This window comes from Bradyrhizobium sp. CCBAU 45389, from assembly GCF_028128625.1.
Classification (GTDB): Bacteria; Pseudomonadota; Alphaproteobacteria; order Rhizobiales; family Xanthobacteraceae; genus Bradyrhizobium; species Bradyrhizobium liaoningense_B.
Genome location: NZ_LBIY01000091.1, coordinates 115,344 through 173,014, shown reverse-complemented (window position 1 = coordinate 173,014; position 57,671 = coordinate 115,344). Strand labels below are relative to the sequence as shown.

The window sequence follows — 57,671 nt, the reverse complement described above, 5'->3', positions numbered from 1 at the left end:
ACCGGCGACCGTGTCGAGCGGCTTCAGAACGGCTACATCAAGTTCGGTGACCGCGCCAAGGACATGCTGAAGGTCGGCGGCGAGAACGTCGCGGCCTCCGAGATCGAGCAGGTGATCGCGCTCGTCCCGGGCGTGCGCGAGGCCGCCGTGGTGGCGAAGAAGCATCCGATGCTGGACGAGGTGCCGGTCGTGTTCATCATCCCGCATGGCGGCGTCGCGGCTGCGCCGCTCGATTTCCATGACCGCGTGATGGAAGCCTGCCGCAAGGGCCTCGCCGACTTCAAGCTGCCGCGCGAGATCAGGCTGGTCGACGACATGCCGCGCTCGACGCTGGAGAAGGTGGCAAAGGCGGAGCTGCGGAAGATGGTGGGGTAGCGAGGTCGCCGAACGGCAAACTGCCGTAGGGTGGGCAAAGGCGCGTCAGCGCCGTGCCCACGTTCTTGGAAGTGGTGGGCACGCTTCGCTTTGCCCACCCTACGGCATCTCACCTAGAACGACCCCAGCGCCACCGGGCGGAACGCCTGCAGCAGCTGCTGGTCGAGCTTGCCGCCCATGCCTTCCATCATGGCGAAGGCACGCGAGTGGGTGAAGGGCATGCGGTAGGCACGCTTCTCGACGAGCGCGGCGTAGATGTCGACGATCGTCGTCAGGCGCACGATGTCGCTGATCTGGTTCGACGACAGGCCATTCGGATAGCCGCTGCCGTCGAGGAATTCGTGGTGATGCAGCACGACATCCAGCATCTCCGGCGGGAAGCCACCCTGGGCTGCGAGCGCGTCATAGCCGCGGCGCGGATGCTGGCGGACCTCGGCCATCTCCTCGTCGGTGAGCTTGCCGGGCTTGTCGAGCAGATTGGACGGAACGAACGCCTTGCCGACATCGTGCAGCAGCGCGGCACGGGTCAGGCGGCGCTGGTCGTCCTCGCGCATGCCGAGATGCTGCGCGAAGGCGACCGCAAAGCCGGTGACGAACAGGCAGTGGCGATAGCTGCCGACGTGATGGCAGCCGACCGTGGTGAGCCATTCGCGCAGCGAGGAGTGCTTGATCGCCTTCAGGATCTTGCTCTCCGCGGCGATGACGTCGTCGAAGGTCAGGGGCACGCCGAGCGGCAGCTTCTCGAACATCTTTGCCAGCACCGCATGCGCCGCCTCGACGCCGCGGTTGAGGGTCTTGCCGCGATCGGTCGCGTCATAGGTGGCGGTGTCGGGAAAGGCGGCGCGGATGCGCTGCAGGATGGCATCGGGCTGCAGCGGACGCGAGATCGTGTCGGTGGCGCCCAGCGCCCAGGCCTGCATGGTGCCGTGATGAAGTGCGTCCGCCAGCACGAACAGCCGCGGCATCGAGCGATAGGCATCGCCGCGCAGCTTGTTGCGCACCCGCTGCACGCTCTCGGGCGAGCGCAGGTTGATGTCGACGACGAGGCCGGAGAGATCGCGCGAGGGCTGCTCGGGAATCTCCTGCGTGGTCACCGTCGAGACCTCGCCGACCGCCTTCAAAATGCTGGCGAGCTCGGTGCTCTCGTCGCTCCTGTCGGAGGCGAGCAGAAGCCGGCGTTTGGCGGCGGGTTTGGCTGAGGCGTTCATGGCTTCCCCAAGAGCACGGGTCGGGATTTGGCGTCAGCCTAAGCCGGATCAGGTTCTCCGGGCCTTAAGAGGCGTGCTCAATGGAACCCTTCAGCTTTAGGAGCAATTTTAGGGAATCCGGGTTCCGGGACCGGAACAAAAAAAGCGGCGAAAACAACCCCATGCACAGTAGAACGACCATTGAAAATACTGGATTTTTCGAGCGCCGGGAGGGAGGGCTATCGAGACACATCGGGTTCATGCGCAAGGGCGTGTCGCGCGACCGAAATGATCCCGGCTAGAATGAACGCGAAACAAGAAGGGGCGGGAAACCATGCCAGGGATCAATCGGGACGGCGTCGGCATCTACTACGAAGTCCATGGCGAGGGCCCGCCGCTGCTGCTCACCCACGGCTACTCCTCGACCTCGGCGATGTGGCACGGGCAGGTCGATGCGCTCGCGAGGGATCACAAGCTGATCCTGTGGGACATGCGCGGCCACGGCCAATCCGATTATCCCGATGATCCCAAGGCCTACAGCGAAGCGCTCACCGTCGGCGACATGGCGGCGATCCTCGATGCCGTCGGCGCGGAGCGCGCCATCATCGGCGGCCTCTCGCTCGGCGGCTACATGTCGCTCGCGTTCTATCGCGCTTATCCGGAACGCGCCCGCGCGCTGCTCATCATCGACACCGGCCCCGGCTTCAGGAAGGACGATGCGCGCGAAGCCTGGAACGCGCGTGCGCTGGCGACCGCCGACAGGCTCGACCGCGAAGGCCTCGACATGCTGAAGCAGGCGACGCGCGAGCGCGCCACTGCCAGTCATCGCAACGCCAAGGGCCTGGCGCTCGTCGCGCGCGGCATGATGACCCAGCGCGATGCGCGCGTGATCGAGCTGCTTCCCGATATCAAGGTGCCCAGCCTGATCGTGGTCGGCGCCGACGACACGCCGTTCCTCGCCGCGTCCGACTACATGGCGGCCAAGATTCCAGGCGCACAAAAGGTCGTGATCCCCGCCGCCGGACACGCCGTCAACATCGATCAACCCCAGGCTTTTGTTGACGCGGTCGCGCCTTTCCTGAAGAACTTGCCGGGATAGGCCGAACAGGGACGTGGGCAATGAAGCGAGCAATGTTGGCTGCGGGCGCGGTGTTGCTATCGATGTCTGCGCAGGCCGAGCCGTTCGGCGCCGTGCCGCCGCGCCAGCCTTTCGTCACGACCTTGTCGAACAATACGCCGCTTGCGTTCGGCATGGATGCCGAACAGACCGCGCGCGCCCTGGGGCAACCGCTGCAATATGTCCGCGGGCGTCCCGGCAACGAGATCTACCTCGCGCTCCGCAACATCGGCGGCAGCCGGCTGATCCCCTACCGCCATCGCCTGTTCCTGCAATTCCGCCACGGACGGCTGGCGGGATGGAAGGAGGATTACGGCGAGAACTGGATGTGGGAGTGAGGTCTCTCCCCTCATGGTGAGGAGGCGCGAAGCGCCGTCTGGCGGACGATGCTGCGCATCGCCGCGAGAACCATGAAGGCCCCGCTGCTGCATCCAGGCCTTTCATCCTTCGAGACGCGCGCAAAGGCGCGCTCCTCAGGATGAGGGGAGAGAGTGGATTGACGACCAACCAAGAAGGACAACCCGCGTGGGACAGGACATCAAACTGACGGCCTCCGATAATTTCCAGTTCGGCGCCTATCGCGCCGATCCCGCAGGCGCGCCGAAGGGCGCGGTGGTGGTGATCCAGGAGATTTTTGGCGTCAACCATCACATCCGTTCGGTCTGCGACCGCCTCGCCAAGGAAGGTTACGTCGCGATCGCGCCGTCGATCTTCGACCGCACCACGCCGAACTTCCAGTCGGGCTATACGCCCGATGAGATCGCCGAGGCGCGCAAATTCGTCGCCAATCCCGACTGGGCCGCGATGCTGCGCGACACGCAGGCCGCGATCGATGCGGTGAAGGCGATCGGCCCGGTCGGCATCATCGGCTTCTGTCTCGGCGGCAGCATCGCTTTTGTCGCGGCGACGCGATTGACCGACCTGAAGGCTGCGATCGGCTATTATGGAGGCGCGGTCGTGCGCTTCGCCGACGAGACGCCGAAGGTTCCGACGCAGCTGCATTTCGGCGAGAAGGATGCCGGCATTCCGCTGACCGACGTCGAGACGATCAAGACCAAGCGGCCGGACGTCGAGGTCTTCATCTATCCCGGCGCGCAACACGGCTTCCATTGCGACGAGCGGCCGAGCTACGACAAGGCGAGCTCCGACATCGCCTGGCCGCGCAGCATGGCGTTTTTCGCGAAGCATTTGAAATGACGCCGCAGGCGTCATTTCGGGGCGCGCGTAGCGCGAGCCCGGAATCTATCGTGCGGCAGAGCCGGTGGAGGAATGGATTCTCAGGTGCGCAATTGCGCACCATAGTTCGCGACTTCGTCGCGCCCCGGAATGACGAGAGGAGAGAGCAGGAATCGGGTGGCTGCATCCTGAGACCCCGCGATAGAGCTGGCTGATCACGCCAACTCACGCCGGGAGATCGCCATGCAGCAGACCAATACTGACCTCGTCATCCGCAATCCGTTCGGAACCATGGATGTCCCTGCGCCCAGTGATTCCGAGGTGATGGGCTATGCCGCTTCCACCGCGCTTGCCGGCGATGCCGCCGACGTCAACGCGGCGCAGTGGGCGTCCATTGCCGCAGCATCCGATCCACTCGAAGGCATCTGGGCAAGCCGCTGGAACGGCGGTGCCGATCCGACCATTGCGGGCGATACGCCGGACAAGTGGAAAGAGGGGCGCGCCGACGTGCGGGTTGCGGGCGGGCGCATCTATCTGCGCTTCGACTGGGACCATGGCCGCCGGCACGGGCTGATCGATGCTACGCGCGACGAGACGGGCCGGCTGGTCGGCAAGTACATCAACCTGACCAATCCCGCGATCATGCGGCCGTGGGTCGGGCGCGTGGTCGATGCCGCCAGGATCGACGGGTGTTTCCCGAACGGGCGGCTGGATTTTCGGAGATAAACTCTGCTGTCATTCCGGGACGCGCATAGCGCGGGCCCGGAATCCATCGTGCGTCAGTGACGGTGGAGAGATGGATTCCGGGTTCGCGCCTGTCGGCGCGCCCCGGAATGACGAGGAGAGAATGACGAGGAGAGAGAGTCTTAGAACCAGCGCTCGCCGACGAACACGGTGTCGCCCGGCGCGAGCGGCGTGCCGAGCGGCACCACGGCGCGCATGGCGCCGCCGGCTTCGGTGTGCGTCACGGTGACCACGTCGCGCTTGGCGCGCGGCGAGAAGCCGCCGGCGATCGCGACAGCGCTTTCGACCGTCATGTTCGGCACATAAGGATATTGGCCGGGCGCGGAGACTTCGCCGAGGATGAAGAACGGGCGATAGGTGTCGATCTCGACGGCGACCGAGGGTTCGCGGATGTAGCCGTTGCGCAGGCGCGCGGCGATCTCGCCGGCAAGGCCTGCAGTGGTGCGGCCGCGCGCGGGCACCGCACCGACCAGCGGCATGGTGATGGAGCCGCCGGCATCGATGGCGTAGCTGTTGGTGAGACCTTCCTGGCCGTAGACCACGACGCGGAGCTTGTCGCCGGCATCGAGATGGTAGGAGGCGTCGTAGCGCACCGGTCCTGCCATCGGCGCGGCGTAGCCGACCGGCATGGGTGCAGGCGCGGAAGCAAAGGAATTGCGCAGCGCGCCGATGGCGCCACCACCGTCGGCGACGACGACAGGCTGCGGCGCGCCGTAGGGCTGGCCATAGGCCATCGAATCGAGATCGGGACGGGGCTGCACCATTGCGACGGGGCCGGCGGTCTGCATGCAGCCGCCAAGGGGCAGCGCGGCGGACGCTGCCAATGCAACTGCCGAGATCGACGATCGAAACGCGCGTGCAACCGGCACCGGACCTGTCCCTCGAAACGAGATGGCTCCAGTGATGCACCGGTTATGGTTAATAAAGCGTTGAGCGAACGGTAATGGGGTCGCACCCTCCCCTGGAGGGGGAGGGTCGCTACGCATGCAGCGGAGCGAAATGCGTAGCGGGGTGGGGTGATCCCTCCACACGAGCACCGTTGGACGTGGAGAGACCGTCACCCCACCCCGCTCGCGCTACGCGCGATCGACCCTCCCCCTCCAGGGGAGGGTAAGATGCGCACGCCGCGACCAACATCGTCACGGCGAAGATTTCGCTTACGCGCCCACACCCACGCCGATCGGGCAGGACACGCCGGTGCCGCCCAGACCGCAATAGCCGGCGGGATTCTTCGCCAGATATTGCTGATGATAGTCCTCGGCGAAATAGAATTCGCCGGCCGGTGCGATCTCGGTGGTGATCGCACCGAGACCTTTCGCGGCAAGCGCCTTCTGGTAGAGCGCCTTGGACTCGTCGGCCGCCTTCTTCTGCGCGTCCGTGGAAGTGTAGACCGCGCTTCGGTACTGCGTGCCGACGTCGTTGCCTTGGCGCATGCCCTGCGTCGGGTTGTGGCTCTCCCAGAACGTCTTCAACAGGCGCTCGTAGGCGATCTTCCTGGGGTCGAACACGACCAGCACGACCTCGGTGTGGGCGGTGCGGCCCGAGCAGACTTCTTCATAGGTCGGGTTCGGCGTGTGGCCGCCGGCATAGCCGACGGCGGTGGTGTAGATGCCGTCGCCGAGCTCCCAGAACTTGCGCTCGGCGCCCCAGAAGCAGCCGAGCCCGAACACCGCCTGCTCGAGGCCGGCCGGATAAGGCGGCTGCAACTTCGCACCGTTGACGAAATGGGTGGTCGCGGTCGGGATGGCTTGCGCACGGCCCGGCAGCGCTTCAGCTGCGCTCGGCAATGCGGTGGTCTTGCGCATGAACAGCATGGACAATCTCCGAAACGAGCTGTCCGTCGCCAAAGCCAGGCGCTCAGGCGGCGTGCTCGCGATCAGGTGGGAATATAGGCTTATACGCAGGCGAGGGCAGCCCTGTTACGCCGCGCCCGATGCGGCGCTCGCTCGCGGGAATCGAAAGCTCAATCCGGGCGGGAATTGAGAGCTCAATCCCGGGTATAGCCGATCAGCGGCTTGCGCGGCCGGAACAGGACCATCAGCAGGATACCGAGAATGCCGAGGACGGCGAAAACCGGCTGGTCCAGCACGAGGCGGATCACCGAGGTCCAGAGCCAGGGCGCCTTGGCCTCGACCCAGGTCCGGAATGCCGTCTGGCTGGCTTGGTTGATGTCGTTCCAGAACTGGCCGAACCGGGTGAACCGCAGGGTCTGGTCGGCGACCCAGCGGGCGCCGTCATAGACCATGAAGATGAACCCGCCGGCGAGCAGCAACAGCCCAATCAGTCGGAAAAAGCCGCGGATCATGCCTCACCCTATACGGTCGTCCGATCGGACGAGCCCTGGAAACGCCGACGAAATGCCGCCAGCCAATAGCCGGGGGACGGCAGAAATTCAACCTGTTCAGGGCGTTACGGCCCCCGTCCGGCCCGCTTGAGGCCGGTTTTCCAGCCCGGAAAGCGTTGACGGTGCCACAGACCCTCTCTATAAGGGCGCCAACTGGCGGCGGGCGCAATCCTGCCGCCGCTGTTCTTTGAGCAGTTGCAGGCTTTTTGGGCCTCATGTTCCGGGAACGGCCCAGCAACCGAACACCCTAAATCCGAGCGTCGATTCCGCGGTCAAGCAAGCCGGCGCTACCCGACCAAGACGCGACCGGTACCCGCAAAGGATATTGAGACCATGGCCAATACCACTTCCGCCAAGAAAGCGACGCGCAAGATCGCCCGCCGCACCGCCGTCAACAAGTCGCGCCGCACCCAGATGCGCGGCGCCGTGCGCACTGTCGAGGAAGCCATCAAGACCGGCGACCGCGCCGCCGCCGTGAAGGCGCTCGCGACTGCCGAGCCCGCCCTGATGCGCGCCGCCCAGCGCAACATCATTCACAAGAACAACGCCAGCCGCAAAGTCTCGCGCCTCACCGCGCAGATCGCCAAGCTCGCCAAGTAAGCTTCCAAGTAAACTTGCGAGTCAGCTCGCAGGTGAGCTTGCGACATCATCTGATCGGTTGATCCGATCAGCACGACAAAGAGCCCGGCATCGCGCCGGGCTTTTTTGTTGCCTGTCATATTCACGCAAGCAGGCACGTGCCTCGCAATCTCCGAGTGGAAGATTTGCGTCGTGCGCACTATGATGCGTTCCGCAGCTCTACCTGCGGATGTTTTTGCAACAGCGGAAACTTACACTGCGTTGCGAAAAACCCCTGCGGCGCGGGGCTAAGTTGAATCCGCGCGCGGAAAAGTTCTGCACACCGTAGATTCACCGGGATGCTGCCACAGGTGGAGTTACCCTGTGAAACGAGACTCAAAAAACGATGACTCGCTAATCACTTATCGACATAGCTGCGACAAGCATTTGGAAAAGTCGCTTGCGCGTCGGATGCGTGACGCTTTTGTAAAAAATTTTTGGCGGTGGCGGGGAATTGTCACACGAAGCGCCGCATTTTCGATTCTGTGCACGAATCCAAAAACTTGCTTCGGAGCCTGTGCACAAGTGGCGCGCGACGTTAACCGAGGTCAAGTTTTTTGATGCCTCAAGTGTGAATCAATTCCGTTGCGAGTCTTTCCGCATAGTGTATTCCTTAAGTCGTTCGCGGCGCCCACGATCTTGAGACCAGCGCGGTATCGGAAACGGGGCGAGCGTGCAAATCGGCGGCGGTGTGCACGTTGGCGACGCTTCAACAAGCGATTGTCGGTTCAAAACCTATAGCAATATGGGAATGGTAGTTCTTTGTCTGAATGTCTCCAAGCGGGATCTCAAGCATCTCGCTCGCGCCAAGCGCAAATGAGAGACATCTTGCAGCTACCCCGACATACGCGATGGCGAAGCCGAGTGGACGACTAGTGCAGACGGGCAGGCATCCGCGACAGGAGTACGGCGCGGTTGTCTTTTACGCAGGACCTTGTCGTGAGCGATCACGGCAGGACGGGGAGGGTATCATGTCCTACGGATTCAACGCGGTATTGATTCAAGTTCCATCGCTCGACGATGCCGTTTCCGATCCGTCCTGTGGCCAGCCTCCTACGTGCACGGGCGCGTCGAGTACGCGCTGACCTCGCGACCCCTCCATCAATGACATCGCTGATCTGACCCGCGGCGCTTCGCGCCGAACGGTCGAGCCATGTCTGACGATGGACTCGCTTGAGGTCGCGCCATTCCGGGGATTCCGGCAGGAACCCTGCATGGCGCTCACAAATTCAATCTGAGCTCTCAAGAGAAGTTTTGACGATGAACACATCGGAACAGGATCGCTGGTCACGCGTGAAGGGTCGGCTGCGCTCGAGCGTTGGCGAGGACGTCTATACGAGCTGGTTTGCTCGCATGGATCTCGAAGGCGTGCAGGAGGAGAGCGTGCGGCTCTCGGTGCCCACCCGCTTCCTGAAGAGCTGGATCCAGGCCCATTATGCCGAGCGCGTGCTGTCGTGCTGGCAGGCCGAGATGCCGGAAGTGCATCGCATCGACCTCACGGTCCGTTCCGCGGTGCGCCCGGTGGTGCAGCCGAAGGAAGCGCCCGCGCCGGTCGAGGCACGCCGCGCCCCCGCACCCGAGCTGCGCTCGACCGCGACCGCGCCGGTCTCGGCCAATCATGACGCGCTCGGCGGCTCGCCGCTCGATCCGCGCCTTACTTTTGCGAGCTTCGTCGTCGGCCGCTCCAATACGCTGGCCCATGCGGCCGCGCGTCAGGTCGCCGAGGGTCGCCGCGGCGACCCCGTGATGTTCAACCCGCTCTACATCCATGCCGGCGTCGGCCTCGGCAAGACGCATCTGCTCCAGGCGGTGACCTGGGCCGGCAATTCCGGCAACGAGCGCAAGGTGCTGTATCTCACGGCCGAGAAATTCATGTACGGCTTCGTCGCCGCGCTGAAGACGCAGACGGCGCTGGCCTTCAAGGAAGCGCTGCGCGGCATCGACGTGCTCGTGATCGACGATCTGCAGTTCCTGCAGGGCAAGTCGACCCAGGCCGAGTTCTGTCACACGCTGAACGCGCTGATCGATGCCGGCCGCCAGGTCGTGATCGCGGCCGACCGTCCGCCGTCCGACCTCGAGAGCCTGGATGACCGCGTCCGCTCGCGCCTTGCCGGCGGCCTCGTGGTCGAGATGGGCTCGCTCGGCGAGGAGCTGCGCCACGGCATCCTCAAGTCGCGCGTCGCCGCCGCCCGCGCCCATCATGCGACCTTCGACGTGCCGGAGGAGGTGCTGCATTATCTCGCGCGCACCATCACCCATAACGGCCGCGACCTCGAAGGCGCGATCAACCGCCTGCTGGCGCACTCCAAGCTCAACAACCAGCCGGTGACGCTGGAGATGGCCGAGCGCGAGGTGCGCGACCTGGTCCGGCCGCAGGAGCCGAAGCGGATCAAGATCGAGGACATCCAGCGCGTGGTGGCCCGGCAGTACAATGTCAGCCGCTCCGACCTCTTGTCCTCGCGCCGCACCGCCAACGTGGTCCGCCCGCGCCAGGTGGCGATGTACCTCGCCAAGACGCTGACCCTGCGCTCGCTGCCCGAGATCGGCCGCCGCTTCGGCGGACGCGACCACACCACGGTGCTGCATGCCGTGCGCAAGATCGAGGCGCTGGTCTCCAAGGACACCGCGCTGTCGGAGGAAGTGGAGTCGCTGAAGCGCCAGCTTCAGGAATAAAGGCCTAGGCCTCCTCCCCGCCCTTCTCCCGCCGCCCCGGCCACGCCTGGGCGGCGGTCTTCGTTTGAGGCTGTTAATCGTGGGGAACTGCCCCCCGATCCCTTGAATCCGGGGGCCATCCGAGCCACCTTGCGCGACCCTGACGGCTTTGGTCATATCGGCTGGATGATCCGGCTTTTCGGGGTCTTCGGTGCCGTGGCGCGCGTCCCGCCGCCCGGCCTTCTCAACGCTGAGTTTTCCTTGGGGATCGGGCGAGTAGTGAAATGAAGGTTACGGTCGAACGCGCGCAACTCCTGAAGTCACTGGGCCATGTCCACCGCGTGGTCGAGCGCCGCAACACGATCCCGATCCTCGGCAACGTGCTGGTCCGCGCCGAGAACGCCAAATTGTCGCTGAAGGCGACCGACCTCGACCTCGAGGTGACGGAAACGCTCGCGGCGGAAACCGCCACCGCCGGTTCCACCACCGTGCCGGCGCACATGTTCTACGACATCGTGCGCAAGCTGCCGGACGGCTCGCAGATCGTGCTGGAAGCCGATGGCGATCGCGCCGTGCTGGCGATCCGCGCCGGCCGCTCGCGCTTCACGCTGCAGACGCTGCCGGAGAATGATTTCCCGGATCTGGCCGCCGGCGACATGTCGCATTCGTTCTCGCTCGCCGCCAAGGACGTCAAGCGGCTGATCGATCGCACCCAGTTCGCGATCTCGACCGAGGAGACGCGCTACTATCTCAACGGCATCTATCTGCATGCCGCGGGCACCGCGAAGGCCGCAACCCTGCGCGGCGTTGCCACCGACGGCCACCGCCTCGCCCAGCTCGACCTCGTCCAGCCCAAGGGCGCCGAGGGCATGCCCGGCGTGATCGTGCCGCGCAAGACCGTCGGCGAGGTGCAGCGCCTGATCGAGGACACCGACGCCGAGATGACGATCGAGCTGTCGCAGGCCAAGATCCGCTTCACGATCGGCAACGTGGTGCTGACCTCGAAGCTGATCGACGGCACCTTCCCCGACTATGGCCGCGTCATTCCGCAAGGCAACGACAAGGAGCTCGTCGTCGACAAGAAGGATTTCGAGAACGCGGTCGACCGTGTCTCCACCATCTCCAGCGAACGCGGCCGTGCAGTCAAACTGTCGCTGTCGGCGGGCAAGCTGGTGCTGTCGGTGACCAACCCGGATTCGGGCAGCGCGACCGAAGAGCTCGAGGTCGAATACGCCTCCGACGCGCTCGATATCGGCTTCAACTCCCGCTACCTCCTCGACATCGCCGCCCAGATCGAAGGCGAGGTCGCAACGCTCCGGCTCGCCGACCCCGGCTCGCCTACCCTGGTGCAGGACCGCGACGACAAGAGCGCGCTGTACGTGCTGATGCCGATGCGGGTGTGAGGGGGGTGCTCCCTCACCATCCATCGGAGCCGTAGGGTGGGCAAAGCTTGCGCCGTAGCTCGAAGAGCGAAGGCGAAAGCGTGCCCACGATGCAACGGCACGGATCAAAGCAAGACGTGGGCACGGCGCGCGCAGAGCGCGCCTTTGCCCATCCTACGGCATGCTCCCGCAAAGGGAGAGCGCGCGTTCACGACGAACAACTCATGACCCCCTCTCGCATTCATCGCCTGACGCTGACGCATTTTCGCAATTATCGGGCGGCGGGGCTCGAGACGGCGGCTGACATGGTGGCGCTGGTCGGGCCGAACGGGGCGGGCAAGACCAATTGCATCGAGGCGATCTCGTTCCTGTCGCCGGGCCGGGGCCTGCGGCGCGCGACGCTGGAAGACGTCGCCGACAACCAGGGCGACGGCTCCTGGGCGGTCTCCGCGCAGGTCGAGGGCGCGCTGGGGCTCGCCACGCTCGGCACCGGCATCGATGCGCCGCGCGCGGACAGCACTGTGAGCCGGCGCTGCCGCATCGACCGCGAGCCGGTGAATTCGGCAGCCAGCTTCGGCGACCACATCCGCATGGTGTGGCTGACGCCGGCGATGGACGGGCTGTTCATGGGCGCAGGCTCCGAGCGCCGGCGCTTCTTCGACCGCCTGGTGCTCGCCATCGACAACGAGCATTCCAGCCGCATCAACGCGCTGGAGCGTTCCCTGCGCTCGCGCAACCGCCTGCTCGAGACGCGCAATTACGACGACCATTGGTGTGACGCGATCGAGCGCGAGACCGCCGAGCTTGCGGTCGCGGTCGCCGCCACGCGCGGCCAGACCGCAGCGCGATTGACCGGCATGTTGAATGCGCGCGCGCAAGCTTCCGCATTTCCGTCGGCGCAGATCGCGCTCGACGGCTGGATGGAGAACGCGCTTCTGACCGAGACCGCGACCTCGGTCGAGGACCGCTACCGCCAGATCCTGCGCGACAACCGGCCGCGCGATGCCATCGCCGGCCGCACCACCGACGGCCCGCATCTCACCGATCTCCAGGTGATCTACGCGCCGAAGAGCATGCCCGCGCGCGACGCATCCACGGGCGAGCAGAAGGCGCTGCTGATCGGCCTCGTGCTGGCGCACGCCACGCTGGTCGCCGAGATGACCGGCATCGTGCCGCTGCTGCTGCTCGACGAGGTCGTCGCCCATCTCGATCCGAACCGGCGCGCCGCGCTGTTCGACGAGCTGCGCAAGCTGGGCGCGCAGGTCTGGCTGACCGGCGCGGACCCCGCCGCCTTCGCCGAGATTGGCGCCGGCGGCGAGGTGTTTGACGTCGAGAGCGGACGCGTATCGGCCCGGTCGCCTTCGCATTGAACCCGCCCGGTTCCGTCAGCGACTAGCTGTGCGAGGCCGCGCCGACGGTGTCGCAGCCGTCACCGCGCGATGAGATGACGCGCAATCTCTTGGAGAGTGAGATGCGGACGGTAAGGTCCGGGGCGCAGGCCCCGGCACGATGGCGGGCGTTTGCGTGCGGCCTCGTCTTGCTCGCAAGCTGCCTGCTTGCGGCAAGCGCCAGCGCCTGGGTGGCGCATGTGTCAGCACTGTTTTCGGCCGAGCTGACGCCGGATCCCGACACCAAGCTGCCCGCGCCGACCCGCTACAGCTACAGGGGAATCCACACCACCGTCGTCCAGGGCGTCGAGACGCCGCTTCGCACCAGGTTGGAGGCCACCGTGCCCGCCGAGCTTGGCAACGTGCTCGCCTTCTACCGCACCGAGCTCGGAAAGCTCGGCTGGCAGGAGCAGCACGATGGCGCGGTGGTCTCCGCCGATCACGTCCAGCTCGCCTTCGTCTCCCCGGTTGGACCCGGCATGCTGGCGCTCGACCGCAAGGACTCCGGCACCAATGTCAACCTCGTGCAGAAAAACGCATCCGTCGCGGCCAACGCGAGGGTCATGCCCGAGCCCGGCCAGGCCATGCTGGTGTTCTCCAATATCAGCGAGACCGAAGCCACGCTCAGCATCAACGACCAGACCCTCAAGCGAGCCGCCGGCACCCGTGCGGTGTCGCTGGATCTGCAGCCCGGCAAATACGCCTACGAGGTGAGCGTGCCTGGCCATCCGGTCACCACGAAAGTCCTCAACTTCGCAGCCGGCGACACCTGGGAGCTCACGATCGGGCGCGACGGCGAGGCATGGTCGCCGCTCCTGCTCTATTGAGCTTTTTGAACCTCACGGGTTCCTGCCGCGACTCCTCGTCTGAGGCCGCGCCCATGGGGTCGCAGCCTGCAATTGCGCGAGGGGTCGACCCGCGCGAAATCCAGGAGTTTTGGCGATGTCGATGATCAAGCGCGGGACGCAGGTCCCGGCACGCTGGCGGCTGCTTGCCTGCGGCCTCTTCCTGATGGCGAGCTGCTCGATCGCGGCCGCCGCTGATGAGGGCATCGTCGACGTCCACGCGCTGCCGCAGCTCGAGGGCGCGGTGGAGGATACGTCGCGCCCCGACCCATATCGCGTCGAATATCGCATGCCGACGCCGGAAGCGGTGACATCGCCGGCGGTGAAGAAGCTCCTCAGCGCGAACGGCTGGGTGCCCTATGTGCGCCCGCTGGAGGAGAAGAGCACCACGCTGAATTTCAAGAAGGGACGGCAGGGCCTGTCCGTTCATTTCACGCAAGCCCTCGGCCGGCCCGACCAGTCCGTGGTCTATTACTCGACCGACCGGATCTATTCGAACGTGCCGTTCCCGGACGGTGCGAGCGACATCATGTTCGACGGCACGAGGCCCTATCTCGGCTGCGTCGCGCCCAGCGCGCTCGATGCGACATCGGAATTCTACAAGACCCAGATGGACGCGATCGGCTGGCGCAAGCTCACGCCGGAAACGGCGGCGCGCTGGACGAGCAGCCTGGACGAGACCGTTCCGAACGGCGTGCGCGCGTTCTACGAGCATGCCGACAGCGAGGTCACTGGCTTCTACAGGCAGAAGCCCGTCATGCTGACGCTGACGCGCCGCGAAGACGGCCGCACCAATGTCGACATCCGCGTCGCGCCGTTCGCCTTGCCCGGCGAGCTCAAGGCCGATGGCGATCTTGCCGGCCTGCCGCGGCCTAGCCCGACCAAGACGGCCAAGAGCCTCGGCAGCGCAGACTCCAACAAGCGCGAGATGTCGGCGGCCGCGATGGCCGAGCTGCCGGCGGTGCTGGCGTTCTATCATCGCGAGCTCGCCGCGCGCGGCTGGCAGGAGGACGGCAGCGCGCCGCTCGCGCCCGGCGACGAGGTCGCGATCAAGATCTCCAACGCTGATGAAACCGGCGTGCTGCGGCTCGGCCGCAAATATGACTTCACCATGGTCAGCCTGACCGCGCAGGTGAAGGAATCCGCACTCGCCTCCCGCGCCAAGGCGAAGAAGGAAGCCGACGAGAAATTCCTTGGGGATGCGCTAGGTGCGGCCAAGCAGCTCATCGCCGCCGACGAAGCGCGGCGCAAGGTGCAGGCGGCCGCGCTGTCCGATGCGCCGCTCAATGCGCTCGCCGACAGCAAGACACCGGTGCCGCTGCCCGAGACCGCCGAGAGCGTGAAGTTCGAAGGCGGCGACGGCCGGCTGGAATTCTCCTCCACCTCGAGCGTGAAGGCGCTCGGCACCTTCTACCGCGCTTCGCTGAAGAATGCGGGCTGGAAGGAGCAGCCCTCCGTTATCAACCAGCCCAACATGGCGGTGATGACGTTCTCAAAGGCCGGCAAGTCGATCTCGATGACCGTGATGCAGATGGGCCCGAAGGTGAATGTCAGCGCCAACGGTTCCGGCCTCATCGTGGCTGCCGCCAAGCCCGCGGCCGTCCCGGAGGTGCAGGCCAAATCCTCCGAGCCGCTCAAGCCCGATCCCGAATCCCAGCTGCCCGTGCCGACGCAGCGGTCGTCGACCTCGCTCGCCACCACCAAGCTGCCGGGCACGGAGATGCCGTTCCGCCGCGAGCTCGAAGCCAGCATCCCGGCCCCGCTCGGCGACGTGCTGGCGTTCTACCGCACCGAGCTTGGAAAGCTCGGCTGGCAGGAAAAGACCGAGGGCGCGACTGTCTCCACCGAGCGCGCGCAGATCGACTTCACCTCGCCGCAGGGACCAGCGGTGCTCAAGCTCGGCCGCGCCAGGGGCGAGACCACGGTCAATCTGGCGCAGAAGAATCCAGATGCCGCGACCAAGGCGGACATCATGCCCAAGCCGGGCCAGGCCCGGGTGATGTTCGGCAATATCGGGCCGAAGGAAGCATCGCTCACGATCAACAAGCAGACCGTCAAGATCGCGGCCGGCGCCGGCGGCCCGCAATCGCCGAAAGGTCCGATGCTTGATCTGGCGCCCGGGACATACCAGTACGCGCTGCGCATGCCTGGGCGCCCGGCCCGCACCGAGAGCCTCACGGTCGCCGCCGGCGATGCCTGGGGCCTCATGGTGGGTCCGACCGGCGAGGTGCTGCCGCTGCAGATGTATTGATCCCGCCGCCTGTGCCTGTAACGGCCAGGTTGAACCTGTCCGGTTCCCGAGGCGACTAGTCGTCTGGAAGCGGCGGCGAGGTGTGTCGCAGCCGCTGCATCGCGCGAAGATCACGACGCGCGACACCCCTGGAGAGCGAGCATGACGACGGCAAGGCGCGGGACGAAGGTCCCGGCACGATGGCGGCTGCTGGCGTGCGCCCTCACTCTTCTCGCAGGCTGTTCGAAGGAGCCGCTGACGGCAGATCCCGACGTCGCCATGCCGGCACCGAAGCAAAGCAGCTTCAGCCAATTCCACACCACGCAGGCCCATGGCGCCAAGGCCCCGCTCCGGCTCGAGATCGAAGCGCGCGTGCCCGCGGAGCTCGGCGAGGTGCTGGCCTTCTACCGAAGGGAGCTCGGAAAGCGCGGCTGGCAGGAGAAGCCGGACGACGCGGTGATCGCCGCCGATCGCGTGCAACTGGCCTTCGCCTCCCCAAAGGGACCGGCCACCCTGAAGCTTGGCCGCGCCAAGGGCGAGACCACGGTCAGCCTGGCGCAAAGGAATCCGGAGGCCGCGGCCGAGGCCAATGTCCTGCCGACATCAGGACAAGCGCGGCTGATATTCGGCTACCTAAGGCCAGACGTGGCTTCGCTTGTGATCAACGATCAAACCATTGAGATCGCTGGCGGCGAAAATCATCCACAAACGCTGGATCTGCCGCCCGGCACGTATTCCTACGAGCTGCGCGCGTGGGGCCTTCTGCTGCGCACCGATACCGTCACCCTGGCCTCAGGCGAGGCCTGGAGCCTCAGCGACGACAAGAAGCCGTCCCAGATCTACTGAACCAAGTAGCCTGTTCCGGGGCGCCACGGCGGCTCGGAACAGGCCTCTGCGCCCCGCAAAAACCACGCCTTCCAGAGGCCCAAAACGGCGCCTCGAATCGGGCTTTTCGCGAGCCTCCGAATCGGCCTTCAAAAGCCTTGAAAACCGGCAGAAAAACCCTATCTGCTCAAAGGGTTGCCGGAAGATACTTTGCGCTAGGCGCAAGCGGTCTTTCATGGCACAAATAGCTCGCAAATCAGCGCCTTTTGCGCCGCTGATTCGGGCGACATTTCGAAGGCCTCTCATGACAGAACCTGCTCGGCAGCCCGCTGCCGAAAACGAGCCCTCCAATCCGAGCGAATACGGTGCGGAATCGATCCGCGTGCTCAAGGGTCTCGACGCCGTCCGCAAGCGCCCGGGCATGTATATCGGCGACACCGACGACGGCTCGGGCCTGCACCACATGGTGTACGAGGTCGTCGACAACGCGATCGACGAGGCGCTCGCGGGCCATGCGACGCGCGTCGACGTGATCCTCAACGCCGACAATTCCGTCACCGTGCGCGACGACGGCCGCGGCATTCCCGTCGACATCCACAAGGGCGAAGGCATCTCGGCGGCCGAGGTCATCATGACCCAGCTCCACGCCGGCGGTAAGTTCGACCAGAATTCCTACAAGGTCTCCGGCGGCCTGCACGGCGTCGGCGTCTCTGTCGTCAACGCGCTGTCGAGCAAGCTCGGCTTGCGCATCTGGCGCGACGACAAGGAGCACTACATCGAGTTCGCCCACGGCGATGCCGTCGCACCGCTGAAGGTCGTGGGCGACGCGCCGGGCAAGCGCGGCACCGAGGTGACGTTCCTGGCCTCGACCGAGACCTTCAAGAACATCGAATATGATTTCGCCACGCTCGAGCATCGCCTGCGCGAACTCGCCTTCCTCAATTCCGGCGTCAACATTGCGCTCTCCGACATGCGCCACGCGGTCGAGAAGCGCGAGGAGATGTACTATTCCGGCGGTGTCGAGGAGTTCGTCAAATATCTCGACCGCAACAAGAAGGCGCTGGTGCCGACGCCGATCATGGTGCGTTCGGAAGCCAACGGCATCGGCGTCGAGGCCGCTTTGTGGTGGAACGACAGCTACCACGAGAACGTGCTGTGCTTCACCAACAACATCCCGCAGCGTGACGGCGGCACCCATCTGGCCGGCTTCCGCGGCGCGCTGACGCGCCAGGTCAACGGCTATGCCGAGGCCAATGCGAAGAAGGAAAAGATCGCGCTGACCGGCGACGACTGCCGCGAAGGCCTGACGGCCGTGCTGTCGGTGAAGGTGCCGGACCCGAAATTTTCGTCGCAGACCAAGGACAAGCTGGTGTCCTCGGAAGTGCGTCCCGTGGTCGAGAACGTCCTCAACGAGGCGCTCCAGGCCTGGTTCGAGGAGCACCCCTCCGAGGCCAAGATGATCGTCGGCAAGGTGATCCAGGCCGCCGCCGCCCGCGAAGCCGCGCGAAAAGCGCGTGAGCTGACGCGGAAGAGCCCGCTCTCGGTCTCCTCGCTGCCCGGCAAGCTCGCCGACTGCCAGGAAAAGGATCCGGCCAAGTCCGAGCTCTTCATCGTCGAGGGCGACTCGGCAGGCGGCAGCGCCAAGCAGGGCCGCAACCGCGAATTCCAGGCGGTGCTGCCGCTGCGCGGCAAGATCCTCAACGTCGAGCGTGTGCGCCCCGACAAGATGCTGTCGTCGGAACAGATCGGCACGCTGATCACCGCGCTCGGCACCGGCATCAGCGACGACTTCTCGGTCGAGAAGCTGCGCTATCACAAGATCATCGTGATGACGGACGCCGACGTCGACGGCGCCCACATCCGCACGCTGCTGCTCACCTTCTTCTACCGGCAGATGCGCGACATCATCGACGGCGGCTATCTCTATATCGCCCAGCCGCCGCTCTATAAGGTCTCGCGCGGCAAGTCCGAGCAGTACCTGAAGGACGAGCGCGCGCTGGAAGATTATCTGATCGACGCCGGTCTCGATGACTGCGTGTACATCCCCGGCACCGGTGGCGATCGCTCCGGCCGCGATCTGCGCGCGCTGGTCGACGATGCCCGCGTGGTCCGCAGCATTTTGCGCAATCTGCACAGCCGCTATAACCGCAAGGTGGTCGAGCAGGCCGCCATCACCGGCGTGCTGAACAAGTCGATCTACGGCAATCCGGAGAATGCCGCGGCTGCCGCGCAATACATCGCGAGCCGCCTGGACAACCAGGCCGAGGAGGTCGAGCGCGGCTGGGTCGGACAATTCGTCGAGGGCCAGGGTTTCCTGTTCGAGCGCACCGTGCGCGGCGTCAAGGAATCGGCTGTTATCGACGACGCGCTGCTCGGTTCGGCCGAGGCCCGCAAGCTCGACGAGTACACGACGAAGCTTCAGGACGTTTACGCCCGCTCCGGCAAGCTGCGGCGCAAGGACAGCGAGCACGTGGTCCACGGTCCGTCCGACCTGTTCGAGGCGGTGACGGATTCGGGGCGCAAGGGCATCACGCTGCAGCGCTACAAAGGTCTCGGCGAGATGAACCCGGAGCAGCTGTGGGAGACCACGCTCGACACCGAGGTGCGCTCGCTCTTGCAGGTGAAGGTCAAGGAGGTCGACGAGGCCGACGACATCTTCACCAAGCTGATGGGCGACGTGGTCGAGCCCCGCCGCGATTTCATCCAGGAACACTCGCTGAGCGCGACGATCGATATCTGAGGCTGGTGGCTTTAGGTCTGATCTGCTAGCCGAGCTCTCGCTGCACGTCTCGCGGCTTTGCCGCCTTTGCCCACCTACGGCACCTGTGCAAGCCCGTGAGGCTGTCCCCCGCAAGCGGGGGAGGAAGCGCAGCGAATTCCTGGCAGAAGCATCTGTTCCCACTGCCCCCCTGAACCTCACCCTCCGCAATCGCGACGAAGTGGCGTAGGCCCATCGGCCGCGTGCCACGTTGCCGACGCGAATTTCACGCAGCTCGCTGGACGAGGGCGCCGGAGCCAATGTGGAGCCGGCGCGATGGACCTGAAGGCAGATCTTGGAAGAGGTCCGAGCGACATGTTGCCGATTTTAGCCGAGCAGCGCCAAATGTACGTGCAGCAGGTCTTCGAAATGGCCGAACTCTTCGGCTTCGAAACCCGCAACAAGTATCGCATCCGCGATGAAAATGGCCGCGATCTGCTCTATGCGGCCGAACAGCAAAAGGGAATTCTCGGCTTCCTCGGACGCCAGGCATTTGGGCATTGGCGCTCTTTTGAGGTTCATTTTTTCGACGGCGCCCGACAGCCGGTCATGCGCGGGATTCATCCCTTCCGCTGGTTCTTTCAGTGTCTGGAGCTGCGTTCGCGCGACGGCCGCCTCATCGGAACCATCGAGCGTCAGTTTTCGATTCTCACCAAGACCTTCCATGTGCACGATGCGCAGGGGAGAGTGGTGCTCGAAGTCAGTTCGCCATTTTGGCGCGTATGGACCTTTCCGTTCATGCGCGGAGGGCGAGAGCACGCGCGCGTTGCGAAAAAATGGTCCGGCCTCGGCGCTGAACTTTTCACCGACCGCGATAATTTTCTGGTGGAGTATCTGGAACGCAGCCTGACAGAAGATGAACGAGCGCTGGTTCTTGCGGCTGCGATCTACATCGATCTCATGTATTTCGAAGTCAAAGGCGAGGGCGGCGCAATCAATTTGTTCCGCAATTGAAGCCCCATGTAAGCTCTCCGGCTTGCGGGAGAGGAAGCAGATCACCGTCGCGGCAACACCGAGCAACCGGGCTAGAGCCGCAGCCCCTGAACCTCACCCTCCGCCATCACGACCAAATGGCATGAACCCAGCGGCCAATTCCGGCCGGGACAGCGCCACGCCATGACCGCCTCCGCAACCAGCCCTGCCCTCCCCTCCCGCCGTCTCGGCGTGATCGGTAGCATCGTCGGCGTGCTGGCGCTGATCGCGGCCGTGTTGCCACATTGGGTCATCCCGGTGATCTACCCGCCACCGCCGGCGGACAAGGTGATCGTCGATACCGGCCATCGCCTGAAGGATCGCCTGATCGCGCGCGTCAAGGGCGTCGAGTACCAGGCCCCGCCGCGGGAGAAGTCGACGGGAAGCCAGCTGAGGGAGGCGTCCTCGATCGGCGCGATCTCGCTCGGCCTGCTTGCCATCCTGCTCTCGGTCCTGGCCCTCGTGTTTCGCGAGGAGAGGCTCCTTTCAGGCGTCGCAGCCGCGCTCGGGGCCGGCGCCATTGCCGTCGAAATCTCCTTCCTGGCCATGGGCGTGCTGATGCTGATCGTCATTCTTTATGTGGTGGGAAATATCATCGGACTGCTTTGACGGGCGCCTGCCACGAACTCAGGTCCTCATCCTGAGGAGCCCGCGACAGCGGGCGTCTCGAAGGATAGCCGGGGGCGAAAGCCGGGCCTCTGATGGTTCGAGACGCGCGTTCCGCGCTCCTCACCATGAGGGTCTGGCGGCGTCTCCAAGGCCGGCAAGCAGGCTCCGAATCGCGCCCTGCACAATTGCTACCGCGCTCAATTCCCTATAGTTTCCGCCTCCAAAGCAGCCCGCCCCAACCCATCAGGACGGAGAGATCCCCGTGGCGCCCATCCAGTACATCGTCGAGGGCGGTCACCGGCTCTCGGGCTCGATCGAGCCGTCCGGCAACAAGAATTCGGCGCTGCCGATCATCGCCGCCGCTCTGCTCACCGAGCATCCGGTGACGCTGGAGAACGTGCCCCGGATCCGCGACACCGAGACGCTGGTCGAGCTGATCCGCTCGGTCGGCGCCTCCGCGGAATGGACGGGGCGCAACACGCTTCACATCCATGCCAAGAGCATCCGCGCCGCCGACCTCGACCCCGAGCTGTGCGTCCGCATCCGCGCCTCGATCCTGCTCGCCGGTCCCCTGCTCGCCCGCTGCGGCGAGGTGATGCTGCCGCCGCCGGGCGGCGACGTCATCGGCCGGCGCCGGCTGGACACCCATGTGCTGGCGCTCGAACAGCTCGGCGCGAAGGTCACCGCGACCGACCGGCTCGAATTCCGCGCGGCGAAGCTCGCCGGTGCCGACGTGTTCCTGGACGAGCCGAGCGTGACCGCGACCGAGAACGCGCTGGTGGCGGCGGTCGCCGCGGACGGCGTCACATATTTACGCAACGCCGCGTCCGAGCCGCATGTGCAGGACCTTGCCAACTTCCTGGTCGCGCTCGGCGCCAAGATCGAGGGCATCGGCACCAACACCATGGTCATCCATGGTCCGGCGACGCTGGGAGAAACGACCTACCGGATCCAGCCCGACCATATCGAGGTCGGCTCGCTGATCGGCCTTGCCGCCGTGACGCGCTCGCAGCTTCGCATCGTGCGATCGGGCGTCGAGCATCTGCGCTCGATCCGCATGGGTTTTGAGCGGCTCGGCATCGTCTGCCGGGTCGAGGGCGACGATCTCATCGTGCCATCCAATCAAACATTGAAGATCCAGGACGATTTCGGCGGCCATGTGCCCAAGCTCGAGGACCAGCCGTGGCCGGCCTTCCCGGCCGATTTGATGTCGATCGCGATCGTCACCGCCACGCAATGCGAAGGCGTGATCCTGATGTTCGAGAAGATGTTCGAATCCAGGATGTTCTTCGTCGACAAGCTGATCGCGATGGGCGCAAGAATTGTTCTCTGCGATCCTCATCGTGCCATCATCGCAGGCCCCAGCCGCCTGCGCGGCGCATCGATGATCTCGCCCGACATCCGCGCCGGCATGGCGATGCTGCTCGCCGCCGTCTGCGCCGAGGGCACGTCCACGATCAACAACGCCGACCAGATCGAGCGCGGCTACGAGCGCATCGAGGAACGGCTGAACGCGCTGGGCGCGAAGATCAAGCGCGTGCCGGAACGGAAGAGCTGAGGGCTTCTTCCTTCTCCCCTTGTGGGAGAAGGTGGTGCCCTTCCCACAGTATCGTAGGGTGGGCAAAGCGAAGCGTGCCCACGGCTTCCGTGCAGCATTTGACAGGTGGTGGGCACGGCGCAAGTGCGCCTTTGCCCACCCTACGATTCCGAGCTAGCGGATAGAGCATCCCACACCCATCTCGTGCCCCGGACGCAGCGCAGCCCATCGGTGATGCGCTGCTGGCTTCTGGGTCCCGGCTCTGCGGAGCAGCGCTACGCGCTGCACTGCGTCCGGGACACGGGCCATGTTTTCGACGTGTGGCTGTGCTAATGAGCCGCCATGCTCGACACCGTCCAACATCATGCGCAGCCGCAAGCCGGCGTGCCGCAAGGCCGTCTCGCCGACGAGTTCGTCGAGACGCTGCGGCTGGCCGTGCCGATGATGCTGACGCAGCTCGGGCAGATCGCGATGATCACGACCGATCTCGCGATGATCGGTCACCTCGGTGAGAGCGCGGTCGCCGCCGCCGCGCTGGCGCACACTGTGTATTTCGTCAGCTTCACCTTCGGGCTCGGCCTGATGTCCGCGGTGTCGCCACTGGCGGCGCAGGCGTTCGGCGCCGGCGATGTCAGGCGCATCCGCCGCTCCCTGCGCGTCGGGCTGTGGGCCGCGCTGCTGATCTCGCTGCCGATGATGGCCTCGCCGCTCTATGGCGAGCAGATCCTGCTCGCGCTCGGTCAGGTGCCGCAATCGGCCGCGCTGGCGCAGCGCTACCTGAACGGCCTTGCCTGGGGCATCGCGCCGGCCCTCGGCTTCATCGCGCTGCGCAGCATGATGAGCGCGGTGAACCGGCCGCAGGCGCCGCTGTGGATCACGGTCGCAGCGATCCCGGTCAATGCCGTGCTGGTCTATGCGCTGATCCACGGCCGGTTCGGGCTGCCGGAGCTCGGCCTGTTCGGTGCGGGGCTTGGGACCACGCTGGTCAATCTCGGCACCTTCCTCGCCGCGCTCGCGATCGCAGGGCTGCGCAAACCGTTCGCCGACTATCATCCGCTCGCCCGTCTCTGGCGGATCGACTGGCCCTTGATGCGCCAGCTCGTCGCGGTCGGCGCGCCGATCTCGTTTTCCCTGCTGCTGGAATACGGCCTGTTCTCCTCGGCCGCGCTGCTGATGGGGCTGATCTCGACCACGGCGCTCGCCGCGCACCAGATCGCGCTCCAGGTCACCGCCGTGCTGTTCATGGTGCCGCTGGGCATCAGCATGGCGGCAACGGTGCGCGTCGGCCACGCCTTCGGCCGCGACGACATGGTCGCGGTGAGGCGCGCGGGTCTCGTCGCAGCGGTGCTCGGGATCGCGTTCGTCTCCGCCCTGACCGTCGCGATCGTGCTCGGCCGCTACGAGCTCGGACGGCTGTTCTTCGGCCGCGGCGAGGCCAGCGCGGCAACGGTGGAGCTGACGGCGACATTGCTGCTGGTCGGCGCGAGCTTCTTCATCGCCGACGGCCTCCAGACCATCATGGGCGGGGCGCTCCGCGGCATCAACGACACCCGAATGACGCTGGTGTTCGCAGCGATCGGCTATTGGTGCGTCGCCTTTCCCGTCGCCTGGGTGCTGGCTTTCCACGCGGGACTGGGCGCGGTCGGCGTCTGGATCGGGTTCTCGATCGGCTCGTTCGTCTATGCCGGCCTGCTGATCTTGCGCTTCCGGATGCTGGCGCGCAAACTGGCGGGATGATCGGGACGGTCCGCGAAGTCACTCCCAATGTCGACGCCGGCGCGGTGCTGGCGGGCGCGCAGTTCATCGATGCGTTTCGCGTCGAGATCGGCGCGGCGAGGATCGATGCGCGCGAGGCCTGCGTCCGGATGGTGCTGCACGGACCGCGCTGGATCGACGTGCTGCTGCGGCTGCGCAACATTCTGGTGACGCCGTTCGGGCTGAAAACCTCGGGCGAAGGCGCGCCGGCGCCGCACGGCCTGATCGGCCTGTTTCCGGTGGTGAGCGAGACGCCGGAGCAGCTGGTCGCGGGCTTCAACGATTCTCATCTCGACTTCCGCCTCGTCGTCGACGTGACGGGCGATGCCGCGCGCCGCCAGGTGACCTCGACCACGCTGGTGCGCACGCACAATCTTCTGGGCCGGACCTATCTCGCGCTGATCATGCCCTTCCACAAGCTCGTGGTCCGCAGCATGATGGGTCGCATCGTGGAGCCGGCCCGATGACGCTGTCCGTCGACCTCTTCTACTCCTACCGCAGTCCCTTCAGCTATCTGGCGCTGCCCAAGACACTGAAGCTGGTCAAAGAGTATGATCTCGCAGTGAACCTGCGTCCGGTCTATCCGCTGGCGATCCGCGTGCCGGGCTTCTTCAAGAAAACCAATCCGCAATTCATCCGCTACGTGGTCCTCGACAGCACGCGCGTGGCGGAGCATGAGGGCATTCCGTTCCGCTTTCCCCGGCCCAATCCGGTCGTGCAGGACCTGACGACGCTCGAGGTCGCGGCCGAGCAGCCCTACATCCATCGCCTGACGCGCCTCGGCGCCATGGCGCAGCTCGAGGGACGCTCGCTCGTCTTCACTGACGCGATCGCCGCGTGCTGTGGGACGGTTCGGTCTCGGGATGGAACGAGGGCGACCATCTCGCGCGTGCTGCCAAAGCCGCGGGCTTCGATCTCGCCGCGATGGATGCAGCGATCACCGCCGACCCGGATCGCTATGAGCAGGTCATCGCGGAGAACGAGAAGGACCACGCCGCCTCGGGCCATTGGGGCGTGCCGACCTTCGTGTTCGAGAACGAGCCGTTCTTCGGCCAGGACCGCATCGACCTGCTGCTCTGGCGCATGCAGGGCAAGGGCCTCGCGCGGCGCCGGCCCGGCTGACGTGAACCGGTTGCTTCGAGCGAGCGACTGAGACGTGGCGCCCCGATGCCGGCGGCGCCTTCGGAGGTCGCATGCATCTGGCAAAGTTCTTCCATCGCCCGCCCGGCGACGACGATCGCGAGCTGATGCTGATCGTGGGCAATGATCCCATGGTGATCGGCGTCCGCATGAACCGGGAGGACGATCCGGACTCGGAGCAATATCTGCGCGAGGACTTTTCCGACATCGAGGACGCCGCCGCGGCGTTCCGCCGCCATGCCGCCGAGCTCGTTGCGTCCGGCTATGTCGAGACTGATCATACCAACTACACGCTGCGCGACCTCGGACCTGATCCCCAGGCAAAGCCGGACTGGCAGAAGGGGCTCGATGAGCTGATGATCCTGGTGCTCGGTTCGCCGCTGGCCGAGCAGGCGAAGCAGATCGCAGCGCTCAGGGGCACGCCGGCCGAGCACGAGCCGCTCTATCTCTTGCTCGTCGCCGATCACGGCAAGACCGCAGGCGAGGACTTCGCGCAGACCCTGCGCTATGCCGAGCAGGCACGCGATGCGCTCAACGCACGGCGGGCCGCCGGACAGGCGCATTATGCATGGTCCATCTCGGAGCGAGACCTCGAGGGAGAGATCCTGGAGTTGCTGAGCGGCCTCTATCTTCTCGCCAGCAATCCGGCCGCTGCGCTGGCGATCGTCGAGCATTTATGCCGGACCGCCCCGAGCCATGATCGCATTCGCCAGCGTGCCGAACTTCTCTGCGGCTTCTTTCCCGAGCGGCGGGAGGAGGCCTTCGACGACGCCTATCAATGGTCGCGCTTCGGCGGCTACGACGTCATCATGCTGTTTCCTGAATATGCGGAATATGCAGCGCGGCGCAAGGCGGGGACATCGGCCAAGGGCTGGCGCTGGAGACCCGCCACGCCGGTCAGCGACGCGGATATCAGCGCCGCGGAGCAGACGCTCGGCGTCCGGCTGCCCGACGACTATCGCGACTTCCTGCGGACCCGGGGCGAGACCGAACTGCTGGTGCGCCTGCCCGAATCCTCCTCCGAGCTGCGCTTCTATGCGCCGGGCGAGCTCGCCGCGCAGCTGCGCAATGTCCTCGACTTCATCGCCTATTCAGAGGACGAGCTCGAAGAGGCCTGCGCCTATTTCCGGAAGGCGTACGGCGTCTCATTGAAGCATCTGATTCCGATCGCCGAACCCTCGCAGGTCACCCGCTGCCTGCTGCTCCATCTCGAGCCCGGCGAGCGCTATGGCTGGTGCTTCCAATGGGATCACGACGGCGCCTGGGAATTGGAGCAGAAGCAGCCGAGCTTCGACATCGCGCTGAAAGCGTTGACGGACGGCATCGAGCGGCGCGACGCAACGCAGCTCGCGTTCTTCGATCTTTAGCACTCTATTTTGACGCGTTTTCTTCGCGAACCGGCATCCACTTCGCTTGAAAGCGCTCTGCTTACTCCGCCACGCGCACGGACTTGTCGGTTGCGATTTCCGACCATTCACCGACGACACGGTCGAGATCGCAGAGATTCTGGTGCATCTGCTCCAGGGAGAAGCCGAGCGCGAAGAAGCGCTCGGCGGTGTCGCCGGGATGACCGCGGATCAGGCCGTCATGACGGACGGATGCGACCGCCTCGGCGTAATGCTGAAGCGCGACGTGCACGGGATGGATCGGCGGCGCTCCGGCGCCCTCGCGCAAGGCCGCGGCGGCCGAGCGCAGGAAGCGCGCGATCACGGTCGAGACCTCATTCAGGGGCGCTGCAAGCCGCATCTGCACCTCGACCGGCAGCGGCACCACCGTGGCGCGGCCGATCATCACGACGTCGTGGCGCAGCCGCAGCACGGTGCGCAGCAGCGGGCCGGTGTCGGGCCCGCTCGACAGCCGCGCGGCACGCTCGCGCTCGGCCTCGGCGCCGATCGCATTCATGCCGACCATCGCCGTGCCGATGCCGTCCTGGATAAGGTGCAGCGCGTCGTTGTCGCGGCCGCGCGTCAGGCCAGCGAGCAATTCGGTGAGGGCATCGGCGATCAGCTCGAGCAATTGCGCGGCGGCGGCACGAATCTGCCGCACCGCGCGCGAGGGCAGCACCAGGAACGAGACCAAGAGGCCCGTGATGGCGCCGACGCCGACCTCGCTGACGCGGTCGATCGCCGAGGTCATGGGATCGGAATGATGCATGGTCGGAACCAGCAGCACGATCACGGCGGTCACGGTGGCGGCGCTCAGGCTCGGATTGATCGCGGCGATGAAGGCGAGCGGGGCGACCGACAGCACGAGCAGACCGAGCAGGCCCGCCTCGCTCGAATAAGGGATCATGATCGCAATCGTGCCGCCATAGATGGCGCCGCCGATCGTGCCCAGCACGTAGTCGCGCGTCGCCTTCAGCGAGCGGCCGACGCTCATCTGGGTCACGATCAGCGAGGTCAGCACCGCCCAGAGCGGCAATAGCAGATGCAAAGCGGTGGCGATGGCATAGGCCGCGGTCGCGGCCACCGTGACCCGGATCGCGAGCCCCAGCTGAGTTCGCCGCGACCGGATCAGGTCGAACACCTTCCCTGCGAATGCCATGCTCGACTATCCCGGTCCGTTCCTCATACGCCCAGGCAAAAGCATAGCTGATGCCCGCGGCCGCAAGGCCGCTTGAAAGGCCAAATCAGCCCGCCTAACTTGCCCGCCAAAACGAGGAAACACGATGGCCCACGAAACCGCAACGCTCGCCGCCTACGTCTTCAACCTGAAATACCAGGATATTCCGGCGGAGGTGCTGGAGCGCGCCAAGGTGCTGACGCTGGACTTCCTCGGCAGCGCCATCCGGGCACGGCGCGAGGCGGAATCGACCCCATCGATGCTGAAGATGCTGGAGGCGCTGGCGCTCGACACCAAAGGCGAGTCCACCGTGTTCGGCGATACCAAGACCTGGACGCCCGCGGTCGCGGCGCTCCTCAACGGCGCGCTCGGCCACTCCCTCGACTTCGACGACACCCACGCCGATTCCTCGCTGCATCCGAGCGCGCCGGTGGTTCCAGCCGCCTTCGCCGTCGGCGAGATGGTGGGTGCATCGGGACGCGACGTGCTGACCGCCATTGTTGCGGGCTATGAGGTCTGCTGCCGGCTCGGCAATGCGCTCGATCCGACCTCGCATTATGCGCGCGGCTTCCATCCGACCGCGACCGCCGGCACCTATGGCGCCGCCGCGGCGGCCGGCAAGCTGTTCGGCCTCGGCGAGCAGCAGCTGATCGCCGCGTTCGGCGTCTCCGGCAGCCAGGCCGCGGGCTCGCTGCAATTCCTGATGAACGGCGCCTGGAACAAGCGCTACCAGGTCGGCGCCGCCGCGATGAACGGCGTGATCGCCGCGACGCTGGCGCGCAACGATTTCGTCGGCGCGACCGAATCGGTCGAGGGCAAGCACGGCCTGCTCGCCGGCTACACCGACGACGCGCATCCGGACAAGGCGGTGGCCGAGCTCGGCAAGACCTATGAGACCATGAAGATCGGCGTGAAGCCGTATCCGAGCTGCCGCTACACCCATGCCGCGATCGACGCGCTGATCGCGATGCGGCGCGAGCACAATCTGACGCCGGACCAGATCAAGCGCGTCGAGATCGGCCTGCATCGCAACGGCATCACGCTCACCGGCGATGCCGCGACCAAGCGCCACCCGCGCTCGATCGTCGGCGGCCAGTTCTCGATGTTCTTCACCGGCGCGCTCGCGCTCGACCAGGGCTCGTTCGGCTGGGATGACTATGGCCGCCTTGGCGACGCCGCGATCGACGCGCTCGCCGACAAGTTCGACGTGGTCCAGGACGATCGCCTCGAGGTCGGCCGCACCCATCCCTTCGGCGCGCGCGTCAGCATCACCACGGACGACGGCGTCCATGAGCGGCTTTATGCCGATCCGTCCGGAGAGCCGACCTCGTTCCCGGATACCCAGGCGATGCAGCAGAAGTTTTTGACGCTGGCCCGCCCGGTGCTGAACGCGCGCGCGGAGAAGTTTGCCGATGCGATCATGACGCTGGAGCGGTTCGACCGCGTGGCCAAGGCGACGGAGTTGGGGAGGTAAGAGCTAGAGCCGCAGCCGCTTCTCACCCTCCCCTGGAGGGTAAGAAAGACCTCAATTCACCCCCGCCATCTTTCCCTTTTCGCGCGTCGCCGCCACCACGTCGCGCACCAGATCGAACACGCCGTCGGCTTGCGGCGGCGCGTTCGGCGAGCGCCCCATCCGCACGATCACCAGTTTCTCCGAGGGGATCACGATGGTGTATTGCCCGATCGTGCCCTTGGCGAAGAAGGCATCGCGCGGCCAGCCATGCTCCACGCGAAATTTTGCGCCAAAGCTGTCGCCCTGGTTGGTCCAGAAGCCGGCGCCGATGCCGACCCACGCGTTTGGCGTCGCCGTCGCGGAGTAGTTCACCCAGCCCTCGGGGAGGATGCGTTTGCCGCCGGCAACGCCGTCATTGAGATAGAGCTGGCCGAAGCGCGCCCAGTCGCGTGCGGAGGCGAGCATCTCGCCCGACCCTTCGATCGTGCCGGAGCCATCGAGCTGGAGCACGACATGGCGCATGCCGAGCGGCGCGAACAATTCGCGGCGCGCGAAGCGCAGCGCGTCTGCGGGACTGCCGCCGGCAGCAACGCGGATCAGGTGCGAGAGGATGAGGCTATTGCCATCATGATAGTTCCACGCGGTGCCGGGCGCGGTCTCGAGCGGGATGGTCTCGGCATAGGCGGCCATGTCCTTCTCCACGAACTTCATCCGGTTGACCGGCTCGAAGGCGGAGCCGAGCGAGGCCTCCAGCGAGCTGCCGAGCGCAAGGCCCGCGGTGTGGCGCAGCAGCTGATCGACGGTGATGGCATGGCGGGGATCATCGGGATCTTTCCAGGCGGCGACCGGCGCGGGTCCATCGAGCTTCAGCCTGCCCTGGCGCACCAGCACGCCGATCAGGGCGGAGACCACCGATTTCGTCATGGAGAAACCGAGCAGCGGCGTCTCGGGGCCGATGCCGTCGGCGTAGCGCTCGGCGATGACGCGGCCGGCCTTCATCACGACGATGGCGCGGGTGCGGCGGTGCGGCGGCTGCGCGGGTTCAGTGAAGGCACGATCGAGCGCGGCGGCCAGTTCGGGGCTTTGCGGCGGAACGACCGAGGGTGCCGCGATCTCGGGCAGCAAGCCCGGCTGCCTGTCGTCCGCCGGCGGCTCGACGGCAATTCCGGCGCCGTGGTCGAGCGTGCAGCCGAGGCCTTCGCGATAGACCGCGTGGCTGCGACCGATGCCGAACAGCGTGACCGTGACGTCCTTGCGCACGCGATCGACCCGGGTGTCCATCGCCCAGGTGATGAGGCTGGTCCCGGGCATGGCGTCGGTGGTCTCGGTGAAGTTGCGTACGGGATCGAGGCCGGAGACGAAGGTCTCGGAGCAGAGGATGTCGGCAACGAAGCCGGTCGCGACCTTCGGGACGTCCCGGGCCCGGGCGGCGGCGAGCGCGAGGCCGGCGGCGGCGGCGATGGTGGTGGTGATGAGGATGATCTTGCGGCGGCGGGTCACGGGCTTTCTCCGGCTGGGGGATGTGGCTGGAGGAAGCGGGATGCGGACGGTGGATGCTCGCCGGATTTGAAAAATGGGCTGGCTGAAACTGGGCGAGGCTGGCCGATTTTGGAATAAGCAAGCTATTTCAAAGCCTTGGCTTCCAGGGAAAGTTATCGCCGCGCCGGCGGTCCGCTCCCTCTCCCCGCAGGCGGGGAGAGGCGAAGGACCCATCACGCAACCCCGACCTTCAGCCGCCGGTACTCCGTCGGCGTCACGCCCGTCACCGCCTTGAAGGCGCGGTTGAAGGGGCCGAGCGACTGGAAGCCGGCGTCCATGGCGATGGTGATGACGGGGACCTCGGCCTGGGCGGGATCGGCGAGCGCGGCCTTGGCCTCCTCGATCCGGTGGTTGTTCAGGAACACATTGAAATTGCGGTAGCCGAGCCGCTGGTTGATGAGCCGACGCAACCGGTATTCGGGAATTTTCAGCCGGCCCGCCAGCACGCCGATGGTGATGTTCTCCTGGCGATAGATCCGCTCGTCCGCCATCAGGCGCATCAGCGCATCGATGAGCTTTTGGTCGGCGGCGTCATCGGCCGCAGGCTGACTGAAAACGTCAGGGGGTGCGGGCTCCGCCGCGGCCGGAAACAGATCCGCCCCGTCAACGCGCATCATGGAATAGACGATTCCCGCGACGATGCAGGCGAGCACGCCGGCATTGATGGTTTCGGCGACATCGCTGACGTGCTGGCCGGCGACCGCGATCTGGAGTACCGCGTTCAGCCCGCCATAGAGCGCGGTTGCGCAGACGATGAAGACGCGAACGCGGCGGCGTCGCTCGACCAGGTCGGCCGGCCAGGAGGCGATCATCTGCCCGACCGCAAGCGCGATGAAACCGAGCACGATCAGATTGACCATCGTCACCGAGAACCGCACATGGCCGCTGGGTGCAATCCAGACGCAACCTGCGAAGCTGAAAGCCGTCACCAGCGCCCAGACCCATCCGTGCCACCAGCGAAGGCGAAACTCATCGTCGAACAGGGAGCGTGTGAACAGCCAGAACACCACGACGGTGCCTGTCGATAACGCGATCAGCGGTGCATGCAGGAGCGGGATTGGTGACGTGACGTCCACCGAATAGCTCGCTGCATGCGCGGCCGAGCCGAGCGCGAAGGCCGCACCGAGGCGGGCTGCCAGCACGTTGCGGAAATCCGAGACCAATGACGTCGCCAGCACCAGCAGCAGCGCGACGCTGGCAGCACGGAAGACGAGCTCGGTTGCAGCAAGTGTCATCGGGCGATGCGATCGGGCGCGGTGGAATTTCGCCGAACATCGTTCGTTGCGCCCCTTTTTTCAAGGACCATCCGCATCCACAACTGTCATCGCCCGGTTTCACGGACCGTAGGGTGGGCAAAGCGGAGCGTGCCCACGTCTTCTTCTCGATCGGAGAAAGATGGTGGGCACGGCACTAATGCGCCTTTGCCCACCCTACGGCCGCTCGTCGTGGAGCACGACAGCGGAATACAGCGCTATCGCACCTGTGACGTCGGGTTCCGGCTTTGTCGCGACGGCGCTGCAAATTCCTGCTACCATCGCGCGCAAGAAAGCCAAAAAGGAGCCCACCCATGAGCTGGATGCCCGACAACGATCCCGTGCTCGGCGATCCCAAATCCTGCGATGCGCTCGATCTCGTCATCGTGCCACGCACGCGCGACCTCGGCGACGGCTTTGCGGTGCGCCGGGCACTGCCGCACGGCAAGCGGCAGATGGTCGGGCCCTTCATCTTCTTCGATCATTTCGGCCCGGTGCAGTTCGTCTCCGGCAAGGGCATGGACGTGCGGCCGCATCCGCATATTGGGCTAGCCACCGTCACCTATCTGTTCGATGGCGCGATCATGCATCGCGACAGCGAGGGCAACGTCCAGGAGATCGCGCCCGGCGCGATGAATTTGATGACGGCCGGGCGCGGCATCGCGCATTCCGAGCGCACGCCGGATGCGCAGCGCGCCTCGGGCCAGAAGATGCTGGGCCTGCAAAGCTGGATCGCGCTGCCGGCTGGGTCCGAGGAGATCGCGCCTTCTTTCCAGCATTATGCGGCGGGCGATCTGCCGATGATCTCCGAGCGCGATTTCACAGCACGCGTGATCGCGGGCTCCTCCTTCGGCATCACCTCGCCTGTCACGATGGTGTCGCCCTGGTTCTACACCGAGGTCACGGCCGCCGAAGGGGCGAGCGTGCCGCTCGACCCCGATCATGAGGAGCGCGCGATCTATCTCGTCGACGGCGAGGTCGAGATTGCGAACGAACGCTATGAGGGGCCGCGGCTCCTCATCTTCCGGCCCGGCGACCGCATCACGGTGAAGGCGCTCAAGGCAACGCGGATGATGTTTCTCGGCGGCGATGCATTGGAGGGCCCGCGCCACATCTGGTGGAATTTCGTCTCCTCCAGCAAGGAGCGGATCGAGCAGGCCAAGCAGGACTGGAAAACCGGCCGCTTCGCCGCGGTTCCGCAGGAACATGAGTTCATTCCGCTGCCGGAATAGGCTAATCCGGTCTCCGGCCGTGCCATCAGGCGCGGCCGGATGTCCTGCTCGAAAGATCTTCCGATGACCGCCATGCTCTCCAGCGACCTGCCCCTGACCAAGATCGGGCGCGGCAAGGTGCGCGATATCTATGCCGTCGACAACGACCGCCTGCTGCTGCTCACCACGGACCGCATCAGCGCCTTCGACGTCGTGATGGGCGAGACCATTCCGATGAAGGGCGCGGTGCTGACGCAGATCAGTGCGTTCTGGTTCGGCAAGCTCGAGGGCGTGGTGCCGCATCACATGATCAGCGCCGACACCGACGAGATCATCGCGGCCGTGCCTGTCCTGAAGCCGCACCGCGCCGAGATCCTCGGCCGCGCCATGCTGTGCAAGCGCACCACCGTGTTCCCGATCGAATGCGTGATCCGCGGCTATCTCTCGGGTTCGGCCTGGAAGGAATATGCGGCCTCAGGCACGCTCGCGGGCGAGAAGCTGAAGGCGGGCCTCGTCGAAAGCGAGAAGCTGGACCCGGCGATCTTCAGCCCGGCGACCAAGGCCGAGACCGGGCACGACGAGAACATCACCATCGCGAAGATGCGCGACGTGGTCGGGGAGGAGGTCGCCTACACGCTCGAGAGCATGACGCGCGCGATCTACACGCTCGGCGAGGAGCTGGCGCGCGAGCAGGGCATCATCATCGCCGACACCAAGTTCGAGTTCGGCCGCGACAAGAACGGCCGCATCATCCTGATCGACGAAGTCATGACGCCGGATTCTTCGCGGTTCTGGGCGGTCGATTCCTACAAGCCCGGCCAGCCGCAGGCGAGCTTCGACAAGCAACCCTTGCGCGACTATCTCGACGTCGAGCGCCGCGCCGGCCGCTGGAACGGCGATGCCCCGCCGCCGCCGCTGCCGGCGAGCGTGGTGGAGGCGACCAGCAAAAGGTATCTGGAAGCGTATCGGCGCGTGACGGGGACGGAGTTGAAGATTTAAGCCTATCCGTCGTCCCGGCCTAGTGCGCAATTGCGCACTAGGCCGGGACGACGGTTGAGCATGAGGCTGCACCGTCACCGCAGTAGAGGGGGCTGCACCGTCACAGCAGCAAAAACCGCCGGATATTTCATAGCGACAAGAAGCCTGTTGCGCTAAGCCTGTCGTCGTCTCAAACAGGATTTTTCAGGGGCGAGCGCCAGGACGTGACCGACCCAGCGATGACTCTCAGTCCGCACCCGCGGTTCAAGCCGGTTCTCAAGCGTGCGCTGAACGACATACTGGGTGGCAGCGCTGCCAGCGTCCTGACCATCACCTTCGGGCTCTCCTACGCATTGCTGATCTTTACGGGCCCGCTGTCGCCCTATCTGTCCTACGGCATCGCGGCGACCTTCATCAGCTCCGCGGCGCTTGCCGCCGTCGTCGCGCTCGGCAGCTCCCTGCCCTTCGCGGTCGCCGCCCCTGATAGCTCGACCGCCGCCGTGACGGGAATTCTGGCGGCCTCGGTGCTCGAACAAATCGAGGCCGCCAACCCGTCGACGCCGCTGTTGTCGGCGATCCTGATCACAATCGGCCTGTCGACGGTGCTGACCGGATTGGTGCTGTGCGGATTGGGCCTGACGCGGATGGGCCGCGCCATCCGCTACGTGCCCTACCCCGTGGTCGGCGGCTTCCTCGGTGCCACCGGACTCCTGATCGTCATGGGTGCGATCCGCGTCATCACCGATCATCCCGTCGCGACGCTGCTGCATTTCGTCAACGGCACGACATTGCTGGAGCTCGGTGCCGCCTGCGTCATGGCGCTGGTGCTGTATCTGACCTGGCATCGCTCGCGCAGCCCTTTCGGCCTGCCGGTCATCCTGATCGGCGGCGTGCTCACGGCGCATCTGGCATTCTGGGTCACCGGCATCTCGCTCGGCGAGGCCCGCGCTCTGGGCTGGACGTTCCAGGCGCCGCCGCAGGCGGCCTTCATGATGCCCTGGCATGCCGAGGGTCTCGTCCACTATCCCTGGTTCGCCGTACCCGACCTGCTCGCCAATTTCGTCGCCGTCATCTTCGTCACGGCTTCGAGCACGCTGTTCAACACCACCGGGATCGAAGTCGCCGTGCATCGCGAAGCCAATCTGGAACGCGAGCTGAACGTCACCGGCGCCGCCAACATGCTGACAGGCGCGCTCGGCGGCTATGCCGGCTGCATCTCGATCAGCCGCTCCGTCCTCAATTTCAGCAGCGGCGGCCGCGGCCGCCTGTCCGGCCTCACGGTCGCGGCGCTGTCGCTGCTGATGCTTGCGATCGCGCCGCAGCTGCTTGGCTTCATCCCGAAATTCGTGCTGGGCGGCCTGCTGCTCTATCTCGGCGCCGACCAGCTGCACAAATGGATCATCGAATCGCGCAGGCGGCTTTCGAAGCTCGAATATCTCTCGCTGCTCGCGATCATCGCGATCATCGTGACCTGGGGTTTCGTGCCGGGCATCCTGATCGGCGTGATCATCGGCTGCGCCACGTTTGCGTTCAGCGCCGCCAGGGTGGAGTCGATCAAATACAGCTTCGACGGCTCGGAATATCGCTCTTCGCTCGACCGTTCCCGCGACGACCAGGACGTGCTGCTGGCCCATGGCGGCAAGATCCAGGGCCTGAACCTGCAGAGCTATCTGTTCTTCGGCTCCGCCAACCGGCTCTACCAGCACGTCAAGCAGCTGCTGCAGGAGCGTCCCGAATGCCGCTTTCTGCTGTTCGACTTCAAGCTCGTCACCGGGGTGGATTCGTCGGCCGCCTACAGCTTTGCCCAGATCAAGCGCAGCGCGGCCGATCTCGGCGTCGAGCTGATCCTGGTGCATCTGTCGACCTCGGCCGAGAAGGTGCTGCGCGCCAGCGACTTCATCGGCGAGGGCGTCACCATCATCCCCGAGCTCGATCACGCACTGGAATGGTGCGAGAACGAGATCATCTCGCAGCATCAGGACCTGGCGCGGGAAGAAGCCAGCCTGCGCGACTGGTTCGCGCGCATCCTCGGCAGCGAGGACGATGCCGACGAGCTGATCCGCCGCTGCCAGCGCATCGAGGTCGAGGCCGGCGAGGTCATCGTGAAGGCGGGCGATCCCGCCGATTCCATGCATTTCATTCTCGACGGCCGTGTCGGCATCATGATTCCCGCCGACGACGGCCGCACCACGCGCGTGCGCAGCCTCGGCCGCTACACCACGATCGGCGAGATGGGCCTGGTCTCACGCACGCCGCGGAGCGCGACGATCCAGGCCGAGGTCGACAGCGTGCTCTACGTGCTCAACATCCACCAGTTCGACGCGATCAAGTCCGAAGCCCCCGCGCTCAGCAACAAGCTGCTGACCTATTTCGTGTCGGTCATGGCCGAGCGGCTGACATTTGCGAACCGGATGATTGCGGTGTTGAGGCGGTGACGGACGCGTAGCCCGCATGAGCGCAGCGATATGCGGGAGCTGAGACCCAGGATGTCGCTGCGCTCATCCAGGCTACGAAGCTAAGGCGGTAAAGCCGTTAGCGCGCTACAACCTCGGTGTCGTCCTGGCGAAAGCCAGGACCCATACCGCGGAATCTATCGATTGCGAGCGGTGCGAGTACCGGACCACCAATCTTCGCCAAACTTCTCCCTGGGGTAATGGGTCCTGGCTTTCGCCAGGACGACGAAGGAGAGCGCGTCAGATGAGCTCCGCGGACCAGGGCTCATGACGGATCTCGAACGACCGTCCCTTCTTCGACAGCCGCGCGAACCCGGGGAAATTCAGGTGCATTCCGGCGACGAGCTCGCCGGTCGCGGAGACTCTTTCCAGGATTTTCTTTCGGGTCTCTGCCGCCGCCTGCGGATCCGCGTCGAACGCGATCGTCACCTCGGGTCTGGGCACCTGGATGTCCGGATAATGAACGATGTCACCCCAGATGAGCAGGGACGCACCGCCGCCATCGATCCGATAGCCGCTATGCCCCGGGGTGTGGCCGGGCAGATGTTCGATCATGATGCCGGGCGCGACTTGCCCCGCGCTGACCGTCCGGCGCCGGGCGCCATATGCCGCGAATGCGGCGCGGGCGGCGTGAAAGAACGGCTTGACCGGATCCGGGGCCTGATTGAGGTTCGCATCATCCGTCCAGAAAGCGAATTCGGCGTCGTGCATCACGATTTCGGCGTTGGGAAACTGGGGCGCCGACGGCAACGCTCCGACGAGACCTCCGATGTGATCCGGATGGGCGTGGGTCAGGAGAACCTGGTCGATTGCGAACGGATTCACATTGGCCGCGGCAAGCGACGCGTGTAGTCGCCCGCCCCAACCGTTGATGCCGCCGCCACCGCCATCCACCAATATGGTCCGGCCGTTTCCCTCGATCAGATAGGTGCTGACGGTCATCGCAGATGACGAAGGACGTCCCGCCGCCACCGTCATGCGCATCGCCTCATCGGGTCCTATTCCCGACAGGAGATCGAACGGCACGCCGACGATGCCGTCGACGATAGCGGTGACGACATAGTCGCCGATCCTTCGCCGGTTCAGGCCGGGGGCCTGCCAGTTGTTCGCGTTCGTCATTCCATCACCCTCAATTGCGTTGCGCGTCTCAAACAGTGACGACGATTTTTCCGATCTGCTCGTTCGACTCCAGAAAGCGCGTCGCCTCCTGGATCTGTTCGAACTTGAAACTTCGGGAAATCACCGGCGTCAGCTTCCCGGATGAAAGGCCATCCGAGATGAACTGCTTCGCCCGCGCCAGCGCGTCATCGTCAGCCACGACTTCGTTGTACAGATATCCCTTGATCGTCAGGCTCTTCCCGAGCACCGCGAATTGGGGGAACGCGCCCACGTCCGGGCTCAAGGCGCCATACTCGAGCAGAATTCCCCGATGAGACATCGCATTTGCCAACTGCTCGATGGCAGGACCGCCGATCGGATCGAAGACGACGCGCGCTCCCTTGCCGTTCGTGATCTCCATCACCCGCGAGACGAGATCCTCCTCAGCGGTTGCGACGACGTGATGGGCGCCCGCATCCAATAACGCCTTGCTTTTCGCGGAAGTCCGCGTCGTCGCGATGACCGTTGCTCCCACCGCACGCGCGATCTGAAACGCCGCAGTCCCGACGCTGCTGGAGGCCGCGGTGACGATCACATAGTCGCCCGCCGTCAGCTTCGCTTGCTCGATCAGCGCGCCCCACGCGGTGACGTACTTCATCCACGACGCAGCGGCTTGCTCGAAGGTGAGGTTTTCGGGATGCACCACCAGATGGCGGGCCGGAATGTTGATGACTTCGCCATAGGTGCCCCATCGCGCCATATCTTCCGTCGGAATGACACTCACCGACTGGCCCGGACGGAAATCGCTCACCGACGAGCCAACCGCTTTGACGACACCGGCAGCCTCATAGCCCAATCGGCTGGGCAGCTGTGCGTGCTGGACGTAGGCGTTGCGGCGAAACATGATCTCGGCGCGATTGAGCCCGATGGCGCGCACGTCGATCTGGACTTCGCCCGCATCGGGAGCCGCGACATCGACGTCCTCGATCTTGAGAACGTCGGGGTCACCATAGTCGTGAAAGCGAACAATTCGAGCCATCTGCTGCCCTTCCGGATCATTCGGGGAGCCGGAAATAGCCTCACGCTTTGTTCGTCTGAAGCGATGAAATTTGAACTTGATTGTTATGGTATATGATAACAATCGAGGGCGAGCCGATTGACCCGCACGGCGGAGACGAATGGACTTTCTGCAGCAATTGAGGGTCTTCGTGGCCGTGGCGGAGAACAGGAGCTTCACGCGGGCGGCCGAGGCCCTGCGCGCGACCCGTCCAACGGTCACGAACGCCGTGAACGAACTGGAAGCGTCAATCGGCGCAAGGCTGCTGCATCGAACGACGCGCCAGACCTCGCTGACGAGTGAAGGGCGGTTGTTTCATGATCGCGCGGTCGCAATATTGAACGAGGTCGGGCAAGCGCGGAACCTGTTTGGCGGCGTGGGCGATGCTCCGAAAGGACGCCTGCGCGTCGACATCCCGGTCGCGATCGCGAAACCGCTGATCATTCCCAATCTTCCGGACTTCCAGGCGAAATACCCGGATATCGATCTCATTCTTGGCGTCAGCGATCAGCCGGTCGATCTGATCGCTGAGGGTGTCGATTGTGTCTTGAGGATAGGCGATCTGCCAGTCAGCAGTCTCGTCGGGCGCGTTCTCGCCAAGATGGCCATGTTGATCTGCGCATCACCGGCCTACCTCGACAGGTACGGCACTCCGGAGAGTATCGAGGACCTCAGTGATCATCTCGCGGTGAACTATTTTTCAGGCAGAGGCCATATCGCGATCCCCTGGCGTCTCCCGCAGGGACCGGGCGAGCGCGAACTGCGCCTTGAAACCGGCATCCTCGTGAACGACACGGAAGCCTTCCTTGCGTGCGCTCTCGCCGGCATGGGGCTTATCCAGGTGCCCGGTTGCGTCGTCAAAGACCACTTGAAGAGCGGAGAGCTTGTGCGGGTCCTCCCGAAATTGCGGCCGGTCCATCGCCCGCTGTCGATCATGTTTCCAGCACGCGAGCATTTGGCTCCTCAAGTGCGGGTCTTCATCGATTGGGCGAAGAGCATCGTCGTCGGTGTGGACAGTCCGTGGATCAGTTCACCCTGACGACGCGGTCTTCGCAAGCCCGCAACAACGGCGGCTACACCCCCGCCATCATCACGTATTTGATCTCGACATATTCTTCCATGCCGTGACGCGAGCCTTCACGGCCGAGGCCGCTCTCCTTGACGCCGCCGAAGGGCGCGACTTCCGTCGTGATCAGGCCAGTGTTGACGCCGACCATGCCTGATTCCAGCGCTTCGGCGACGCGCCAGACGCGGCCGAGATCGCGGGAGTAGAAGTAGGAGGCAAGACCGAACGGCGAGGCGTTGCACATCGCGATGACGTCGGCCTCGTCCTTGAAGCGGATGACAGGCGCGAGCGGACCGAAGGTCTCTTCCTGCGACACCAGCGAGTCCGGCTTGACGTCGGCAAGCACCGTCGGCTCGAAGAAGGAGCGTCCGAGCTCGCTGCGCTTGCCGCCGGTGACGACCTTGGCGCCGCGCTTCACGGCATCCGCGATGTGCCGCTCGACCTTGTCGACCGCCTTCATGTTGATCAGCGGCCCTTGCGTGACGCCGCTCTCAGTGCCGTCGCCGATCTTCATCGCCGCGACCTTCTTCGAGAGCTTCTGCACGAACGCGTCGTAGATCTTGTCCTGGGCGTAGATGCGGTTGGCGCAGACGCAGGTCTGGCCCATGTTGCGATATTTCGAGACGATCGCACCTTCGACGGCAGCATCGATGTCGGCGTCGTCGAACACGATGAAGGGCGCGTTGCCGCCGAGCTCGAGGCCGAGCCGCTTCACGCCGACGGAAGCCTGCTGGTAGAGGATCTTGCCGACCGCGGTCGAGCCGGTGAAGCCGACGAAGCGCACCGCGGGATGCTCGCACAGCACCTTGCCGATCGGCGGCGCATCGCCGGTGATGATGTTGAGCACGCCCTTGGGGATGCCGGCCTTCTCGGCGAGCACGGCGAGCGCCAGCGCCGACAGTGGCGTCTCGTTGGCGGGCTTGAGCACCACGGTGCAGCCGGCCGCGAGCGCCGGCGAGACCTTTCGCGTGATCATCGAGTTCGGGAAATTCCACGGCGTGATCGCGCCGCAGACACCGATCGGCTGCTTGATCGCGAGCAGACGCGCATCGGGCCGCTGGCTCGGAATGGTCTCGCCATAGACGCGGCGGGCTTCCTCGGCGAAGAACTCGATATAGGCGGCACCGATATCGACCTCGCCGAGCGCCTCGGAGAGCGGCTTGCCCTGCTCGGAGGTGAGGATCAACGCAAGGTCCTCGCGGTTGGCGGTGATCAGCTCGAACCATTTGCGCAAAATGTTGGAGCGCTGCTTGGCGGTGTGCTTGGCCCAGGCCGGGAAGGCACGCTCGGCGGCCTCGACCGCCCTGGTCGTGTCGTCCGCGCCAAGCTGCGGGACCTTTGCGAGCTCGACGCCAGTGGCGGGATTGTTGACGGCAAAGACCGGCGTGCCGACCCAGGCGCCGTCGATATAGCAGGCTTCCTTCAGCAGCGAGGGGTCCTTCAACCGGTCGCGCAGGGTGGCGGTGGCTTGCGTGGCGCGGGCGGCGGCAGTCGGGGTCATGGCGTTCTCCCTGAGGGCGATCGGATTGGCCCGGAATATAGGGACAGGCGGCGCGCAATGCACCGCCCCGCAACGCACATCTGCCTGTAGGTAAAGAGAGAGCGGCCTTACGCCGCGCCGCTCATATAGGTCTCGCGCCGGCCGATCATGCGCTCGGCGGCGGCCTTGGCGTCGGCCTTGGAGGACGTCGCGCAGGTCCGGTATTCGAGATCGGGAACGTCGGAGGTGTCGCGGCGACCGAACCAGGATTTCGAGCCGACCGGCAGCAGCGCCAGCGACTGCGCCAGATTGTCGACCGCGCCGAACGAATAGAGTGCGCCGGTGCCGGCGACACGGACCTCGTAAATGCCGGGCGAGATCGGCGCCTCAAGGTTGTCGCCCCGTCCGGGACGGGGATAGCGCTTCCATTCGCTCCAGGTCGAAATCATTTGAGGTCCCCCGCGGCCGGGTGCCGGCTGCCAAATTTGCATCAAGTCTTAACGTCGGCCGTCGATCGGCCGAGTGCTGAACGTCGCAACGCACAAAATGTTTCAAGTGCTTCCAAACACGCGAAACATATCGCCGGGACCCATCCATGGTCACGGCTCATTGCGGTCATCCACCGCAGATTGTGACGGAGTGTTGCCGCCCAGCTGCCTTGTCGTCCTGCGTAGGGCGCGGGCCGTCAAGTCACGACATCGCGACCGTCGCGAAGGTGGAGGCGCTTGCCGCGCGCGAGCCGCGGGAGGACAATCGATCACTTCCAACAATAATCAAACCGGAGGAAACGCGCATGCAAAGCCAGGCCCAGATCGACGAGATTCTGCGCAAGACCAGCGATGCCAAGGAGATTCCCGGCGTCGTCGCGATAGCCGCGAGCGGTAACGACGTGCTGTATCAGGGCGCGTTCGGCAAGCGCGACCTCTCCAAGCCCGATGCGATGACGCTGGACAGCGTGTTCTGGATCGCCTCGATGACGAAGGCGGTGACATCGGCAGGCGCGATGCAGCTGGTCGAACAGGGCAAGCTGTCGCTGGATAAGCCGATCGGCGACGTGCTGCCCGATCTCGCCAAGCCGCAGGTGCTGGAAGGCTTTGATGCCAAGGGCGAGCCGAAGCTGCGGCCGGCCAGCAAGCCGATCACGCTGCGTCACCTCATGACCCATACCGCCGGCTTCTGCTACAACATGTGGAACGGCGATATCGCGACCTATCTGGAGAAGACCGGCACGCCGCCGATCACGACCTGCCAGAACGCGGCGCTGAAGACGCCGATCGCGTCCGATCCCGGCACGCGCTGGGAGTATGGCACCAACATCGATTTCGTCGGCAAGGCGGTGGAGGCCGTCAGCGGCAAGCGGCTGGACGCCTACCTGCGCGACAATATGTTCGCCCCGCTCGGCATGAGCGACACGGCGTTCAAGATCACCGACAGCATGCGCAAGCGCCTGGTCGGCATGCATGCGCGCGGCGAGGACGGCCAGCTCGCGGCGATCCCGTTCGAGCTCGAACAGGAGCCGGAATTCCACATGGGTGGCGGCGGCCTCTATTCGACCGCGGGCGACTACATCAAGTTCACCCAGATGATCCTGAACAAGGGCCGCGGCAACGGCAATCAGGTGCTGAAGGCCGACACGGTCGCGACGATGGGACAGAACCACATCGGCGATCTCAACGTCACCAAGATGACCTCGGTGGCGCCGATGTACACCAACGATGTCGACCTCTATCCGGACCAGGTGAAGAAGTGGGGCCTCAGCTTCCTCATCAACACCGCCAAGACGCCCGAGGGCCGCAGCGCGAACAGTCTGGCCTGGGCGGGCCTCGCCAACACCTATTACTGGATCGATCCCTCGCGCGACGTCACCGGCGTGATCCTGATGCAGCTGCTGCCGTTCGCGGATGGCAAGTGCCTGGAAGCATTCGCGGGCTTCGAGCGCGGGATCTATGCCGGGCTCGATGCGGGGAGCGGGCAGAAGGCGGCGTGAGCTAGCACGCCTCTCACCGCGCGATGACTGTCATCCCCCGCGAAAGCGGGGGATCCAGTATTCCAGAGACGGCAGTGATAAATCGAGAAGCCGCAGCGTACTGGGTCGCCCGGTCAAGCCGGGCGACGACACCGGTGAATGAGGCGCGAGCTGGCCTTAAACTGTCAGCCCGCGCTGGCCGGCGAGCTGCTTCAGCGACACCAGCGGCCGTGCGCCGATGTGCTGGATCACTTCGGCGGCCGCGAGCGCGCCGAGCTCGCCGCACTGCTTGTAGGCGAGATTGCGCGCGAGGCCATAGAGGAAGCCGGCGGCAAAGAGGTCGCCGGCGCCGGTGGTGTCGACGACCTTGTCGACCGGGAAGGCGGGCGCTGCGACGGCGTCTTCCGACGACACCACCATGCAGCCCTTCTCGCTGCGGGTGACGACGCCGAGATTGACGTCGTTGCGCAGCTGCTTCAGCGCGGTGTCGAAATCCGAGGTCGTGTAGAGCGAGTGCAGCTCGGACTCGTTGGCGAAGACGATGTCGACGGTGCCGTTGCGCATAAGTGAGAGAAACTCGTCGCGATAGCGATCGACGCAGAAGGAATCCGACAGCGTCAGCGCCACCTTGCGCTTCGCGTCATGGGCGATCTTGGCCGCCTTGACGAAGGCATCCTTGGCGTTCTTGGGGTCCCAGAGATAGCCTTCGAGATAAACGATGCCGGCGGACGCGATCTCGGCCGGATCGATATCGGCCGGCGACAGGTCCTGCGCCGCGCCGAGATAGGTGTTCATGGTGCGCTCGCCGTCATCGGTGACCAGGATGTAGGAGCAGCCGGTGGCGGGCCCGTCCGTCGCAGCGGGCGTGTTGAAGGCGACGCCGGCGGCGCGGATGTCGTGGACGTAGAGCTTGCCGATCTGGTCGTCCTTGACCTTGCCGACATAGGCCGCGCGCGCCCCCAGGCTGCCGATGCCGACGATGGTGTTGGCGGCCGATCCGCCCGAGACTTCCGTTGCCGGACCCATGTCCTTGTAAATGGCGGCGGCGCGCGCCTCGTCGATCAGGGACATGCTGCCCTTGGTCATGCCGTGCTTGGCCAGAAAGGCTTCGTCGGTCCTGACCAGCACGTCGAACAGCGCGTTGCCGATCCCGAGAACGTCATATTTCACGTCAGCCATTCACCTTGATCCTGTTTGGCGGATTGCGATCCTTGCGGAAATCCGCTTCCTGTCAGCCTGAAATCTGGCTCGCGGCCTATCACGACCGGCCCTGCAGGGGCAAGCAACGGTATTATGTACGCTCGATGATCCGCTCCTTCCTGACAGTTTCGACGGGAACACTGGCCTCGCGGCTGCTGGGCTTTGCGCGCGATTCCATGATTGCCGCACTGCTCGGCACCGGCGCGGTGGCGGATGCGTTTCTGGCGGCGTTCCAGCTCGTCAACGTGGTGCGACGGCTGCTCAGCGAGGGTGCGCTCAATGCGGCGCTGATCCCGGCCTGGCTGCGCGTCCGTGACCGCGACGGCGAAGCGGCGGCATCCGCCTTCGCGGGCCGCGTGCTCGGCACCGTCAGCGGCGGCCTGATTGCAATCTCGATCGTCATCGCGCTCGTGATGCCGCTGATCATCACGATCATCGCGCCGGGCTTTCTCGGGAGCGGCACGCTCGATCTCGCCGTCGCGAATGCGCGGCTGATGCTGCCCTATCTCGCCTTCGCCGGGCCCGTCACGGTGCTGATGGGGTTGCTGAACGCGCAAGGACGCTTTGCGCTCACGGCCTTCTCGCCGCTGCTGTTCAACATCGCGCTGATCGCCGCGATCGCAGCGCTGCTCGTCGGGCATGCCGACGCGACCTTCGCAGCATGGATGCTGGCAGCGACCGTCGGCATCGCCGGCCTGCTGCAACTGCTGATGCTGCTGTCGCAGCGCAGTGCGAATCTTGCGACACCGCCCCGCGTCAGCTTCGACAAGGAGATGCGCGGCTTTTTCGCCAAGGCCATTCCCGGCATGATCGCAAGCTCGGGGCCGCAATGGCTGATGGTCGCGGGCGCGATCATTGCGTCGGCCACGCCGTCCGCCGTGTCCTGGCTCTATTTCGCCAACCGCCTGATCGAGCTGCCGCTTGGCATCGTCGGCGTCGCCATGGGCACCGTGCTGGTGCCGGAGCTGACGCGCGCCGTCACCAGCGGCGACCGCGAGGCGGTGGCGCATGCGGAATCGCGCGCGCTGGAGCTTGCAGCCGGGCTGGCGCTGCCGGCGACGCTCGGCCTGATCGTGCTGGCCGAGCCGATCGTGCGGCTGCTGTTCGAGCACGGCGCCTTCGGCGCGGACGACAGCACCGCAACTGCGCATGCCTTGATGTGGCTGGCGCTGGGCCTGCCGGCCCACGTGCTGATCAAGGCACTGTCGCCGGCGTTCTATGCCCGCAGCGACACCATGACGCCGCTCATGGCCACGGCCAAAGGCTTTATGGTCGCGGTCGCGCTCGCCGTGCTGCTCGGGCATTTCCTCGGCGCCAGCGGGATCGCGGCGAGCATCGCGGCCGGGGCCTGGAGCAGCGCGATCTCGCTGCTCCGGAAAGGCACCAGCGAATTCGGCTTCTCGATCGATGCAAGCGCCCGCAAGCGGTTGCCACGGATCGTGCTCGCCGCGGCCGCCATGGGCGCCCTGCTCTGGCTCTCCGCGGATCTGATGCCCGCCGAGGCGCATGGCCTGATCCGCTTCATCGTGCTGGGCGTGCAGATCGCGGCCGGGATCGCCGTCTACGGCCTGCTGCTGCAAATCCTCGGCGCCGCCTCCTGGCGCGAGGCGACTGCCGCCTTGAAGCGGCCTGCCTAGCCCAGCCCCGGCATGCCGGCCATCGAATTACCCTTGACGGAGCAGCGCCGCTGTTGGAAACGACGGCCAAATACCTTTGGGAAGGCTGACCATGCCATTCGTTGAACGGGTCTTTTCGGGCGTCCAGCCGACGGGCAATCTGCACCTCGGCAATTATCTCGGCGCCATCGTCAACTTCGTGAAGATGCAGGAAACCCACAACTGTATCTATTGCGTCGTCGACATGCACGCGATCACGCAAGGCGTGGACGTCTGGGGCGGACCGGTCGAGCTCGCGCGCAACACTCGCGAGGTGACGGCGGCGTTCATCGCCGCCGGCATCGATCCGAAGAAGCACATCGTGTTCAACCAGAGCCAGGTCTCGGGACACGCCGAGCTCGCCTGGATCTTCAACTGCGTCGCGCGCATGGGCTGGCTCGGCCGCATGACCCAGTTCAAGGAGAAGGCCGGCAAGGACCGCGAGAACGCGTCCGTGGGGCTGTTCGACTATCCCGTGCTGATGGCCGCCGACATCCTGCTCTACCGCGCCACCCACGTTCCCGTGGGCGAGGACCAGAAGCAGCATCTCGAGCTCTCGCGCGACATCGCGCAGAAGTTCAACAACGATTTCGGCGACTCGATCCGCAGCCACGGCGCCAATGACGGCCTGTTCTTCCCGCTGCCGGAACCCTTGATAACGGGCCCGGCGACGCGCGTGATGAGCCTGCGCGACGGCACCAAGAAGATGTCGAAGTCGGATGCCTCCGACAATTCGCGCATCAACCTCACCGACGATGCTGACACCATCGCGCAGAAGATCCGCAAGGCGAAGACCGATCCGGAGCCGCTGCCGACCGAAGAGAAGGGCCTGGAAGCCCGCCCCGAGGCCGACAATCTCGTCGGCATCTTCGCCGCGCTCTCCGGCCGTTCCAAGGCCGACGTGCTCCGCGATTTCGGCGGCGGCCAGTTCTCCAGCTTCAAGAACGCGCTGGCGGAGCTGTGCGTGACAAAACTCGCGCCGATCGCCGGCGAGATGAAGCGCCTCGTCGCCGATCCCGGCCATATCGACACGATCCTGAACGAAGGTTCCGACCGGGCCCGCGCCATCGCCGACGAGACCATGAAGCTCTCGAAGGACATCGTCGGCTTCATCCGCCGGCGCTAAGGCGCGGCCGCTTCGCCTCTCCCAAACATTGCGGGAGTGTGGCAGCATGCCGGCCGTGCACATGCCGGGACATGCATGACCAGCAAGCGACTTTGCTTCGAGCCGGGTCACAAGCCCAAATGCCTCGTCGTCGTCGACGACAGCGCCGAATGGGATCGTGCGGTCTATTACGCCAGCCGCTGGGCGATCCGGGCCGGCGGCGGCGTGGTGATGCTGCGCATCATCGAGCCCGAGGAGCAAACCCAGGAATGGCTTGGGGTCGCCGACATCATGCGCGCCGAGGCGCAGGAGGCCGCGGAGGCCGCGCTCGACCGCGCCGCCGGGAGAGCCAACGGCATCGCCGCAATCACACCGGAACGGGTGATCCGCGAAGGCGCCGCGATGGAACAGCTGCTCGCTGTCATCGACGAGGACCCTGACATCGCCATGCTGGTGCTCGCCGCCAATCCCGGCGCGGAGGGTCCGGGACCGCTGGTCGCGCTGCTGGCGCATGCGCTCGGCACGTTCCCGGTGCCGGTGACGATCATCTCGGGCGCCCTGAGCGACCAAAGCGTGGATTCGCTGTCGTAGGTGGTCTCTTACCCTCCCTGGAGGGGGAGGGTCGATCGCGCGCAGCGCGAGCAGCGTGGGGTGACGGTGTTTCCCCAACCAACAGTGCCCGTGCGGAGAGATTGCCCCACCCCGGCGCTTCGCGCCGACCCTCCCCCTCCAGGGTAGGGCTATCGCATATGGAAATTCCCGAGTCTCTTCCGCGGCTTGGTTCAGCGTTGCACCTACGCGACGCGAGCGGGCCTCGGAATCGGACCGAGAACAAAACAGAATCGAACCGCGAAAGGCGAACGACGCCGGTCGAAAGAACCTCTTCGTAAGTGCCTCGCACAATAAGCATTCTTCCATATGCGATAGCCCTACCCTCCAGGGGAGGGTAAGAAGCGCCCTAACTCACTGAAATTTATAAGCGAAATTGCCCCCTCCCCTTGACCGTGCGTTCCCCGTCGCCATCTGCTAGGTGATAGAGCACGCGCCGGCCTTGAACCGGCGACGTCTGGAGAAAACCATGTTCATTCAAACAGAAGCCACCCCCAATCCCGCCACGCTGAAATTCATTCCCGGCCGCGTCGTGGTCGACGGCAGCCCGATGGAGTTTGCGAGCCGCGAATCGGCTGTGCGTTCGCCGCTGGCCGAAAAGCTGTTCGACGTGCCCGGCATCACCGGCGTGTTCTATGGATCGGACTTCATCACCGTGACCAAGGCGAGCGGTGAATGGCAGCAGCTGAAGCCCGCGATCCTCGGCGCCATCATGGAGCACTACATGTCCGGCGCGCCGCTGCTCGCCGGCGGCGAAGCGCAGGGCGATGTCGATCTCGACGACGAGGACGAGTTCTTCGACGAGGCCGATGCCGAGACGGTCGACATGATCAAGGATCTGATCGAGACCCGCGTGCGGCCGGCGGTCGCCAATGACGGCGGCGACATCACCTTCCGCGGCTTCAAGGACGGCATCGTCTATCTCAACATGAAGGGCGCCTGCTCCGGCTGCCCGTCATCGACCGCAACGCTCCAGCACGGTATCCAGAACCTGCTCAAGCACTTCGTCCCCGACGTGGTCGAAGTCCGGCCGATGTGAGCGAGCTGTCGTAGGGTGGGCAAAGGCGCGCTTGCGCCGTGCCCACGGAAACGGTTGTGGTGGGCACGCTTCGCTTTGCCCACCCTACGAAGTAGGGCATTTGGGGGCCTGCAAATCGTGCGTGATGAATGGCGGATAGGCGCTCGGTTCGCTAGACTGCTCTCCATTCGCCACTCGCCATTCGCTATTCCATGCTGATCCTTGCCATCGATACTGCGCTCGAGGCGTGCGCGGCGGCCGTGCTCGACACCGACGCCGGCGAGCTCCTCGCGCAAGAATCGCTGCTCATGAAGCGCGGCCACGCCGAGGCACTGATGCCGATGATCGCGCGCGTGATGCAATCGGCCAATCTCGCCTTCACCTCGCTCGACCGCATCGCCGTCACCGTCGGCCCGGGCAGCTTCACCGGCCTGCGTGTCGGCATCTCGGCCGCGCGCGGCCTTGCGCTGGCGGCGAAACGGCCGGCGGTCGGGCTGACGACGCTGTCGGCCTATGCCGCCACCGTCGTTGGCCAGAGCAAACCGGCGCCGGTGATCTCCGCGATCGATGCGCGGCACGATCACGTCTATTTCCAGGTCGTCGCCGGCGACGGCAGCCTGCTGGTGCGGCCGGGCATCGCGCCCATCAATGATGCGATCGCGGCCTCGCAATTCGGCGCGCCGCATCTGGTCGGCAATGCCGCAAACATCCTCGCCGATCGCTGGCCGAAGGATGCGCCGCCGCCGGTCGCTGTCGACGCGCAGCCCGCCCCCGACATCGGCTGGGTCGCATGGCTCGGCGCTGCGGCGGATCCCGAAACGAATCCGGCGCGGCCGTTCTACCTGAAGGCGCCCGACGCAAAGCCGGCCGCAACTCCGCCGCTCGCACAAGCCGCAAGCTCATGATGGGATGGCTGTCGGAATGGTGGCGCGGCGGCACGGCCGCCGTCGAGCCGGTTTCCTTGCGCGATGCCGCGCGGCTGGCGCAGCTACACGGCGCTTCCTTCGCGCATGGCTGGGGCGAAGGCGAGTTCGAGAGCATGATCAGCGAGCGCAACACGCTCGTGCATCGGTTGCGCCTCGGCCGCAAGATCATCGGCTTTGCCGTCTCGCGGATCGGCGCGGACGAGGCGGAAATCCTCTCGGTCGCGGTCGACCAGGCGCATCGCGGCCGCGGCCTGTCCCGCATGCTGCTGATGACCCATCTCGGCCATCTCGCGGGGCGCGGCGTGCGCACGATATTTCTCGAAGTTGAGGAAAATAACCAGCCGGCGCGGCGACTCTACGACCGGGCCGGATTCATGGTGGTCGGACGCCGCGAACGCTACTATAAGCAGCCGAATGGGGAACAATTGAACGCCCTTCTGATGCGACGTGACTTGTCGTAACATCGGATGGCAGAAAGCGCCCCGTCAGGCAGACAGATCATGACCGCACTGAAACCCTCTTCCGCATCCAAGGCGTCCGGCATCGAGGCGCGCTGTGCCGCCACCGGCATGCGCATGACCGAGCAGCGCCGTGTCATCGCCCGCGTGCTCGCGGAGGCGGTCGATCATCCCGACGTCGAGGAATTGTACCGGCGCTGCGTTGCCGTCGACGACAAGATCTCGATCTCGACCGTGTATCGCACCGTCAAGCTGTTCGAGGATGCCGGTATCATCGAACGCCATGATTTTCGCGAGGGCCGCGCGCGCTATGAGACGATGCGCGACAGCCATCACGACCACCTCATCAATCTGCGCGACGGCAAGGTGATCGAATTCACCTCCGAAGAGATCGAGAAGCTTCAGGCGGAGATCGCCCGCAAGCTCGGCTACAAGCTGGTCGACCATCGGCTCGAGCTCTATTGCGTCCCGCTCGACGACGACAAGCCGACGTCCTGATCTAGTGGCTGTCGAACTGATAATCTTCGATTGCGACGGCGTGCTCGTGGACAGCGAGGTCATTTCCTGTCGCGCGCATGCGGATGTGCTGACGCGGCACGGCTATCCGATCACGTCGGAGCAGGTGTTGGTGCGCTTCCTCGGCGTCTCCGAGAAAGACGCGCGGCGGATGGTCGAGCAGGAGATCGGCCGCAGTCTTCCCGACGATCTCGAGAGCCAGGTGAGTGCAGCCACGCTGCAATTCTACGCCAGCAATCTCCAGCCGATCACCCATGTCGCCGCAGCGATCGGCGCGATCGATTTGCCCAAATGCGTCGCGTCGAGCGGCACACCGGAGAAGATCCATCACGGCCTGACGTGCGCCGGGCTCTATGACCTGCTCGCTCCGAACATCTTTTCCGCAAGCCAGGTCGCACGCGGCAAGCCCGCGCCCGATCTGTTTTTGTTTGCCGCCGAGCAGATGAAAGCGGCGCCGGAACGGTGTGTTGTGATCGAGGACAGCGTCCCTGGGGTGACCGGCGCGCACGCCGCCGGGATGACCGTGCTTGGCTTTCACGGCGGCAGCCACTGCCCGCCGGGTCACGCCGAACGGCTGCGGGCCGCAGGCGCCGAATTGACGTTCGACGATATGAGGCAGTTGCCGGAGCTGGTCCGGCAAAGCGTCGGCATGACCAAGCCTCGGTCGCGATCAGCGTGCTGGCACCATGGACGGACAACACGACATTGCTCTGATCGGCGCCAGTGAGGACGAAAGGGCAATCTTCACCGAGTACGAAATCGGTCCCGTCTGCAAGCTGACGTGCACCTACCGCGGAAAGACGATCGAATCAGAGGCCCCCGATTTCTTCGAGGCGCTGTGCCTGATCCGCCGTCACTTGGAGCGCGAGGGCCTCATTCCGTTCTGCTACGGCGCCAGCCTCAATGTGTATCCGTCCGGAATGGCGAGGGACATGGGCGCGGGGCTCAAGGCATATCGGATGAAGAAAGGCGTCCATGCTCGCATGGCCGACCTGGTCGAAATCTTCACCTCTGGGCCTGATGTGATCCCGGCCTCGGTCGACGCGCAGGAAGCGTTTTGGCGGGAATGGCTCTCCACCCCTCGCGTCTAGCGCGAAATCCACGCGAAGCGAGGCCCATTCCGGTCCATTTTGAAGGCAGTTCCCGGTTTATCCCCTTTTGGCGGCGCCCCGAATGCCTTTCTTGGGGACCCATTCGCTGGATTTTCGGCCCTCCAGCCTATATCTGAGGGCCGTCCTCCACCGCCATTTCGGGTTCCATGACGCCGCCGCGCAAGCTGCACATCAAATCATATGGCTGCCAGATGAACGTCTACGATGCCCAGCGCATGGTGGACACGCTGGCTCCGGAGGGATTCGTGGAGACGGCGAGCGCCGAGGAGGCCGATCTCGTCATCCTCAACACCTGCCATATCCGCGAGAAGGCCTCGGAAAAGGTCTATTCCGAGCTCGGGCGGCTGCGCGTCGCCAAGGACGAGGCCGCGCGCGGGGGCCGCGCGATGCAGATCGCGGTCGCGGGCTGCGTGGCGCAGGCCGAGGGCGAGGAGATCGTGCGCCGCGCGCCTGTCGTCGACGTCGTGGTGGGACCGCAGAGCTATCATCATCTGCCGGAGCTCCTGAAGCGCGCCGGCAACGAAGGCCGCGCGATCGAGACCGAATTCCCCGCCGAGGACAAGTTCGGCTTCCTGGCCCAGCCGAAGCCCGCCGCGATCCGCGCGCGCGGCATTTCCGCCTTCGTCACCGTGCAGGAAGGCTGCGACAAGTTCTGTACCTTCTGCGTCGTGCCTTACACCCGCGGCGCCGAAGTCTCGCGCCCCGTGGCGAGGATCGTCGACGACGTGAAGCGGCTCGCCGACAATGGCGTGCGTGAGCTCACGCTGATCGGCCAGAACGTCAACGCCTATCACGGCGAGGGGCCGGACGGAAAAACCTGGCCGCTTGGCCGGTTGCTCGAGCATCTGGCGGCGATTCCGGGGATCGCGCGGCTGCGCTATTCGACCAGCCACCCCCGCGACGTCGATGACAGTTTGATTGCGGCGCATCGCGATCTCGATGCCCTGATGCCGTTCGTGCACCTGCCGGTGCAGTCGGGCTCGGACCGGATTCTCGCCGCCATGAACCGGAAACATACCGCCGATGATTATCGGCGTGTCATCGACCGTTTCCGTACCGCCCGCCAAGACATTGCTTTTTCATCAGATTTCATCGTCGGCTTCCCCGGCGAAAGCGAGCAAGATTTTCTCGCCACCCTCGCGCTTGTCACGCAAATCGGCTACGCTGCAGCATATTCGTTCAAATACTCCGCCCGGCCGGGAACGCCGGCCGCGGACATGCAGGAGACGGTGTCCCCCGCCGAGATGGACCAGCGATTGGAGCGGCTCCAGGAACTGATCGACAGCCAGCAATCGGCCTTCAACAAGGCTGCGATTGGCTCGACGGTCGATGTGCTGTTCGAGCGTCCGGCGCGCAAGGACGGCCAGATCGTCGGCCGCACCGCTTTTCTCCAACCTGCGCATGTGATGGCCTCGCCCGACATCATCGGACAAATCCTGCCTGTCAGAATCGACAGCCTCGAGCGCTACAGCTTCCTCGGCGAGCTCGCGACACCGCGCACCGCGCGCGAGCCCGCTTTATCGCAAGCCACTGGAGCCTGAACCCTTGCCAAAAAGCGCATCGGATTCGTCTTCTATCGCTCCCAGCCGCAAATTTGACCGCGACATGCAAGTTCCGCCCGAGACCCAGGTCGTCATCGATTTCGACGACAACCGCGCCGCCTCCGCCCTGGTCGGCCCTTACGGCCAGCACCTCGCGCAGATCGAACGGCGGCTCGGCGTCGTCGTCGATTCCAAGGGCAACCACATCACCATCGGCGGCACGCGCGACGGCTGCGATGCCGCGCGCCGCGTGCTGGAGGCGCTCTACGCGCAGGCCGTGAAGGGGCAGGATCTCGACCAGGGCGAGGTCGAGGGCGCGATTCGCGCCGTGATCGCCCAGGGCTCGCTGTTCGAGTTCGACGCCAAGTCGGCCAAGTCCACCTTCGACAGCATCAATTTGCGCAAGCGCCCGGTGCGCGCGCGCACGGCCGCGCAGGACTCCTACATCCGCGCGCTGAAGCGCCACGAACTGGTGTTCGGCATCGGCCCCGCCGGCACCGGCAAGACCTGGCTCGCGGTCGCGCATGCCGCGCAGCTGTTCGAGCGCAAGGAGGTCGACAAGATCATCCTGTCGCGCCCGGCGGTGGAAGCCGGCGAGCGGCTCGGCTTTTTGCCCGGCGATCTCCGCGAGAAGGTCGATCCTTACCTGCGCCCGATCTACGACGCGCTCTACGACCTCATGGACGCGCGCATCGTCGAGCGCGCGCTGCAGACCGGCGAGATCGAGATCGCGCCGCTCGCCTTCATGCGCGGCCGCACGCTCACCAATGCCGCCATCATCCTGGACGAGGCGCAGAACACCACGTCGATGCAGATGAAAATGTTCCTGACGCGTCTCGGCGAGAACAGCCGCATGATCGTGACGGGCGACCCCTCGCAGATCGATTTGCCGAACGGCCAGACCTCGGGTCTTGCCGAGGCAACGCGCCTGCTCGGCGGCGTCGAAGGCATTGCCCAAGTTCATTTCAAAGCCGAGGACGTGATCCGCCACGAGCTCGTGGCGCGGATCGTCGCCGCCTATGAGGGTTCGCCGCAGCGGCCGGCCACCGATAAATCCTGACGGGACAACAGCCGGACCAAGAGGGCGCAGACACGGCGCTCTTCGTTCCGAACAAAGACAATGTCACATCCGAACCTTCCCATGACCGAGGTCCTCGTCGTTGCCGATTGCTGGCAGCGCGAGCCCGATTCCGAAGCCGTGATCCAGCGCGCGGTCGCCGCCGCCGCCGAGAGCGTCGACGAAGACGTTGCCGACGCCGAAGTCGCGGTGATGCTGACCGATGATGCCGGCATCCGCACCCTCAACAGCAACTGGCGCGGCATCGACAAGCCGACCAACGTGCTGTCGTTTCCGGCGCTCCAGCCGGAAGGCGAATGGAAGGAAGGCGATGCGCCGCGCATGCTCGGCGACATCGCGATCGCCTACGAGACCATGCGGCGCGAGGCGCACGAGGAACACAAGCCGTTCGAGCATCATTTGAGCCATCTCGCCGTGCACGGCTTCCTGCACCTGATCGGCTACGACCACGAGAACGACGACGACGCCGAGGAGATGGAAGCGCTGGAAACTGAGATCCTCGCCCATCTCGGCATCCCCGATCCCTATGCCGACCGCCCGGGGACGCACTGAGATGCCCGACTCCGAGCCAACCCACGACAATCCCCGCAACACGCCCAACCTGCCGGCCGTGGTGACATCAGGCGAGGTGCTGCGCCCGACCGCGGAAAGCTGGTTGCTGCGCGCCATCCGCACGCTGTTCGGCTGGAAGGCGGGATCGGTGCGCGACGATCTCCAGGTCGTGCTCGACGCCACGACGCCCGACGACACCGGCTTCTCCGCCGTCGAGCGCACCATGCTGCGCAACATCCTCGGCCTGCACGAGCGCCGCATCGCCGACGTCATGGTGCATCGCGCCGACATCATCGCGGTGAAGCGCGACATCCCGCTCGGCGAATTGATGGACCGCTTCGAGAGCGCCGGCCATTCCCGCCTCGTCGTCTACAACGAGACGCTCGACGATCCCGTCGGCATCGTCCACATCCGCGATTTGCTCGCCTTCATGACAGTGCGGGCGCGCGTGTCGGAGGCCACCAAGACCAAGCGCAAGAAGCCGCTGCCGGCCGGCCTCGATCTGCGCGCGGTCGATCTGGCGATGCCGCTCGAGGATGCGCGGATCATCCGCAAGCTGCTCTACGTGCCGCCGTCGATGCGGGCGATCGACCTGCTCGCGCAGATGCAGGCCACCCGCATCCACCTCGCGCTGGTCGTCGACGAATATGGCGGCAGCGACGGACTGGTCTCGATCGAGGACATCGTCGAGCAGATCGTCGGCGAGATCGACGACGAGCACGACAGCGACGAGCCGCCTTCGATCGTGCGCCTGCCGGACAACGCCTTCATCGCCGATGCCCGCGCCAGCCTCGACGACGTCCGCACCGTGATCGGCGCCGACTTCGTCACCGGCGAGGCCGGCGAGGAGGTCGAGACGCTCGGCGGCTATCTCGTCAGCTTCGTCGGACGCCTGCCGGTGCGCGGCGAGGTGATCTCGGGCCCCGGCAATTACGAGGTCGAGGTGCTCGATGCCGATCCGCGCCGCGTCAAGCGGCTGCGGATCTCGACGCGGAAGGAACGTCCCGCGCCGCGCACCCAGCGCGAGAGCCGGCGACGCGAGGCCGCGCCGGAGAGCAGCCCGCCGCCGGCCAGTGACACGCCGACCCCGCCGCCGAGCGACGGGACCGGCCCGCAGTGAGTCCGTTGCAGCGACTTCGGCAGATCGCGCTTGCCATCATCCTCACCTGGGGATGGAAGCGCGCCGTCATCGCCATGGCCGCCGGCGCGCTGTCGGTGCTGGCGCTGGCGCCGTTCAACCTCTTCCCGGTGCTGTTCATCACCTTTCCGGTGCTGGTCTGGCTGATCGACGGCACCGGCGCCGGACGATATGGCGGCATCCCCGCCGCGGCGCTGACCGGCTACTGGTTCGGTCTCGGCTATTTCGTCCCCGGCCTCTACTGGATCGGCTACGCCTTCTTCGTCGACGCCGACATCTTCGCCTGGCTGACGCCGTTCGCCGTGCTGGGCCTGCCGGCCTATCTCTCCATCTTCACGGCGCTCGGATTTGCGCTGGCGCGCCTGCTCTGGACCAAGAACGCCACGCGCGTGCTTGCGCTCGCGGCAAGCCTCACCATCGCCGAATGGCTGCGCGGTCATGCGCTGACCGGTTTTCCCTGGAACGCGTTCGGCTACGCGCTGTCCGAGCCGCTGCCGCTGGCGCAGACGGCCTCGCTGATCGGCCTGTGGGGCATGACCTTCCTGACGGTTGCGATCTTTGCGAGCCCCGCGGCTCTGATCGACCGCACGCCCGATCGCCGCGTGGCGTGGCGCGCACCGGCCGCAGCGATCGCACTGCTGATTGTCATGAGCATCTTCGGCGCGATCCGCCTGTCGCTCAATCCGACAACGATGGTCGCTGGCGCCAAGCTGCGCCTGATGCAACCGAACCTGCAGCAGGACGCGAAGTTCAACTATGCTGCGAAAGCGGAGGTGATGAAGAAATACCTCGCGCTGTCGGACCGCGCCTCTGGACCGCAATCGACCGGCGTGCGCGATGCCACCATCCTGATCTGGCCGGAATCCGCCTTCCCGTTCTTCCTGACCCGCGAAGCCGACGCGATGGCGCAAATCGCCGATCTGTTGCCGAAGGGCACGGTGCTGATCACGGGCTCGGTGCGCGCGCCCGACCTGCCGCGGGGAACGCCGATCA

Annotated in this window: 50 protein-coding genes and 2 pseudogenes (2 of these 52 cut by a window edge); 40 read left to right on the top strand and 12 right to left on the bottom strand. The window is 65.4% G+C overall.

Features of this window, described 5'->3' with window-relative positions; all coding sequences use genetic code 11:
• Positions 1-375 (top strand): annotated as a pseudogene (locus XH79_RS22055) (AMP-binding protein); it begins 1,205 nt to the left of the window's first position.
• Between the two features lie 113 nt (positions 376-488).
• Here the strand turns inward: XH79_RS22055 and XH79_RS22050 are convergent.
• Entirely contained in the window at positions 489-1,583 is a 1,095-nt protein-coding gene (locus XH79_RS22050; RefSeq protein ID WP_271582900.1) for an HD-GYP domain-containing protein, read from the bottom strand.
• 313 nt (positions 1,584-1,896) lie between these two features.
• On the opposite strand from XH79_RS22050, the gene XH79_RS22045 reads away from it, so the two are divergent.
• The 4 genes from XH79_RS22045 (at position 1,897) to XH79_RS22030 (ending at position 4,581) form a co-directional block, all read left to right on the top strand.
• Positions 1,897-2,661, top strand: a complete 765-nt coding sequence (locus XH79_RS22045) for an alpha/beta fold hydrolase (RefSeq protein ID WP_271582899.1) — start codon at positions 1,897-1,899, stop codon at positions 2,659-2,661.
• A gap of 20 nt (positions 2,662-2,681) precedes the next feature.
• Positions 2,682-3,017: a hypothetical protein gene (locus XH79_RS22040; protein ID WP_212340294.1), complete on the top strand. Its 336-nt coding sequence runs from the start codon at positions 2,682-2,684 to the stop codon at positions 3,015-3,017.
• A 187-nt stretch (positions 3,018-3,204) separates the two neighbouring features.
• Positions 3,205-3,876: a dienelactone hydrolase family protein gene (locus XH79_RS22035; protein WP_212340292.1), complete on the top strand. Its 672-nt coding sequence runs from the start codon at positions 3,205-3,207 to the stop codon at positions 3,874-3,876.
• A 222-nt stretch (positions 3,877-4,098) separates the two neighbouring features.
• Complete coding sequence (locus XH79_RS22030; RefSeq protein WP_271582898.1) at positions 4,099-4,581, top strand: hypothetical protein; 483 nt, start codon at positions 4,099-4,101, stop codon at positions 4,579-4,581.
• A gap of 140 nt (positions 4,582-4,721) precedes the next feature.
• Here the strand turns inward: XH79_RS22030 and XH79_RS22025 are convergent, their stop codons facing one another.
• The 3 genes from XH79_RS22025 to XH79_RS22015 all read right to left on the bottom strand — a co-directional run bounded on the left by XH79_RS22025 (position 4,722) and on the right by XH79_RS22015 (position 6,904).
• A complete protein-coding gene (locus XH79_RS22025; protein WP_271582897.1) occupies positions 4,722-5,468 on the bottom strand; it encodes a polysaccharide biosynthesis/export family protein in 747 nt (248 codons plus the stop codon).
• Positions 5,469-5,756: 288 nt separating this feature from the next.
• Positions 5,757-6,413: a peptide-methionine (S)-S-oxide reductase MsrA gene (gene msrA / locus XH79_RS22020; protein ID WP_271582896.1), complete on the bottom strand. Its 657-nt coding sequence runs from the start codon at positions 6,411-6,413 to the stop codon at positions 5,757-5,759.
• A gap of 173 nt (positions 6,414-6,586) precedes the next feature.
• Entirely contained in the window at positions 6,587-6,904 is a 318-nt protein-coding gene (locus tag XH79_RS22015) for a hypothetical protein (protein ID WP_212340287.1), read from the bottom strand.
• A 372-nt stretch (positions 6,905-7,276) separates the two neighbouring features.
• Here XH79_RS22015 and rpsT point away from each other — a divergent pair, with 372 nt between their 5' ends.
• The 15 genes and pseudogenes from rpsT to XH79_RS21940 all read left to right on the top strand — a co-directional run bounded on the left by rpsT (position 7,277) and on the right by XH79_RS21940 (position 27,021).
• The gene (rpsT, locus tag XH79_RS22010; RefSeq protein WP_035704405.1) at positions 7,277-7,543 is read left to right on the top strand and encodes a 30S ribosomal protein S20; all 267 of its coding nucleotides are present in this window, start codon (positions 7,277-7,279) and stop codon (positions 7,541-7,543) included.
• A gap of 1,278 nt (positions 7,544-8,821) precedes the next feature.
• Entirely contained in the window at positions 8,822-10,234 is a 1,413-nt protein-coding gene (gene dnaA, locus XH79_RS22005; RefSeq protein WP_212340286.1) for a chromosomal replication initiator protein DnaA, read from the top strand.
• Between the two features lie 263 nt (positions 10,235-10,497).
• Positions 10,498-11,616 (top strand): DNA polymerase III subunit beta, encoded by a 1,119-nt coding sequence (gene dnaN, locus XH79_RS22000; RefSeq protein WP_271582895.1) that lies wholly within the window; start codon positions 10,498-10,500, stop codon positions 11,614-11,616.
• Between the two features lie 203 nt (positions 11,617-11,819).
• Positions 11,820-12,965 carry a DNA replication/repair protein RecF gene (gene recF, locus XH79_RS21995; RefSeq protein ID WP_271582894.1) on the top strand — a complete coding sequence of 382 codons (1,146 nt, stop codon included), beginning with the start codon at positions 11,820-11,822 and terminating at the stop codon, positions 12,963-12,965.
• Between the two features lie 101 nt (positions 12,966-13,066).
• On the top strand, positions 13,067-13,810 hold the full coding sequence (locus tag XH79_RS21990) for a hypothetical protein (RefSeq protein ID WP_271582893.1): 744 nt from the start codon (positions 13,067-13,069) through the stop codon (positions 13,808-13,810).
• Positions 13,811-13,925: 115 nt separating this feature from the next.
• On the top strand, positions 13,926-16,079 hold the full coding sequence (locus tag XH79_RS21985) for a hypothetical protein (protein ID WP_271582892.1): 2,154 nt from the start codon (positions 13,926-13,928) through the stop codon (positions 16,077-16,079).
• A 141-nt stretch (positions 16,080-16,220) separates the two neighbouring features.
• Positions 16,221-16,904, top strand: a complete 684-nt coding sequence (locus tag XH79_RS21980) for a hypothetical protein (RefSeq protein WP_271582891.1) — start codon at positions 16,221-16,223, stop codon at positions 16,902-16,904.
• A gap of 283 nt (positions 16,905-17,187) precedes the next feature.
• Positions 17,188-19,623: a DNA topoisomerase (ATP-hydrolyzing) subunit B gene (gene gyrB, locus XH79_RS21975; RefSeq protein ID WP_271582890.1), complete on the top strand. Its 2,436-nt coding sequence runs from the start codon at positions 17,188-17,190 to the stop codon at positions 19,621-19,623.
• 294 nt (positions 19,624-19,917) lie between these two features.
• Entirely contained in the window at positions 19,918-20,595 is a 678-nt protein-coding gene (locus XH79_RS21970) for a phospholipid scramblase family protein (protein WP_260387238.1), read from the top strand.
• Between the two features lie 162 nt (positions 20,596-20,757).
• Positions 20,758-21,222, top strand: a complete 465-nt coding sequence (locus XH79_RS21965; RefSeq protein ID WP_212340278.1) for a hypothetical protein — start codon at positions 20,758-20,760, stop codon at positions 21,220-21,222.
• Between the two features lie 262 nt (positions 21,223-21,484).
• Positions 21,485-22,780 (top strand): UDP-N-acetylglucosamine 1-carboxyvinyltransferase, encoded by a 1,296-nt coding sequence (gene murA / locus XH79_RS21960; RefSeq protein ID WP_271582889.1) that lies wholly within the window; start codon positions 21,485-21,487, stop codon positions 22,778-22,780.
• A gap of 321 nt (positions 22,781-23,101) precedes the next feature.
• Positions 23,102-24,496, top strand: a complete 1,395-nt coding sequence (locus tag XH79_RS21955) for an MATE family efflux transporter (protein ID WP_271582888.1) — start codon at positions 23,102-23,104, stop codon at positions 24,494-24,496.
• Entirely contained in the window at positions 24,493-24,981 is a 489-nt protein-coding gene (locus XH79_RS21950) for a DUF2867 domain-containing protein (RefSeq protein ID WP_271582887.1), read from the top strand. The genes XH79_RS21955 and XH79_RS21950 overlap by 4 nt, the downstream gene beginning before the upstream one ends.
• Positions 24,978-25,636 (top strand): annotated as a pseudogene (locus tag XH79_RS21945) (2-hydroxychromene-2-carboxylate isomerase). Before XH79_RS21950 ends, XH79_RS21945 begins: the two are co-directional and overlap by 4 nt.
• Before the next feature lie 71 nt (positions 25,637-25,707).
• Entirely contained in the window at positions 25,708-27,021 is a 1,314-nt protein-coding gene (locus tag XH79_RS21940; protein WP_271582886.1) for an SMI1/KNR4 family protein, read from the top strand.
• Positions 27,022-27,082: 61 nt separating this feature from the next.
• Here XH79_RS21940 and XH79_RS21935 read toward each other — a convergent pair whose 3' ends face one another.
• Positions 27,083-28,198, bottom strand: coding sequence for an FUSC family protein (locus XH79_RS21935; RefSeq protein WP_271582885.1), 1,116 nt, complete (start codon positions 28,196-28,198; stop codon positions 27,083-27,085).
• A gap of 124 nt (positions 28,199-28,322) precedes the next feature.
• On the opposite strand from XH79_RS21935, the gene XH79_RS21930 reads away from it, so the two are divergent.
• Positions 28,323-29,690 carry an MmgE/PrpD family protein gene (locus tag XH79_RS21930; protein WP_271582884.1) on the top strand — a complete coding sequence of 456 codons (1,368 nt, stop codon included), beginning with the start codon at positions 28,323-28,325 and terminating at the stop codon, positions 29,688-29,690.
• A 51-nt stretch (positions 29,691-29,741) separates the two neighbouring features.
• On the opposite strand, the gene XH79_RS21925 is transcribed toward XH79_RS21930, so the two are convergent.
• Together XH79_RS21925 and XH79_RS21920 are read right to left on the bottom strand one after the other, a co-directional pair.
• The gene (locus tag XH79_RS21925) at positions 29,742-31,169 is read right to left on the bottom strand and encodes a serine hydrolase domain-containing protein (RefSeq protein WP_271582883.1); all 1,428 of its coding nucleotides are present in this window, start codon (positions 31,167-31,169) and stop codon (positions 29,742-29,744) included.
• Positions 31,170-31,381: 212 nt separating this feature from the next.
• Entirely contained in the window at positions 31,382-32,443 is a 1,062-nt protein-coding gene (locus XH79_RS21920; protein ID WP_271582882.1) for an AraC family transcriptional regulator, read from the bottom strand.
• Positions 32,444-32,775: 332 nt separating this feature from the next.
• Here XH79_RS21920 and XH79_RS21915 point away from each other — a divergent pair, with 332 nt between their 5' ends.
• The 3 genes from XH79_RS21915 to XH79_RS21905 all read left to right on the top strand — a co-directional run bounded on the left by XH79_RS21915 (position 32,776) and on the right by XH79_RS21905 (position 37,085).
• Positions 32,776-33,693: a pirin family protein gene (locus XH79_RS21915; protein WP_212340252.1), complete on the top strand. Its 918-nt coding sequence runs from the start codon at positions 32,776-32,778 to the stop codon at positions 33,691-33,693.
• Positions 33,694-33,756: 63 nt separating this feature from the next.
• Entirely contained in the window at positions 33,757-34,671 is a 915-nt protein-coding gene (locus tag XH79_RS21910; RefSeq protein ID WP_271582881.1) for a phosphoribosylaminoimidazolesuccinocarboxamide synthase, read from the top strand.
• A gap of 203 nt (positions 34,672-34,874) precedes the next feature.
• A complete protein-coding gene (locus XH79_RS21905; protein WP_442869967.1) occupies positions 34,875-37,085 on the top strand; it encodes an SLC26A/SulP transporter family protein in 2,211 nt (736 codons plus the stop codon).
• A 258-nt stretch (positions 37,086-37,343) separates the two neighbouring features.
• Here XH79_RS21905 and XH79_RS21900 read toward each other — a convergent pair whose 3' ends face one another.
• Both XH79_RS21900 and XH79_RS21895 read right to left on the bottom strand, forming a co-directional pair.
• Entirely contained in the window at positions 37,344-38,087 is a 744-nt protein-coding gene (locus XH79_RS21900) for an MBL fold metallo-hydrolase (protein WP_271582879.1), read from the bottom strand.
• A gap of 163 nt (positions 38,088-38,250) precedes the next feature.
• Entirely contained in the window at positions 38,251-39,240 is a 990-nt protein-coding gene (locus tag XH79_RS21895) for a zinc-dependent alcohol dehydrogenase family protein (RefSeq protein ID WP_271582878.1), read from the bottom strand.
• Positions 39,241-39,379: 139 nt separating this feature from the next.
• On the opposite strand from XH79_RS21895, the gene XH79_RS21890 reads away from it, so the two are divergent.
• The gene (locus XH79_RS21890; protein WP_271582877.1) at positions 39,380-40,297 is read left to right on the top strand and encodes a LysR family transcriptional regulator; all 918 of its coding nucleotides are present in this window, start codon (positions 39,380-39,382) and stop codon (positions 40,295-40,297) included.
• Positions 40,298-40,331: 34 nt separating this feature from the next.
• On the opposite strand, the gene XH79_RS21885 is transcribed toward XH79_RS21890, so the two are convergent.
• Together XH79_RS21885 and XH79_RS21880 are read right to left on the bottom strand one after the other, a co-directional pair.
• Complete coding sequence (locus XH79_RS21885) at positions 40,332-41,825, bottom strand: NAD-dependent succinate-semialdehyde dehydrogenase (protein WP_271582876.1); 1,494 nt, start codon at positions 41,823-41,825, stop codon at positions 40,332-40,334.
• Between the two features lie 107 nt (positions 41,826-41,932).
• Entirely contained in the window at positions 41,933-42,253 is a 321-nt protein-coding gene (locus XH79_RS21880; protein WP_063685845.1) for a hypothetical protein, read from the bottom strand.
• 344 nt (positions 42,254-42,597) lie between these two features.
• On the opposite strand from XH79_RS21880, the gene XH79_RS21875 reads away from it, so the two are divergent.
• A complete protein-coding gene (locus tag XH79_RS21875; protein WP_271582875.1) occupies positions 42,598-43,791 on the top strand; it encodes a serine hydrolase domain-containing protein in 1,194 nt (397 codons plus the stop codon).
• A 156-nt stretch (positions 43,792-43,947) separates the two neighbouring features.
• Here the strand turns inward: XH79_RS21875 and XH79_RS21870 are convergent, their stop codons facing one another.
• Positions 43,948-44,949 carry an adenosine kinase gene (locus tag XH79_RS21870; RefSeq protein ID WP_212340239.1) on the bottom strand — a complete coding sequence of 334 codons (1,002 nt, stop codon included), beginning with the start codon at positions 44,947-44,949 and terminating at the stop codon, positions 43,948-43,950.
• 125 nt (positions 44,950-45,074) lie between these two features.
• On the opposite strand from XH79_RS21870, the gene murJ reads away from it, so the two are divergent.
• From murJ to lnt, 14 genes are all read left to right on the top strand, one after another.
• A complete protein-coding gene (gene murJ, locus XH79_RS21865; RefSeq protein WP_271582874.1) occupies positions 45,075-46,607 on the top strand; it encodes a murein biosynthesis integral membrane protein MurJ in 1,533 nt (510 codons plus the stop codon).
• Positions 46,608-46,698: 91 nt separating this feature from the next.
• The gene (trpS, locus tag XH79_RS21860; protein WP_212340237.1) at positions 46,699-47,751 is read left to right on the top strand and encodes a tryptophan--tRNA ligase; all 1,053 of its coding nucleotides are present in this window, start codon (positions 46,699-46,701) and stop codon (positions 47,749-47,751) included.
• 75 nt (positions 47,752-47,826) lie between these two features.
• The gene (locus tag XH79_RS21855) at positions 47,827-48,321 is read left to right on the top strand and encodes a universal stress protein (protein WP_211403446.1); all 495 of its coding nucleotides are present in this window, start codon (positions 47,827-47,829) and stop codon (positions 48,319-48,321) included.
• A 487-nt stretch (positions 48,322-48,808) separates the two neighbouring features.
• Positions 48,809-49,378: a NifU family protein gene (locus XH79_RS21850; protein WP_271582873.1), complete on the top strand. Its 570-nt coding sequence runs from the start codon at positions 48,809-48,811 to the stop codon at positions 49,376-49,378.
• Positions 49,379-49,569: 191 nt separating this feature from the next.
• Complete coding sequence (gene tsaB, locus XH79_RS21845; protein ID WP_212340232.1) at positions 49,570-50,262, top strand: tRNA (adenosine(37)-N6)-threonylcarbamoyltransferase complex dimerization subunit type 1 TsaB; 693 nt, start codon at positions 49,570-49,572, stop codon at positions 50,260-50,262.
• Complete coding sequence (rimI, locus tag XH79_RS21840) at positions 50,259-50,744, top strand: ribosomal protein S18-alanine N-acetyltransferase (RefSeq protein ID WP_271582872.1); 486 nt, start codon at positions 50,259-50,261, stop codon at positions 50,742-50,744. Before tsaB ends, rimI begins: the two co-directional genes overlap by 4 nt.
• A 39-nt stretch (positions 50,745-50,783) precedes the next feature.
• A complete protein-coding gene (locus XH79_RS21835) occupies positions 50,784-51,239 on the top strand; it encodes a Fur family transcriptional regulator (RefSeq protein ID WP_011083619.1) in 456 nt (151 codons plus the stop codon).
• A 4-nt stretch (positions 51,240-51,243) separates the two neighbouring features.
• Positions 51,244-51,984, top strand: coding sequence for an HAD family hydrolase (locus tag XH79_RS21830; RefSeq protein WP_271582871.1), 741 nt, complete (start codon positions 51,244-51,246; stop codon positions 51,982-51,984).
• Positions 51,944-52,348: a hypothetical protein gene (locus XH79_RS21825; protein ID WP_271582870.1), complete on the top strand. Its 405-nt coding sequence runs from the start codon at positions 51,944-51,946 to the stop codon at positions 52,346-52,348. Before XH79_RS21830 ends, XH79_RS21825 begins: the two co-directional genes overlap by 41 nt.
• Positions 52,349-52,515: 167 nt before the next feature.
• Complete coding sequence (miaB, locus tag XH79_RS21820) at positions 52,516-53,910, top strand: tRNA (N6-isopentenyl adenosine(37)-C2)-methylthiotransferase MiaB (protein WP_271582869.1); 1,395 nt, start codon at positions 52,516-52,518, stop codon at positions 53,908-53,910.
• 64 nt (positions 53,911-53,974) lie between these two features.
• The gene (locus tag XH79_RS21815; protein WP_271582868.1) at positions 53,975-54,970 is read left to right on the top strand and encodes a PhoH family protein; all 996 of its coding nucleotides are present in this window, start codon (positions 53,975-53,977) and stop codon (positions 54,968-54,970) included.
• A gap of 81 nt (positions 54,971-55,051) precedes the next feature.
• Entirely contained in the window at positions 55,052-55,540 is a 489-nt protein-coding gene (ybeY, locus tag XH79_RS21810; RefSeq protein ID WP_442869966.1) for an rRNA maturation RNase YbeY, read from the top strand.
• 1 nt (position 55,541) lies between these two features.
• The gene (locus XH79_RS21805) at positions 55,542-56,660 is read left to right on the top strand and encodes a hemolysin family protein (RefSeq protein WP_245003623.1); all 1,119 of its coding nucleotides are present in this window, start codon (positions 55,542-55,544) and stop codon (positions 56,658-56,660) included.
• Positions 56,657-57,671, top strand: the 5' portion of a protein-coding gene (gene lnt, locus XH79_RS21800; protein ID WP_271582866.1) for an apolipoprotein N-acyltransferase. The gene runs 599 nt beyond the window's last position; the window shows 1,015 of its 1,614 coding nt (coding positions 1-1,015); the start codon lies at positions 56,657-56,659; its stop codon lies off the right edge, out of view. The genes XH79_RS21805 and lnt overlap by 4 nt, the downstream gene beginning before the upstream one ends.

Bases quoted from the DNA above. Each gene is read 5' to 3' on its own strand.
- XH79_RS21890 (WP_271582877.1), top strand. From the start codon at position 39,380: ATGGACTTTCTGCAGCAATTGAGGGTCTTCGTGGCCGTGGCGGAGAAC.
- XH79_RS22040 (WP_212340294.1), top strand. From the start codon at position 2,682: ATGAAGCGAGCAATGTTGGCTGCGGGCGCGGTGTTGCTATCGATGTCT.
- XH79_RS21870 (WP_212340239.1), bottom strand. From the start codon at position 44,949: ATGGCTGACGTGAAATATGACGTTCTCGGGATCGGCAACGCGCTGTTC.
- XH79_RS21895 (WP_271582878.1), bottom strand. From the start codon at position 39,240: ATGGCTCGAATTGTTCGCTTTCACGACTATGGTGACCCCGACGTTCTC.
- XH79_RS21940 (WP_271582886.1), top strand. From the start codon at position 25,708: ATGCATCTGGCAAAGTTCTTCCATCGCCCGCCCGGCGACGACGATCGC.
- XH79_RS21855 (WP_211403446.1), top strand. From the start codon at position 47,827: ATGACCAGCAAGCGACTTTGCTTCGAGCCGGGTCACAAGCCCAAATGC.
- gyrB (WP_271582890.1), top strand. From the start codon at position 17,188: ATGACAGAACCTGCTCGGCAGCCCGCTGCCGAAAACGAGCCCTCCAAT.
- XH79_RS22015 (WP_212340287.1), bottom strand. From the start codon at position 6,904: ATGATCCGCGGCTTTTTCCGACTGATTGGGCTGTTGCTGCTCGCCGGC.
- dnaA (WP_212340286.1), top strand. From the start codon at position 8,822: ATGAACACATCGGAACAGGATCGCTGGTCACGCGTGAAGGGTCGGCTG.
- rpsT (WP_035704405.1), top strand. From the start codon at position 7,277: ATGGCCAATACCACTTCCGCCAAGAAAGCGACGCGCAAGATCGCCCGC.
- XH79_RS21950 (WP_271582887.1), top strand. From the start codon at position 24,493: ATGATCGGGACGGTCCGCGAAGTCACTCCCAATGTCGACGCCGGCGCG.
- XH79_RS21985 (WP_271582892.1), top strand. From the start codon at position 13,926: ATGTCGATGATCAAGCGCGGGACGCAGGTCCCGGCACGCTGGCGGCTG.
- XH79_RS21805 (WP_245003623.1), top strand. From the start codon at position 55,542: ATGCCCGACTCCGAGCCAACCCACGACAATCCCCGCAACACGCCCAAC.
- tsaB (WP_212340232.1), top strand. From the start codon at position 49,570: ATGCTGATCCTTGCCATCGATACTGCGCTCGAGGCGTGCGCGGCGGCC.
- XH79_RS21970 (WP_260387238.1), top strand. From the start codon at position 19,918: ATGGACCTGAAGGCAGATCTTGGAAGAGGTCCGAGCGACATGTTGCCG.
- XH79_RS22050 (WP_271582900.1), bottom strand. From the start codon at position 1,583: ATGAACGCCTCAGCCAAACCCGCCGCCAAACGCCGGCTTCTGCTCGCC.
- miaB (WP_271582869.1), top strand. From the start codon at position 52,516: ATGACGCCGCCGCGCAAGCTGCACATCAAATCATATGGCTGCCAGATG.
- dnaN (WP_271582895.1), top strand. From the start codon at position 10,498: ATGAAGGTTACGGTCGAACGCGCGCAACTCCTGAAGTCACTGGGCCAT.
- XH79_RS21815 (WP_271582868.1), top strand. From the start codon at position 53,975: ATGCAAGTTCCGCCCGAGACCCAGGTCGTCATCGATTTCGACGACAAC.
- XH79_RS21875 (WP_271582875.1), top strand. From the start codon at position 42,598: ATGCAAAGCCAGGCCCAGATCGACGAGATTCTGCGCAAGACCAGCGAT.
- XH79_RS21990 (WP_271582893.1), top strand. From the start codon at position 13,067: ATGCGGACGGTAAGGTCCGGGGCGCAGGCCCCGGCACGATGGCGGGCG.
- XH79_RS21900 (WP_271582879.1), bottom strand. From the start codon at position 38,087: ATGCGCATGACGGTGGCGGCGGGACGTCCTTCGTCATCTGCGATGACC.
- XH79_RS22030 (WP_271582898.1), top strand. From the start codon at position 4,099: ATGCAGCAGACCAATACTGACCTCGTCATCCGCAATCCGTTCGGAACC.
- XH79_RS21825 (WP_271582870.1), top strand. From the start codon at position 51,944: ATGGACGGACAACACGACATTGCTCTGATCGGCGCCAGTGAGGACGAA.
- ybeY (WP_442869966.1), top strand. From the start codon at position 55,052: ATGACCGAGGTCCTCGTCGTTGCCGATTGCTGGCAGCGCGAGCCCGAT.
- rimI (WP_271582872.1), top strand. From the start codon at position 50,259: ATGATGGGATGGCTGTCGGAATGGTGGCGCGGCGGCACGGCCGCCGTC.
- XH79_RS21955 (WP_271582888.1), top strand. From the start codon at position 23,102: ATGCTCGACACCGTCCAACATCATGCGCAGCCGCAAGCCGGCGTGCCG.
- msrA (WP_271582896.1), bottom strand. From the start codon at position 6,413: ATGCTGTTCATGCGCAAGACCACCGCATTGCCGAGCGCAGCTGAAGCG.
- murJ (WP_271582874.1), top strand. From the start codon at position 45,075: ATGATCCGCTCCTTCCTGACAGTTTCGACGGGAACACTGGCCTCGCGG.
- recF (WP_271582894.1), top strand. From the start codon at position 11,820: ATGACCCCCTCTCGCATTCATCGCCTGACGCTGACGCATTTTCGCAAT.
- XH79_RS21980 (WP_271582891.1), top strand. From the start codon at position 16,221: ATGACGACGGCAAGGCGCGGGACGAAGGTCCCGGCACGATGGCGGCTG.
- XH79_RS21935 (WP_271582885.1), bottom strand. From the start codon at position 28,198: ATGGCATTCGCAGGGAAGGTGTTCGACCTGATCCGGTCGCGGCGAACT.
- XH79_RS21930 (WP_271582884.1), top strand. From the start codon at position 28,323: ATGGCCCACGAAACCGCAACGCTCGCCGCCTACGTCTTCAACCTGAAA.
- XH79_RS21965 (WP_212340278.1), top strand. From the start codon at position 20,758: ATGACCGCCTCCGCAACCAGCCCTGCCCTCCCCTCCCGCCGTCTCGGC.
- XH79_RS21915 (WP_212340252.1), top strand. From the start codon at position 32,776: ATGAGCTGGATGCCCGACAACGATCCCGTGCTCGGCGATCCCAAATCC.
- XH79_RS21850 (WP_271582873.1), top strand. From the start codon at position 48,809: ATGTTCATTCAAACAGAAGCCACCCCCAATCCCGCCACGCTGAAATTC.
- XH79_RS21885 (WP_271582876.1), bottom strand. From the start codon at position 41,825: ATGACCCCGACTGCCGCCGCCCGCGCCACGCAAGCCACCGCCACCCTG.
- XH79_RS22045 (WP_271582899.1), top strand. From the start codon at position 1,897: ATGCCAGGGATCAATCGGGACGGCGTCGGCATCTACTACGAAGTCCAT.
- XH79_RS21835 (WP_011083619.1), top strand. From the start codon at position 50,784: ATGACCGCACTGAAACCCTCTTCCGCATCCAAGGCGTCCGGCATCGAG.
- XH79_RS21910 (WP_271582881.1), top strand. From the start codon at position 33,757: ATGACCGCCATGCTCTCCAGCGACCTGCCCCTGACCAAGATCGGGCGC.
- XH79_RS21920 (WP_271582882.1), bottom strand. From the start codon at position 32,443: ATGACACTTGCTGCAACCGAGCTCGTCTTCCGTGCTGCCAGCGTCGCG.
- trpS (WP_212340237.1), top strand. From the start codon at position 46,699: ATGCCATTCGTTGAACGGGTCTTTTCGGGCGTCCAGCCGACGGGCAAT.
- XH79_RS21880 (WP_063685845.1), bottom strand. From the start codon at position 42,253: ATGATTTCGACCTGGAGCGAATGGAAGCGCTATCCCCGTCCCGGACGG.